Source organism: Novosphingobium sp. NPDC080210, from assembly GCF_050281025.1.
GTDB lineage: Bacteria > Pseudomonadota > Alphaproteobacteria > Sphingomonadales > Sphingomonadaceae > Novosphingobium.
Genome location: NZ_JBNNWL010000002.1, coordinates 1 through 54596 on the forward strand (window position 1 = coordinate 1; position 54596 = coordinate 54596).

At 64.5% G+C, this 54596-nt stretch carries 55 protein-coding genes, 1 tRNA gene and 1 pseudogene (1 of these 57 running past the window's edge); 28 read left to right on the forward strand and 29 right to left on the reverse strand.

The window, feature by feature from the left end; translation table 11 throughout:
- Positions 1–145 precede the first annotated feature (145 nt).
- The 4 genes from ACQKOE_RS05900 to ACQKOE_RS05915 all read right to left on the reverse strand — a co-directional run bounded on the left by ACQKOE_RS05900 (position 146) and on the right by ACQKOE_RS05915 (position 4180).
- Positions 146–955, reverse strand: coding sequence for an enoyl-CoA hydratase/isomerase family protein (locus tag ACQKOE_RS05900; RefSeq protein ID WP_427511959.1), 810 nt, complete (start codon positions 953–955; stop codon positions 146–148).
- 78 nt (positions 956–1033) lie between these two features.
- Entirely contained in the window at positions 1034–1417 is a 384-nt protein-coding gene (locus ACQKOE_RS05905) for a copper resistance protein CopC (protein WP_427511960.1), read from the reverse strand.
- A 28-nt stretch (positions 1418–1445) separates the two neighbouring features.
- Positions 1446–2414, reverse strand: coding sequence for a copper resistance protein B (locus ACQKOE_RS05910; RefSeq protein ID WP_427511961.1), 969 nt, complete (start codon positions 2412–2414; stop codon positions 1446–1448).
- On the reverse strand, positions 2411–4180 hold the full coding sequence (locus tag ACQKOE_RS05915) for a copper resistance system multicopper oxidase (RefSeq protein ID WP_427511962.1): 1770 nt from the start codon (positions 4178–4180) through the stop codon (positions 2411–2413). The genes ACQKOE_RS05910 and ACQKOE_RS05915 overlap by 4 nt, the downstream gene beginning before the upstream one ends.
- Before the next feature lie 68 nt (positions 4181–4248).
- Here ACQKOE_RS05915 and ACQKOE_RS05920 point away from each other — a divergent pair, with 68 nt between their 5' ends.
- A complete protein-coding gene (locus ACQKOE_RS05920) occupies positions 4249–4521 on the forward strand; it encodes a metal-sensitive transcriptional regulator (RefSeq protein ID WP_427511963.1) in 273 nt (90 codons plus the stop codon).
- A gap of 30 nt (positions 4522–4551) precedes the next feature.
- The gene (locus ACQKOE_RS05925) at positions 4552–6867 is read left to right on the forward strand and encodes a heavy metal translocating P-type ATPase (protein WP_427511964.1); all 2316 of its coding nucleotides are present in this window, start codon (positions 4552–4554) and stop codon (positions 6865–6867) included.
- Between the two features lie 41 nt (positions 6868–6908).
- Here the strand turns inward: ACQKOE_RS05925 and ACQKOE_RS05930 are convergent, their stop codons facing one another.
- Complete coding sequence (locus ACQKOE_RS05930; protein WP_427511965.1) at positions 6909–7916, reverse strand: AraC family transcriptional regulator; 1008 nt, start codon at positions 7914–7916, stop codon at positions 6909–6911.
- A 148-nt stretch (positions 7917–8064) separates the two neighbouring features.
- Between ACQKOE_RS05930 and ACQKOE_RS05935 the strand changes: the two genes are divergently transcribed.
- The 9 genes from ACQKOE_RS05935 to ACQKOE_RS05975 all read left to right on the forward strand — a co-directional run bounded on the left by ACQKOE_RS05935 (position 8065) and on the right by ACQKOE_RS05975 (position 17199).
- The gene (locus ACQKOE_RS05935; protein WP_427511966.1) at positions 8065–9042 is read left to right on the forward strand and encodes a quinone oxidoreductase family protein; all 978 of its coding nucleotides are present in this window, start codon (positions 8065–8067) and stop codon (positions 9040–9042) included.
- On the forward strand, positions 9039–9887 hold the full coding sequence (locus ACQKOE_RS05940; RefSeq protein ID WP_427511967.1) for a TauD/TfdA dioxygenase family protein: 849 nt from the start codon (positions 9039–9041) through the stop codon (positions 9885–9887). Before ACQKOE_RS05935 ends, ACQKOE_RS05940 begins: the two co-directional genes overlap by 4 nt.
- 21 nt (positions 9888–9908) lie before the next feature.
- A complete protein-coding gene (locus tag ACQKOE_RS05945; protein ID WP_427511968.1) occupies positions 9909–10961 on the forward strand; it encodes a 3-keto-5-aminohexanoate cleavage protein in 1053 nt (350 codons plus the stop codon).
- Positions 10958–11509 carry an RBBP9/YdeN family alpha/beta hydrolase gene (locus ACQKOE_RS05950; protein ID WP_427511969.1) on the forward strand — a complete coding sequence of 184 codons (552 nt, stop codon included), beginning with the start codon at positions 10958–10960 and terminating at the stop codon, positions 11507–11509. The genes ACQKOE_RS05945 and ACQKOE_RS05950 overlap by 4 nt, the downstream gene beginning before the upstream one ends.
- Before the next feature lie 21 nt (positions 11510–11530).
- Entirely contained in the window at positions 11531–12814 is a 1284-nt protein-coding gene (locus ACQKOE_RS05955) for an MFS transporter (RefSeq protein ID WP_427511970.1), read from the forward strand.
- 3 nt (positions 12815–12817) lie between these two features.
- Positions 12818–13813, forward strand: a complete 996-nt coding sequence (locus ACQKOE_RS05960; RefSeq protein ID WP_427511971.1) for a YeiH family protein — start codon at positions 12818–12820, stop codon at positions 13811–13813.
- A gap of 92 nt (positions 13814–13905) precedes the next feature.
- Positions 13906–16263: a TonB-dependent receptor gene (locus tag ACQKOE_RS05965; protein ID WP_427511972.1), complete on the forward strand. Its 2358-nt coding sequence runs from the start codon at positions 13906–13908 to the stop codon at positions 16261–16263.
- A 395-nt stretch (positions 16264–16658) separates the two neighbouring features.
- Positions 16659–16732: transfer RNA gene (locus ACQKOE_RS05970), tRNA-Gly, on the forward strand.
- Positions 16733–16791: 59 nt separating this feature from the next.
- Positions 16792–17199 (forward strand): lipocalin-like domain-containing protein, encoded by a 408-nt coding sequence (locus tag ACQKOE_RS05975; RefSeq protein WP_374589785.1) that lies wholly within the window; start codon positions 16792–16794, stop codon positions 17197–17199.
- On the opposite strand, the gene ACQKOE_RS05980 is transcribed toward ACQKOE_RS05975, so the two are convergent.
- From ACQKOE_RS05980 to ACQKOE_RS05995, 4 genes are read right to left on the reverse strand one after another with little or no spacing between them, the layout of a single operon-like run.
- Positions 17196–18362, reverse strand: coding sequence for an aminotransferase (locus ACQKOE_RS05980; RefSeq protein WP_427511973.1), 1167 nt, complete (start codon positions 18360–18362; stop codon positions 17196–17198). The two genes, ACQKOE_RS05975 and ACQKOE_RS05980, sit on opposite strands and share 4 nt — an antisense overlap.
- 17 nt (positions 18363–18379) lie before the next feature.
- Positions 18380–19819: a bifunctional 3-(3-hydroxy-phenyl)propionate/3-hydroxycinnamic acid hydroxylase gene (locus ACQKOE_RS05985; protein ID WP_427511974.1), complete on the reverse strand. Its 1440-nt coding sequence runs from the start codon at positions 19817–19819 to the stop codon at positions 18380–18382.
- Between the two features lie 34 nt (positions 19820–19853).
- A complete protein-coding gene (locus ACQKOE_RS05990; protein ID WP_427511975.1) occupies positions 19854–20885 on the reverse strand; it encodes an MBL fold metallo-hydrolase in 1032 nt (343 codons plus the stop codon).
- A 5-nt stretch (positions 20886–20890) separates the two neighbouring features.
- Positions 20891–21730, reverse strand: a complete 840-nt coding sequence (locus ACQKOE_RS05995; protein WP_427511976.1) for a fumarylacetoacetate hydrolase family protein — start codon at positions 21728–21730, stop codon at positions 20891–20893.
- Here ACQKOE_RS05995 and ACQKOE_RS06000 point away from each other — a divergent pair.
- Positions 21729–21791: a twin-arginine translocation signal domain-containing protein gene (locus tag ACQKOE_RS06000; protein ID WP_374589834.1), complete on the forward strand. Its 63-nt coding sequence runs from the start codon at positions 21729–21731 to the stop codon at positions 21789–21791. The two genes, ACQKOE_RS05995 and ACQKOE_RS06000, sit on opposite strands and share 2 nt — an antisense overlap.
- Before the next feature lie 154 nt (positions 21792–21945).
- Here ACQKOE_RS06000 and ACQKOE_RS06005 read toward each other — a convergent pair.
- A pseudogene (locus ACQKOE_RS06005) lies at positions 21946–22683 on the reverse strand (VOC family protein); the annotation flags it as partial.
- A 169-nt stretch (positions 22684–22852) separates the two neighbouring features.
- Here ACQKOE_RS06005 and ACQKOE_RS06010 point away from each other — a divergent pair.
- Complete coding sequence (locus ACQKOE_RS06010; protein WP_427511977.1) at positions 22853–23482, forward strand: TetR/AcrR family transcriptional regulator; 630 nt, start codon at positions 22853–22855, stop codon at positions 23480–23482.
- Here ACQKOE_RS06010 and ACQKOE_RS06015 read toward each other — a convergent pair.
- The 7 genes from ACQKOE_RS06015 to ACQKOE_RS06045 form a co-directional block, all read right to left on the reverse strand.
- Positions 23479–24681, reverse strand: coding sequence for an MFS transporter (locus tag ACQKOE_RS06015; protein WP_427511978.1), 1203 nt, complete (start codon positions 24679–24681; stop codon positions 23479–23481). The two genes, ACQKOE_RS06010 and ACQKOE_RS06015, sit on opposite strands and share 4 nt — an antisense overlap.
- Positions 24678–25907 carry an MFS transporter gene (locus tag ACQKOE_RS06020; RefSeq protein ID WP_427511979.1) on the reverse strand — a complete coding sequence of 410 codons (1230 nt, stop codon included), beginning with the start codon at positions 25905–25907 and terminating at the stop codon, positions 24678–24680. Before ACQKOE_RS06020 ends, ACQKOE_RS06015 begins: the two co-directional genes overlap by 4 nt.
- Before the next feature lie 19 nt (positions 25908–25926).
- Entirely contained in the window at positions 25927–27105 is a 1179-nt protein-coding gene (locus tag ACQKOE_RS06025) for a saccharopine dehydrogenase family protein (protein WP_427511980.1), read from the reverse strand.
- Between the two features lie 101 nt (positions 27106–27206).
- Positions 27207–27719 carry a DoxX family protein gene (locus ACQKOE_RS06030; RefSeq protein ID WP_427511981.1) on the reverse strand — a complete coding sequence of 171 codons (513 nt, stop codon included), beginning with the start codon at positions 27717–27719 and terminating at the stop codon, positions 27207–27209.
- A 71-nt stretch (positions 27720–27790) separates the two neighbouring features.
- Positions 27791–28963, reverse strand: a complete 1173-nt coding sequence (locus ACQKOE_RS06035) for an acyl-CoA dehydrogenase family protein (RefSeq protein WP_427511982.1) — start codon at positions 28961–28963, stop codon at positions 27791–27793.
- Between the two features lie 129 nt (positions 28964–29092).
- Entirely contained in the window at positions 29093–29647 is a 555-nt protein-coding gene (gene dcd / locus ACQKOE_RS06040) for a dCTP deaminase (RefSeq protein WP_374589774.1), read from the reverse strand.
- Positions 29648–29686: 39 nt separating this feature from the next.
- Entirely contained in the window at positions 29687–30685 is a 999-nt protein-coding gene (locus ACQKOE_RS06045) for a GDP-mannose 4,6-dehydratase (RefSeq protein WP_427511983.1), read from the reverse strand.
- A gap of 88 nt (positions 30686–30773) precedes the next feature.
- On the opposite strand from ACQKOE_RS06045, the gene wecB reads away from it, so the two are divergent.
- The 3 genes from wecB (at position 30774) to ACQKOE_RS06060 (ending at position 32746) form a co-directional block, all read left to right on the forward strand.
- A complete protein-coding gene (wecB, locus tag ACQKOE_RS06050) occupies positions 30774–31913 on the forward strand; it encodes a non-hydrolyzing UDP-N-acetylglucosamine 2-epimerase (protein WP_427511984.1) in 1140 nt (379 codons plus the stop codon).
- Positions 31914–32007: 94 nt separating this feature from the next.
- On the forward strand, positions 32008–32343 hold the full coding sequence (locus tag ACQKOE_RS06055; RefSeq protein ID WP_427511985.1) for a hypothetical protein: 336 nt from the start codon (positions 32008–32010) through the stop codon (positions 32341–32343).
- Between the two features lie 58 nt (positions 32344–32401).
- Complete coding sequence (locus ACQKOE_RS06060; protein WP_374589673.1) at positions 32402–32746, forward strand: hypothetical protein; 345 nt, start codon at positions 32402–32404, stop codon at positions 32744–32746.
- 13 nt (positions 32747–32759) lie between these two features.
- Here ACQKOE_RS06060 and ACQKOE_RS06065 read toward each other — a convergent pair whose 3' ends face one another.
- From ACQKOE_RS06065 to ACQKOE_RS06075, 3 genes are all read right to left on the reverse strand, one after another.
- A complete protein-coding gene (locus ACQKOE_RS06065) occupies positions 32760–33047 on the reverse strand; it encodes a DUF1330 domain-containing protein (protein ID WP_374589674.1) in 288 nt (95 codons plus the stop codon).
- Positions 33048–33125: 78 nt separating this feature from the next.
- Entirely contained in the window at positions 33126–33416 is a 291-nt protein-coding gene (locus ACQKOE_RS06070) for a DUF1294 domain-containing protein (protein ID WP_427511986.1), read from the reverse strand.
- A 33-nt stretch (positions 33417–33449) separates the two neighbouring features.
- Positions 33450–34508 carry a ribonucleotide-diphosphate reductase subunit beta gene (locus ACQKOE_RS06075; RefSeq protein ID WP_374589676.1) on the reverse strand — a complete coding sequence of 353 codons (1059 nt, stop codon included), beginning with the start codon at positions 34506–34508 and terminating at the stop codon, positions 33450–33452.
- A gap of 211 nt (positions 34509–34719) precedes the next feature.
- Between ACQKOE_RS06075 and ACQKOE_RS06080 the strand changes: the two genes are divergently transcribed.
- Positions 34720–35256 (forward strand): DUF2171 domain-containing protein, encoded by a 537-nt coding sequence (locus ACQKOE_RS06080; RefSeq protein WP_427511987.1) that lies wholly within the window; start codon positions 34720–34722, stop codon positions 35254–35256.
- An 86-nt stretch (positions 35257–35342) separates the two neighbouring features.
- On the opposite strand, the gene ACQKOE_RS06085 is transcribed toward ACQKOE_RS06080, so the two are convergent.
- Positions 35343–35732, reverse strand: a complete 390-nt coding sequence (locus ACQKOE_RS06085; protein ID WP_427511988.1) for a PepSY domain-containing protein — start codon at positions 35730–35732, stop codon at positions 35343–35345.
- Positions 35733–35870: 138 nt separating this feature from the next.
- Positions 35871–37898: a ribonucleoside-diphosphate reductase subunit alpha gene (locus ACQKOE_RS06090; protein WP_427511989.1), complete on the reverse strand. Its 2028-nt coding sequence runs from the start codon at positions 37896–37898 to the stop codon at positions 35871–35873.
- A 602-nt stretch (positions 37899–38500) separates the two neighbouring features.
- On the opposite strand from ACQKOE_RS06090, the gene ACQKOE_RS06095 reads away from it, so the two are divergent.
- Both ACQKOE_RS06095 and ACQKOE_RS06100 read left to right on the forward strand, forming a co-directional pair.
- A complete protein-coding gene (locus tag ACQKOE_RS06095; protein ID WP_427511990.1) occupies positions 38501–38761 on the forward strand; it encodes a GlsB/YeaQ/YmgE family stress response membrane protein in 261 nt (86 codons plus the stop codon).
- Between the two features lie 160 nt (positions 38762–38921).
- Entirely contained in the window at positions 38922–39134 is a 213-nt protein-coding gene (locus ACQKOE_RS06100) for a hypothetical protein (protein WP_427511991.1), read from the forward strand.
- Between the two features lie 69 nt (positions 39135–39203).
- On the opposite strand, the gene nadB is transcribed toward ACQKOE_RS06100, so the two are convergent.
- From nadB to ACQKOE_RS06115, 3 genes are read right to left on the reverse strand one after another with little or no spacing between them, the layout of a single operon-like run.
- Positions 39204–40778, reverse strand: coding sequence for an L-aspartate oxidase (gene nadB / locus ACQKOE_RS06105; RefSeq protein WP_427511992.1), 1575 nt, complete (start codon positions 40776–40778; stop codon positions 39204–39206).
- Positions 40778–41170 carry an endonuclease domain-containing protein gene (locus ACQKOE_RS06110; RefSeq protein WP_427511993.1) on the reverse strand — a complete coding sequence of 131 codons (393 nt, stop codon included), beginning with the start codon at positions 41168–41170 and terminating at the stop codon, positions 40778–40780. Before ACQKOE_RS06110 ends, nadB begins: the two co-directional genes overlap by 1 nt.
- A gap of 51 nt (positions 41171–41221) precedes the next feature.
- A complete protein-coding gene (locus ACQKOE_RS06115) occupies positions 41222–42163 on the reverse strand; it encodes an ABC transporter ATP-binding protein (RefSeq protein ID WP_427511994.1) in 942 nt (313 codons plus the stop codon).
- 126 nt (positions 42164–42289) lie between these two features.
- Here ACQKOE_RS06115 and ACQKOE_RS06120 point away from each other — a divergent pair, with 126 nt between their 5' ends.
- From ACQKOE_RS06120 to ACQKOE_RS06150, 7 genes are all read left to right on the forward strand, one after another.
- Positions 42290–42883 (forward strand): DUF4402 domain-containing protein, encoded by a 594-nt coding sequence (locus ACQKOE_RS06120; protein ID WP_427511995.1) that lies wholly within the window; start codon positions 42290–42292, stop codon positions 42881–42883.
- A gap of 39 nt (positions 42884–42922) precedes the next feature.
- Positions 42923–43156, forward strand: a complete 234-nt coding sequence (locus tag ACQKOE_RS06125) for a zinc-finger domain-containing protein (protein WP_374589686.1) — start codon at positions 42923–42925, stop codon at positions 43154–43156.
- Positions 43157–43175: 19 nt separating this feature from the next.
- Entirely contained in the window at positions 43176–44594 is a 1419-nt protein-coding gene (gene tldD / locus ACQKOE_RS06130) for a metalloprotease TldD (protein WP_427511996.1), read from the forward strand.
- A gap of 63 nt (positions 44595–44657) precedes the next feature.
- Positions 44658–45062: a hypothetical protein gene (locus ACQKOE_RS06135; protein WP_427511997.1), complete on the forward strand. Its 405-nt coding sequence runs from the start codon at positions 44658–44660 to the stop codon at positions 45060–45062.
- A 147-nt stretch (positions 45063–45209) separates the two neighbouring features.
- Positions 45210–46460, forward strand: coding sequence for a cytochrome P450 (locus ACQKOE_RS06140; protein WP_427511998.1), 1251 nt, complete (start codon positions 45210–45212; stop codon positions 46458–46460).
- Entirely contained in the window at positions 46460–47098 is a 639-nt protein-coding gene (locus tag ACQKOE_RS06145; protein WP_427511999.1) for a TetR family transcriptional regulator, read from the forward strand. Before ACQKOE_RS06140 ends, ACQKOE_RS06145 begins: the two co-directional genes overlap by 1 nt.
- A 24-nt stretch (positions 47099–47122) precedes the next feature.
- Positions 47123–47617 carry an asparaginase domain-containing protein gene (locus ACQKOE_RS06150; protein ID WP_427512000.1) on the forward strand — a complete coding sequence of 165 codons (495 nt, stop codon included), beginning with the start codon at positions 47123–47125 and terminating at the stop codon, positions 47615–47617.
- On the opposite strand, the gene ACQKOE_RS06155 is transcribed toward ACQKOE_RS06150, so the two are convergent.
- The 3 genes from ACQKOE_RS06155 to ACQKOE_RS06165 form a co-directional block, all read right to left on the reverse strand.
- Positions 47577–48227 carry a hypothetical protein gene (locus tag ACQKOE_RS06155; protein WP_427512001.1) on the reverse strand — a complete coding sequence of 217 codons (651 nt, stop codon included), beginning with the start codon at positions 48225–48227 and terminating at the stop codon, positions 47577–47579. The genes ACQKOE_RS06150 and ACQKOE_RS06155 overlap by 41 nt on opposite strands.
- Positions 48228–48298: 71 nt before the next feature.
- The gene (gene guaA / locus ACQKOE_RS06160; protein WP_374588990.1) at positions 48299–49858 is read right to left on the reverse strand and encodes a glutamine-hydrolyzing GMP synthase; all 1560 of its coding nucleotides are present in this window, start codon (positions 49856–49858) and stop codon (positions 48299–48301) included.
- Positions 49859–49972: 114 nt separating this feature from the next.
- Positions 49973–51520, reverse strand: coding sequence for a class I adenylate-forming enzyme family protein (locus ACQKOE_RS06165; RefSeq protein ID WP_427512002.1), 1548 nt, complete (start codon positions 51518–51520; stop codon positions 49973–49975).
- Between the two features lie 131 nt (positions 51521–51651).
- Between ACQKOE_RS06165 and ACQKOE_RS06170 the strand changes: the two genes are divergently transcribed.
- A complete protein-coding gene (locus tag ACQKOE_RS06170; protein ID WP_427512003.1) occupies positions 51652–51822 on the forward strand; it encodes a hypothetical protein in 171 nt (56 codons plus the stop codon).
- 84 nt (positions 51823–51906) lie between these two features.
- Here the strand turns inward: ACQKOE_RS06170 and ACQKOE_RS06175 are convergent, their stop codons facing one another.
- Positions 51907–53316, reverse strand: a complete 1410-nt coding sequence (locus ACQKOE_RS06175) for a M20/M25/M40 family metallo-hydrolase (RefSeq protein ID WP_427512004.1) — start codon at positions 53314–53316, stop codon at positions 51907–51909.
- A 106-nt stretch (positions 53317–53422) separates the two neighbouring features.
- Here ACQKOE_RS06175 and gyrB point away from each other — a divergent pair, with 106 nt between their 5' ends.
- Positions 53423–54596: the 5' end (the start) of a DNA topoisomerase (ATP-hydrolyzing) subunit B gene (gene gyrB / locus ACQKOE_RS06180; protein ID WP_427512005.1), read on the forward strand. Its footprint extends 1337 nt past the window's final position; the window shows 1174 of its 2511 coding nt (coding positions 1–1174); its start codon is at positions 53423–53425; the stop codon falls past the right edge of the window.

Here is a 54596-nt window from a genome sequence, read left to right on the forward strand (position 1 = left end):
GCGGGGCCCGCGCGGGGCGTGGGGCGGGGCGCCGGGGCCCCGCCCGGGACCCCCCACCACACCCCCGTGGGGCCCCCCGGCCAGCCCACCGGCGTTGCGCTCGCGTGTCTCGACTTCGCTCGACACGAACGGAAGGTGGCCGGGGTTAACGATCCCCGAAATCCGGCGCGCGCTTTTCCATGAAGGCGTTGCGGGCCTCCACCGAATCCGCCGTTTGTGACAGCAGGATCTGCTGGCGGTCCTCCAGCCCAAAGGCGTGTTCCATGCTGGCCGCATCGATGTTCAGGTTGAGCGCGTCCTTGGTCAGGCGCAGGCCCATCGGGCTGGTCAGCAGCATTTCGTCGGCCAGAGCCAGGGCCTTGCCGAGCAGTTCGTCATGCGGGACGACCTCGCTGACGAGGCCGCAGGCGAGCGCCTTGTCGGCGTGCATGAACTTGCCGGTCAGCAGGTATTCGCTGGCGACCGAGCTGCCGACCAGGCGCGGCAGGAAATAGCTCGCCCCCATGTCGCACCCGCCCAGGCCGATCTTGATATAGGCTGCGTTCATGCGCAGGTCCGGCGCGGCATAGCGCACGTCGCTGGCCAGCAGGAGAGAGAAGCCGCCGCCGCAGGCCGGTCCTTGCGCGCAGGCGATCACCGGCTGCGGACACTTGCGCATGGCCTGCATGACCGCCGCGATCATCCGCTGGGTCCGCCATCCGGCATGGACCGCGCCGGTATTCCCGTCGCGCTGCCAGCCGGTCAGGTCCAGCCCGGCGCAGAAGGCGCGGCCCTCTGCCCGCAAGACGACCACGCGGACGTCGTGGCGGTGATGGAGGCCGGTGAAATAGTCCAGCAACGCCTGGATCAGCGGCTCGTTCATGGTGTTGAGCCGGTCCGGACGGTTGAGCGTGACGACCTCTACCGCGCCCCGGTTCTCGATGATGATCGGCTGCTGCGCCTGCTGCTCGGCCATGTCCCTCTTCCCTCTGCTGTTTGGTTCACTTGACCGACCAAGCGTGCACTTTGCAAGGGGAAGAGGCGCTGATCGGCGTTACTTTACGTCGAAAGTGACCTTGCCGCTCATTTTGTGGGTGCCGGCTGTCTGCCAGCGCAGGTCATAGGTTCCCGCGCGCAGCGGCTGGCGCAGCGACAGGGTGACGGTGCGGCCGTCCTTCGACCAGGACGGGGTGAAGTTGCGGATCACCATTTCGCCGTGGTTGGCCATGCCGGGCATGGCGGTCATGACGACCGAAACCCAGACCGTGCCCGGCTGCTGGGCTTCGTTGAAAGTGAGGCTGAGGCTGCGCGGCGCGGCAACCTTGTTCCCTTGCGCCGGACTGGCCGCCACCACCTGAACATGGCCGGTGCCAGCGGCGGCCGGGAATGCGACAGCCGACAGGCCAAGCGCTGCGGCGAAGAGCGGGGTCAATTTCATGGTGTGCGTCCTTTGAAGTGCCAGAATTTCAAAACCAGAAGCGGATGCCGGCGACCAGGCTGGTGGCGCTGGTTCCTTCGCCCTTGGCCCGGGCATAGTCGGCGCTCTTGCCGGCATTCCAGCTTTGCTCGACGCCGACATAGGGGGCGAATTCGCGGGTGATTTCATAGCGCAGGCGCAGGCCAAGCTCGGCCTTGTCCAGCCCCGCGCCAATGCCCAGTTCGGGGATGTCCTGTGCCGACAGGGCGATTTCCGCGCGCGGTTGCAGGATCAGGCGCTGGGTGATGCGCTGGTCCAGTTCGCCTTCGACCCTGGCCGTCACGTGGCCGCGGTGCGACAGGAACAGCGCCGCGTCCACTTCGAACATGTAGGGGGCAAGGCCCTGGATGCCGATGACCGCGTGGGTGGTGTTCGGACCGGCCAGGTCCTGCCGCACCCCGGCCTGCAAATCCCAGTAGGGGTCGATGGCCTTGGACCAGAGCGCCCGCACTTCGGCCTGTTCCAGCTCTTCGCCGAATGCCCCTTCGCCTTCGCCCTTGAACCAGAACTTGCTGGTGGTGCCGCCGTAATAGCCCTGCACGTCCCACAGATAGCCATCAGCCCCGTCGCGCACCTGGGCCTCCAGCCGGTCGGCCTGGAACCACAGGACCGGGAAGTCGCCATGCATCTTGCGTTCGCGTTCACGCTCCGCAGCCATGACCTCAGCACCCCAGATGGCATCGGCGGCGCGCGGCGGGCCGCTGCCCGCTTCGGGCGGTGGCGGCGTTTCCATCAGCGGGCCGGGCGAGACATCTTCCGGAGCAGCCATTGTGTGGCCCATCGCGGCATGATCCATGGTGCTGTGGTCCATCGCGCTATGGTCCGGTTCTTCCGGCGGCGGAGCTGCGGGAGCAGGGGCGGCTATGTCATGCCCATGGTGGGAATGGTCCTGCGCAAAGGCGGGGGCGGCAAGCGCGCTGCCGATCAGCGCGGCGGCAAGGATGGCAGTCCGGCTCATGCCTTGTCCTCCGGTCCCATGACCGTGACGATCTGCATCATCCCGCCGTGCATGTGGTACAGCAGGTGGCAGTGGAAGGCCCAGTCCCCCGGTTCGTTGGCGGTCAGGTCGAAAGTCGCGCTCGCGCCGGGCTGGACGGTCACAATGTTCTTGCGCGGCTGGTGCGCGGGCGGCTGGCCGTTGACCAGTTCAAAGAACATGCCGTGCAAGTGGATTGGGTGGGCCATCATGGTGTTGTTGACCAGCTTGACCCGGACCCGTTCCTTCCAGGCGAAGCGGATCGGCACGTCGCTGACGGCATTGAACATCTTGCCATCGAACGACCACATGTAGCGTTCCATGTTGCCGGTCAGGTGGATTTCCAGCAGCCGCGACGGTTCGCGCGTATCGGCGTTCGGCTCCAGCGCGCTGAGCATGCGGTAGTTCAGCACGCGGTGCTTTACGTCGCGCAGGCCCAGGCCCGGATCGTCCATCTTGTCGACCGGAGCCATGGAAACCATGTCGATCCCCGGACCGACCGTGACATCGGGCGGGAGCAGCGAGGTATCGCGCATCGACATGCCGTCCATCGAATGGCTGGTGTCTTTGGCGGCTTGGTGCTCACCATGATCCATCGCGCCGTGGTCCATCGCGCCCCTTGCCGGACCATGGTTCATGCCCATGTCGGCCATGGTCAGCAGCGGCGGATCGCGCAGGGCGGGCACCTCTGCGCGTGCGCCGGGGCGGCTGGTGAGCATCGCCAGGGCCATGCCCGACCGGTCCATGGATTCGCAGACAATGGCATAGGCCTCCGCCCCGCGCGGCTCGACCACCACGTCATAGGTTTCACCCACGGCGATCTGCAATTCGTCGACCTCTACCGGGCGGACATTCTGCCCGTCCGCGGCGATCACGGTCATGGCCAGGCCCGGAATGCGGACGTTGAAATAAGTCATCGCCCCGCCGTTGATCAGGCGCAGCCGCACCTTGTCGCCCGGGGTGAACAGGTATTCCATCCCCTCGTGCGGGCCGCGTCCGTTGGCCAGGTAGGTATAGGTCGGCGCGCTGACATCGGCGATGTCGGTGGGGGACATGCGCATCTGCGCCCACATCCGGCGCTCCTCGCCGCTCATCGGGTACTTGTCGGTCCAAGTGGGCAGCTGGCGGTTGAAATAGTGCTCGCCCGTGCGCAGCCGCTGCATGATGAAGTGCGGGTGAAGCGGAGTAAACTCGCTGAGCAGCAGGATGTAGTCCCGCTTTACCTGCATCGGCTCGCCCGCTGCCGGATCGATCACCAGCGGGCCGTAATGCCCGGTCTGCTCCTGCAAGCCGGAATGGCTGTGATACCAATAGGTGCCGGATTGCCGTACCGGGAATTCGTAAGTGAAAGTCTGGTGCGGCTTGATTCCGGGAAAGCTGACCCCGGGCACGCCATCGAACTGGAACGGCAGCAGCAGGCCATGCCAGTGGATCGAGGTGTCCTCGTCCAGGTGGTTGGTGACCTCGATGCGGACGTTCTGTCCCTCGCGCAGGCGCACCAGTGGCCCCGGAACCGATCCGTTCACCGCCACGCCGTGCCCGCGCCTGCCTTGCACAGTGCGCGTGCCCGCCCTGACGGCCAGGTTGATCACCTCACCGCTGACCTGATCGAATCCCGGACGGATCACGCCGCCGCTGCGGTGCTTGATGCTGTGACCCTGGGCCCAGGCGGGCGCGGCGGCCAGCGCGGCTCCGGCACCAAGCCCGCGGATCAAACCGCGCCTTGAAACGTTGATCAGATCGGACACTGCTTGCTCCTGCTCGGTTTCCGGCATATACAATACCCCCCTAGGGTATTGCAAGCGAGTTGTGCGGGATGGGGAAGAGCAAGCAGGACGCGATCAACCGGTTGAAACGGATCGAGGGGCAGGTGCGCGGAATCGCCCAGATGCTGGCGGACGAACGCTATTGCATCGACGTGCTGCACCAGCTCGCGGCGGTCCGCGCGGCCTTGGCCAAAGTGGAAAGCGCGGTGCTGAAAGACCATGCTGCCTGCTGCGTCAACGAGGCGATTGCCTCGGGCGATGCGGGCGAACAGCGCGCCAAATTCAACGAACTGGTCGATCTGCTGGAAAAGGTGCGGCGCTGACCTCTGCTGCCTGAAAGAAAGGGAACTGTCATGGCCGATGATCTCCACGCCCATTGCGCTCACGATCATCGGGTAACAGACCCGGTTTGCGGCATGTCCGTGGACCCCAGGACCAGCCCGCACCACGCGCAGCACCAGGGCCAGGACTATCACTTCTGCAGCGCTGGTTGCCGGGCCAAGTTCGTTGCCGATCCAGAGCGTTACCTGACCCCGCAAGACCCGGTCGAAGTGCCGGAAGGGACGATGTGGACCTGCCCGATGCACCCGGAAATCCGGCAGGACCATGCCGGGGCCTGCCCGATCTGCGGCATGGCGCTGGAGCCGGAAATGGTCACGGCGGACACCGGGCCCAGCCCGGAGCTGGCCGACATGTCGCGGCGCTTCTGGATCGGCCTGGTCCTGGCCCTGCCCGTGCTGCTGCTGGAAATGGGCAGCCACCTGTTCCCGGCGCTGCACCATCTGGTGCCGATGCGCCTGAACGCCTGGATCCAGATGGCGCTGGCCAGCCCGGTAGTGCTCTGGGCGGGCTGGCCGTTCTTCGAACGCGGCTGGGCTTCGGTGAAGAGCCGCAACCTCAACATGTTCACTCTGATCGCCATGGGTACTGGCGTCGCCTGGGCCTATTCCATGGTGGCGGTCTCGGCCCCCGGCCTGTTCCCGCCCGCCTTCCGCGATGCAGAGGGCGGCGTGGCCGTCTATTTTGAAGCTGCAGCGGTCATTACCGTGCTGGTCCTGCTGGGCCAGGTGCTGGAACTACGCGCGCGCGAACGGACCTCCGGCGCAATCAAGGCACTGCTCGGCCTGGCGCCAAAGACCGCGCGGCGCATCCTGCCGGACGGTAGCGAGGAGGAGGTCCCGCTTGACCAGATCGCCGTGGGCGATCGCCTGCGGGTCCGCCCCGGAGAGAAAGTGCCGGTCGATGGCGAGGTGACCGATGGCCGTTCCGCGCTCGACGAATCCATGGTCACCGGCGAATCCATGCCCGTCACCAAGGCCCAGGGCGACAGCGTGATCGGCGGCACGATCAACCAGACCGGCGCGCTGGTCATTGCCGCCACCCGCGTCGGGCGCGATACCGTGCTGGCCCGGATCGTGCAGATGGTGGCTCAGGCGCAGCGCTCGCGCGCGCCGATTCAACGCATGGCGGACCGCGTTTCCGGCTGGTTCGTGCCGGTGGTGATCGGGGTTGCCGTGCTGGCCTTCCTTGGCTGGAGCATCTGGGGGCCGGAGCCGCGCTTCGCCCATGGCCTGGTCGCCGCCGTGGCCGTTTTGATCATCGCCTGCCCCTGCGCCCTGGGCCTCGCCACGCCAATGTCGATCATGGTCGGAGTCGGGCGCGGCGCGGGGCTGGGCGTGCTGATCAAGAACGCCGAAGCGCTGGAGCGGATGGAAAAGGTCGATACCCTCGTGGTCGACAAGACCGGCACCCTGACCGAGGGGCGGCCCGCGGTTACCGCCATCGTCCCCGCACCGGGCTTTTCCGAAAGCGATCTGCTGCGCCTGGCCGCTGCGGTGGAACGGGTTTCGGAACACCCGCTGGCTCTCGCCATCGTGGCAGCCGCCAGCGCGCGCGGCACTGATCTTCCTGCCGTAGCGGACTTCGATTCCCCGACCGGGCGCGGGGCCATGGGGACGGTCGAAGGCAGGCGCGTGCTGCTGGGCAACGCGCGCTTTCTGGCCGAGGCCGGGATCGACGCGGCGGCCAGCTCTGTCGCAGCAGACGAATTGCGGCAAACCGGCGCGACCGCGATCCTTGCGGCCATTGACGGGCAGTTCGCTGGTGTCATCGCGATTGCCGATCCGGTAAAGGAAACGACCTTCGCCGCGCTGGAGGCGCTGCGTGCAGAGGGCATCCGCGTGGTCATGCTGACCGGCGACAACGGCACCACGGCCCGGGCCGTCGCCACGCGCTTGGGCATTACCGAGGTTGAGGCGGAAGTCCTGCCCGACCAGAAAAGCGCCGTAGTGGAACGCCTCAAACGGGAAGGCCGCGTGGTCGCCATGGCCGGGGACGGCGTCAACGATGCCCCGGCGCTGGCCGCAGCAGACGTCGGCATCGCGATGGGATCGGGCACCGACGTTGCCATCGAAAGCGCGGGCATCACCCTGCTGAGGGGTGACCTGACCGGTATCGTCCGCGCCCGCCGCCTCAGCCAGGCAACCATGCGCAACATCCGCCAGAACCTCGTCTTCGCCTTCATCTACAACGCGGCAGGGGTGCCGATTGCGGCAGGCTTGCTTTATCCGGCCTTCGGCCTGCTCCTCTCCCCGATGATCGCGGCGGCGGCCATGTCGCTGTCCTCGTTCAGCGTGGTGACCAATGCCTTGCGGCTCAACCGGACTTAGCTCTGCACTATGGTGCGGAGATCTCGCTATCACTGTAGGCGCTAGCTGGTTTCAGTTTTGCCCTTTTTGCGCGCTACCCGGTTCTTGCGCGGCGGTACACCGAAGACCTGGCTATGCCACCGGCTGAAAGCGCCGATTGAGCTGTAGCCCAGCATGTCGGCGATGTCGGTGATCCGCATTCGGGGGTTGGCGAGGTACTGGGTTGCCAGCTGCATGCGAGCGCGGTTGAGGAGGCTGGTGAAGCTCTCCCCCTCGGCGTCGAGCGCGCGCTGCAAGGTGCGGACGGTCATGCCCATCGACGCGGCACAGATCTGGACCGATGCGCGACCAGAAGGGAGCAGGAGCTTGATCAGTTGCTCGACCTCCTCTGCCCTGGTCCGCTCCACCGGGTCCATGACTTGTTCAAGCAGCTGTCGCGCATGATGCGCCAGCTGATCGTCCGCTTTCGTATTGGGTCGGTCGAGGTCGCGAGCGGATAGCACTACACCATTGAACTCACTGTCGAACTGTGGACGGCACCCGAAGACGCGCGCATAGATCTGCTGTTCTGCGAGCGGCGGCGCATCATGCGTGAAACAGACGGCGCGGGGCTTCCAGCTCTCGCCCACGGCAGCGGCGCATAGTTTCGCCAGAACGCCAAGCGCCAGGTCGGAGGACTGCCGCCACGGCTCCGGCCGCGAAAGGTGGAAATCCTCCCGCAGGATGACCTCGTCCCCGATCTCCTCGAACTGTAGCACCAGTGTCGAATTGATGCGCGTGCGGAACTCCCGCAGCGTCTCAAGCGATTTGCGCAAAGTCGGCTGGTGCGCGATCAGCAGACTGGTCGCCCCCAGGTTCGCCAGGGTGCGGTTTTCCGCCATGCGCAGGCCAAAGGTGATGCAGCCGGTTACCTCGGCGCTACGTTCCAGCAGGCGGATTGCCGAGCGCGCCGGGATCAACTGCTCGGGATTGATCAGCAGGTCAGCGGCAAGGCCCTGTTCCTTGAGCAGCGGTCGCGCGTCACCGCCCAGAGCGGACATCGTTTCAAGGTAACCGGTCAGTGCGGCCACACGAACGTGGTCTAGCATCTCTCTCACTCCCGCACCGACAGCGCTTTTGAGTGGCGCCGAATGGCAAAACAATGTCACGAAATGCGAAAAAGGCAATCCCCGCCTCGCTTAGGTCTAGGGCAAGATTGGAATGGGGAGAGACGACGTGATGGCCAAGGCTGTCCGCTTTCATACGACCGGTGGCCCGGAGGTTCTGCAGCTCGAGCAAGTCGAGGTTGGCGAACCCGGTCCGGGCGAGGTGCGTATTCGCCACGCAGCCGTGGGCTGCAACTTCGCCGACACCTATTTCCGTTCCGGCTATTACCCGGTCCAGCCGCCCTGTGGCATTGGCGTTGAAGGTGCGGGCACCATCGAAGCCGTCGGCGAAGGCGTGGGCGGTTTCGCGGTTGGTGACCGGGTTGCCTACAACGGCAGCCCGCTGGGCGCCTATAGCGAGGCACGGGTCATGCCGGCTGCGCCTTTGTTCAAGCTGCCGGACGCCATTTCGTTCGAGACTGCGGCTGCATCCACGATGCGCGGGCTTTCCGCGACCTATTGGCTGCTCAAGACCGACCCCCGGCTGAAGGCAGGCGATACGATCCTGCTCCATGCCGCAGCTGGCGGAGTCGGCCTGCTGGCCGTGCAGATCGCCAAGCTGATCGGGCTGCGGGTGATCGGCACCGTGTCCAGCGAGGAAAAGGCCGCAAAGGCCCGCGCGATGGGTTGTGACGAGATCATCTTCTATCGCCGCGAAGACGTGGCCGCGCGGGTCAAGGAGCTGACCGGAGGCGAAGGCGTGCAGACGGTGTTCGACTCTGTCGGCCATGATACCTTTGAAGGCTCGCTGAAATCGCTGCGGCGGCGCGGGGTGCTGGTCGGCTGCGGAACGGCATCGGGTCCGTTCCCGCCGATCGACGCCTTCCAGACCATGCTGCAAGGCTCGGTCTATTTCATCCGTCCTGCCTTCGTGGATTTCTTCGCCGACCCGGTGGAGCGGGCGGAACTGGCCAAGTTCTGGTTCGATCACCTCTCCGCTGGCCGGATCAAGGTCGAGATCGGGCAACGTTACAGCCTTGACCAGTGCGTCCAGGCCCACCGCGATCTGGAAGCCGGCAAGACCATCGGCTCGTCGGTGTTCGTGCTGTGAAGATCGAGCGCCTCACCCAGCACATCGGGGCTGAACTGAGCGGCGTCGACCTGGCCGAAGCCGCGCGGAATGACGATCTGTTCGGTGCGATCAAGCAGGCGCTGCTCGATCACAAGGTCCTGTTCCTGCGCGATCAGGACATCACGCGGGCCGATCATGTCGCCTTCGCACAGCGCTTCGGTTCGCTGGAGGATCATCCCGTTGCGGGCAGCGATCCAGACCATCCGGGCCTGGTTCGGATCTACAAGGACGAGAATTCGCCGCCGGATTTCTACGAGAATTCGTGGCACGCCGACACGACCTGGCGCGAGGCTCCGCAAATGGGTGCCGTCCTGCGCTGCATCGCCTGCCCGCCGGTGGGCGGTGACACGATGTGGGCCAATATGGAGCGCGCCTACGAAGACCTGGCCGACCATATCAAGGAAACCATTGCGTCGCTCAAGGCACGCCATTCGATCGAAGCCAGCTTTGGTGCGCGGATGCCCGATGACAAGCGGCTGGCGTTGAAAGCCCAATACCCCGATGCCGAGCATCCGGTGGTCCGCACCCACCCTGAAACCGGGGCCAAGGCGCTCTACGTCTGCGGCTTTACCACCCACTTCACCAATTTCCACACGGCGGCGAATGTCCGTTATGGCCAGGACTATGCCCCCGGCGGCGCGAACCTGCTGCACTACCTGATCGGCCGCGCGCAGATTCCCGAATACCAGGTGCGCTGGCGCTGGAAGCCCGGCTCCATGGCGATCTGGGACAACCGCTGCACCCAGCACTACGCCGTCATGGATTACCCCCCCTGCGTTCGCCAGATGGAGCGCGCCGGGATCATTGGCGACAAGCCCTTTTAAAGCATCGAGAGGAGAGAACCCATGCAGTTCTTCGACGAAAGCCTGCTTCCCGAATATCAGGATCCGCTGGTCATCCAGGTCGCGCCCTATGCGCCTAGCTTCATGCCCGAGGACAGCGACGACATCCCCGTTACCTTTGCCGAACAGGTGCAGAAGGCCGTCGATTGCTACAATGCGGGCGCCACCGTGCTGCACCTCCATGTCCGGGAGCCCGATGGCACCGGGTCCAAGGACCTCGACCGGTTCAACGAAATGCTCGACCGCCTGCGCACCGCCGTGCCGGACATGGTGCTGCAGGTCGGCGGCTCGATCAGCTTTGCTCCCAAGAGCGAAAGCGCTGCGGCCGAATGGCTGGACGACGATACGCGCCACATGCTGGCCGAGCTGACCCCGGCCCCCGATCAGGTGACGCTGGCGGTCAACACCAACCAGATGAACGTGATGGAACTCATCACCGAGGAAGACGCGGGCGGAACCACGATGTGGGACGTTTACCGCGAAGCCTATACCGAGATGTATTACGACGCCGGTCCGAAGTTCATGAAGGAACACATGAAGCGGCTGACCGCAGCTGGCATCCAGACCCACTTCCAGATTGGTTGCGCCCGCGACCTGGAAACGGTCGAACGTCTGGTTCGGGGCGGGCACTACATGGGGCCGCTGGTCTGCAACTGGGTGTCGATCGGTGGCGGTCACGATGGCCCGAATCCCCGCAACCTGATGGAATTCGTCAACCGTCTGCCGCAAAACGCGGTCTGCACGGTCGAAGGCCTGATGCGCTCGATGTATCCGCTGACGGTCATGGGCATTGCCATGGGCCTTCACGTCCGCGTCGGTCAGGAAGACAACCTGTGGGGCCGCCGCGGCGAGCGCGCCACCTCGGTCCAGCAGATCGAAAAGATGGTCCGCATTTCCGAGGAACTCTACCGCCCCATTGCGAGCGGCAAGGAAGCCCGGGAAATCTATCAGATCGGCACGTTCTATTCGAGCGTCGAGGAAACGCTGGAAAAGAACGGCTGGCTGCCCAACCCGCAGCCCAAGCAGCGCCGCACCAGCATCCGCGCCGCCGCATGAGCGTGACAGTCCTCTTTGTCCCAGGCCTCAGGGATCACGTTGAGGATCACTGGCAGACCCATGCGGCCAAGGCGCTGCCGGGGTCGGTCACCGTGCCGCCGCTGACCGCCGATCGGCTGTCATGCGCGGCGCGGGTGGCGGCTCTGGACGAGGCGCTCAAGGCCATAACGGGCGAAGTGGTGATTGCCGCGCACAGTGCCGGCTGCCTGATGGTGGCGCACTGGGCGCAGCACCACACCCGCCGGATCAAGGGTGCCTTGCTGGCAACGCCTGCGGACGTGGAGAATCCGCTGCCTCCGGGCTATCCGACGCTTGCCGAACTCGAAGAGGGCGGCTGGTGCCCGATCCCGCGCCAGCCCCTGCCATTTCCGGCCATTGTCGCGGCCAGCCGCAACGATCCGCTCGCGGCTTTCTCGCGGGTCGAGGAAATGGCAGCGTGTTGGCAGGCGCAGCTTCATGATGCAGGCGAAGTCGGCCACCTCAATCCACCAGCAGGTTTCGGACCTTGGCCTCAGGGGCTGGATCTGATCGCGGCGCTGGCGCGATAACGGCTTTTCCGGGGAGGGAACATGGCCGGACCGATTGCCCAATCCAGCCACGATGCCGGTCCGCCGCGCGCCACGGCCTATGCCTGGCTGGTCTTTGCGCTCAGCTTTGGCTTGCTGATTTCGGACTATATGGCGCGGCAAGTGCTCAACGCCGTGTTCCCGATGCTCAAGGCGGAATGGACCCTCAGCGACGGCCAGCTTGGCCTGCTGTCCGGGATCGTCGCGGTCATGGTCGGACTGCTGACCTTCCCGCTGTCGCTGGCGGCGGACCGCTGGGGCCGGGTGCGCAGCCTGACCCTGATGGCGATCCTGTGGAGCCTCGCCACGCTGCTTTGCGCGGTGGCATCGGGCTTTCACGAAATGCTGATCGGGCGCGCGCTGGTTGGCGTTGGCGAGGCTGCATATGGCAGCGTCGGCATTGCCCTGGTTGTCAGCGTATTCCCCCAGCGCCTGCGCGCAACCCTGTCGGCGGCCTTCATGGCGGGTGGCCTGCTTGGCCAGGTGCTGGGCGTCGCCATCGGGGCGCAGATTGCTGCAAGCCATGGCTGGCGCCAGGCCTTCTTCGCCATCGGCATTGCCGGTCTGGTGCTGGGCGTGCTGTTCCCGCTGCTGGTGCGCGAGCGCCGCAATCGCGAACTGGCAGGCCTGCCCGCTGCGGTCAGTGCACAGCCGCTGAAGGTGGCCCTGCGCAGCCTGGTGGCAAGCCGGTCGGTCCGCCTGGCCTATGTCGGCAGCGGCTTGCAGATGTTCGCTGCCGGAGCGCTACCCGCCTGGCTGCCTAGCTATCTTAACCGCTATTATGCGCTCCCGGTGGACCAGGCCGGACGCGCGGCAGCCCTGCTGCTGCTGGTCTGCGGCGCGGGAATGGTGCTGTGCGGAATGCTGAGCGACCGACTGGCGCGGGGCCGCCCTGACCGCAAGATTGCCCTGGCCGTGACCTATTGCATCGGCACGGCGGCCAGCCTGGCCCTGGCGTTTCAATTGCCCGCCGGAACGGCCCAGTTCGCGCTGATCGCACTGGCCATGTTCCTGGTAGCCGGAACCACTGGACCCGCCGGTGCCATGGTGGCCAACCTCACGCCGCTGCTTGTCCACGGCACCGCCTTTGCCACTCTTACCCTGGCCAACAACCTGCTGGGTCTTGCCCCCGGCCCGATCCTGACCGGCCGCTTTGCCGACAGTCTGGGACTGCTCGGTGCCTTGCAGCTTCTCCCGATACCATGCCTCGCCGCCGCTGCGGTCTTTGCCCTGATGCGCCGCAGCTATCTTGCCGACCTGGCACAAATGGCCCCTGCGAAAGCCTGAAACATGAATCCGATTGCTGAACGAGCCGGGGCCTATGCCCCCGGTGTCGGCGTTGCGCTGGTCATTGCTGCGGCGGCGACCTTCCTTTCCGAACACTATACCGCACCTGTCATGCTCTACGCCCTGCTGTTGGGCATGGCGTTCAGCTTCCTTACCGAAAGCCCGCGCACCCGCGCCGGGATCGAGCTGTCCTCCAAGCTGCTGCTGCGCCTGGGCGTCGCCCTGCTTGGCCTCAGGATCGGCTGGTCGCAGGTCACGGCACTGGGCTGGCCGCCGGTCCTCATGGTGGTTGCGCTGACCGCCGGGACGATCCTGATTTCCGTCCTGCTGGCGCGCATCATGGGGTTCAATCCGCTGTTCGGGTTCCTGTCGGGCGGAGCGACCGCAATCTGCGGCGCTTCGGCTGCGCTCGCGCTCTCGGCCGCGCTGCCTCCGCATGAGAAGAAGGAACAGGCCACGCTGTTCACCGTGATCGGGGTTTCGGCCTTCTCCACGCTCGCCATGATCGTCTATCCGTTGATCGCCCGCGCTGCCGGGCTGAACGATCACCAGGCCGGTGTCTTCATCGGCGCGACGATCCACGACGTCGCGCAGGTAGTGGGCGCAGGCTACGCCATCGGACCGGAAGCCGGCGACACCGCCACCATCGTCAAGCTGCTGCGCGTTGCCATGTTGCTGCCGGTGATCCTCGTTGCCGGGCAGATCACCCGCTCCAGCGCTCAGCCCGGAACGGCCAAGCCGCCGCTGCTGCCCTGGTTCGTCGTCGCCTTCGCCGCACTGGTCGTGCTCAACAGCGTGATCACGCTGCCCAAAGCCGTGGTGAGCGCTGGCAGCGAGCTGTCGCGCTGGTGCCTGGTCACCTCCCTGGTGGCTATCGGGATGAAGACGCAGCTGGGCCAACTGGTGAAGATCGGGCTGCGGCCTGTCGTGCTGATGGCGATAGAAACCACATTGCTTGCCAGTGTGGTTCTTTTCCTCGTCCGCTTTGTCAGCATCTGACACGAATTGCCAAATTGCTGTCGCCAAATGTGAAATGGCGCGCCGCCAGAGTCCCTAATCGGGCACCATAAGTTTTTGGGGAGGAATGCACCATGACCATGAAAATGGCGCGTTTGCGCGCGCTTGCTCTTGCCACTACCGCCGTGATCGGAATTGCCTCGCCAGCCTTGGCGCAGGACGCACAGAACGCTGACGCGGCAGACAGCACCGACATCGTCGTTACCGCGCAAAAGCGCAGCGAAACCGTCCAGACTGTGCCGATCTCGATCGCTGCTTTCAGTGGCGAGACGCTGGGCAAGCAAAACGTCGTGACCGTGCTCGACCTGGGCAAGGTCGCGACCAACTTCCAGACCGTGCGGTCTTCCAACACCGGTTCGACCCGCATCGGCATCCGCGGGGTCGGCTCGCTGGCCAATACCCTGATCGAACCCAGCGTCGCCGTGTTCGTCGACGGCGTTTACGTGCCCCGCTCCGGCTCGGTGCTGGGTGCGTTCCTCGACATCGAAGGCGTCGAAGTGCTGCGCGGCCCGCAAGGCACACTGTTCGGCCGCAATGCCAGCGTCGGCGCGCTGTCGCTGCGCAGCGCCATGCCAAAGGATGAGTTCTCCGGCGAAGTCACCGGTGAAATCGGGTCGTTCGAGCGCTACAAGCTGTCCGGCCACCTCAACCTGCCGCTGTCGGAAAACCTTGCACTGCGTGTTGCTGGCATGGGCCAGTGGTATCGCGGGCCGTGGCACAACAAGCTGGACGACAAGTATTACGGCGGTTCGGACGACGCTTCGTTCCGCGCCACACTGAAGGCAGACCTCGGCGCGGTAGAATGGGTGCTGCGCGGCGATTACACGCGGATGAACGGCGACGGCGTTGCCAACTTCGATTTCGATCCGGCTTCCGTCAGCCCGGCCCGTCTCGCTTTCCTTCAGGGCGCCTTTGCTGGCGGCCCCGATACCAACCTGACCGACCGCGAGATGAACCAGTTCATGGCCACCGGACTGGTCGATGAAAACTGGGGCATTTCCAGCACGGCGTCGGTTGATCTGGGCGGTTCGACCGTGAAGCTGGTCAACAGCTATCGCGTCTGGAAAAACGATCAGACCGACGGGGACGTGATCTACTTGCCGGTCAGCCTGGCCTCGCGCCGCAGCTTGTTCGATTCGAAGAGCCACAACCACGAACTCCAGTTCATCTCGCCTGAAAAGGAATGGCTGAACGGCAAGTTCGATATGGTCGCCGGCGCCTATTACTTCGAAGAGGATTTCGCGATCGGCGAACTGTTGAACATGGGCAGCAGCTTCTGCGGCGTGCTGGTTCCGGCAGGACCGGGCCGCACGGCTTGCGCCACCTATTACAACACCAACCAGGGCGTTGGCGCGACCGATCAGGACGTGTTCCAGAACGTCAAGAGCTTCGCCGTTTACGGTCAGGGCAACCTGCACCTCGCCGATCCGCTGACGCTTACCCTGGGCGGGCGCTGGACCACGGACAAGAAGAGCGGCACCTATGCCCAGGCATCCAGTCCGTTCACCCAGACGCTGCGGGCAACCGAAGCGCTGACCTTTCCGGGGATCAGCGAGGACCGGTTCACTTACCGCGTCAGCCTGAACTACAAGCCCAATCAGGACGTGCTGATCTTCGCCAATCATTCGACCGGCTACAAGTCGGGCGGCTACAACTCTGGCGGCGGCGTTCCCTCGCTTTCGGTCGTCGATGCGAACGGAAAGCTGGTTTCGACCAAGCGCCTGTTCACCCGCGAAACGGTCAAGAATTACGAACTGGGCATCAAGTCGAGTTGGCTGGACCGCGCGCTCAAGGCGAACCTGACCTTCTACCGCATGGACATTGCCGGCTTCCAGGATCGCGCCTTCGACGGGGTCAGCTTCATTGTGCGCAATGCCGGCAACCTGCTCCAGCAAGGCTTTGAATTCGACCTCGTGATGGTGCCGTCGCGCAACTTCTCGGTGACGAGCTCGATTGCCTACCTCGACTCCAAGTTCACCGATTTCCGCAATGCATCGAACCTGCCTGGCCTGACCGGTACACAGGACCTGACCGGCAAGCCCAACACCTTCTCCCCCAAGTGGTCGGGCAACGTCGCGGCTGACTGGTCGGGAGATATTGGATCGTCGGGCATGCGCTGGGCGATCAATGGCAACGTGTCGTTCATTTCCGACCAGTTTGTCGGCACCGTCAACGACGCAAACCCGCAATCGCTCGCCGATGGCTACGCCCTGCTGGGCGCGCGCATTACGCTGAGCGGGCCGGATGACCGCTGGTCGATCTCTGCCTTTGGCAAAAACCTGGCCAACACCAACTACCGTCCACTCGCGGTCTACCAGCCCCTCGGCGGCGCGCTTGCGCTCAACAATACGGTGTTCTCTGGCAGCACGGCAAACCGCGTCCAGGCTAACGAGCCGCGGACCTACGGCGTGTCGGCAAGCGTGCGGTTCTAAGTCTAACTGTCGCTGTCCTTCCGGCACTCAAGTGTGCCGGAAGGACGCGCCACCGGGCAACTGAGCAGATACATCTTGGAATCGTTGTAGTCGTTCAGAGACCGCCAGCGGTCGATCGCAGGAGCAGAGTGCCAACGCTTTCACCGCCGAGGAGATCGGAAGGCATGGTGTTACGCTTTCTGGTCAAGCGCGGAACCCCTATGCCTACCCTTCGTGTTAGTTAGGTCGACAATCTCCCGGCTCATCAACGAGGGGCAACTTCAGAAGAAGCAGATTGGCGGTCGCACCCTGATATCCAGGAGCAGAATCACCTTGCCACTGGAATGAAGAGCAAAGCGATTGACGAATCTCTCCGAATGATGGCAAGCGCGACCAGCGCACTTGGCCGCAATTAAGCGGGTATAGCATAGTGGTAATGCACCAGCTTCCCAAGCTGGCTAGAGGGGTTCGATTCCCCTTACCCGCTCCATTTTCCTCCCGACAAACCGGATTGCGGCTGCTAGCGTTCCGCCTTCGCAGGAGGATTGCATGGTGGATTTGCTGGGTGCCTGGTCGCTGGTTGAATGCGTCAATTACCGGGATGGAGAGCCGACGCGCACGTTTGGCGATCCGCCGTCGGGGCAGATCCAGTACACGGCCGATGGGCGGATGGGTGCTTTCCTGATGGACCCGGACTGGGCCGCGCGGGGCGCGGTTCCGGCGGACAGTTTTACCGAGTTCTTCGCCTATGGCGGAACCTGGAACCGCGAGGGGGACCTGGTGCGGCACCAGATCCTGTTCTCATCAGTCCCGACCCGCGTGGGCACCGCGTTCGAGCGGCGGGTGCGGGTGATCGATGCCGATACCATCGTGCTGGAAACGATCCCCGAAGTATCGAAATCGGGCAAGACCTACGTCACCTGCCTCACTTGGAAGCGGGTCTCCGCGCTGGCTTAGGCGTTATCGGCGCGGAAGCGGGCGAGGCGCTGGATCGCCTCATCCAGGGTCGCGTCCCGCTTGGCAAAGCAGAGGCGAAGATAGCCAGTTTCCGGGCTCTCCGCGTAAAAGGCCGAGACAGGGATCGACGCGACGCCGACTTCGCGGATCAACCGCTCTGCCAGACGGGCGTCGTCGGCGGGCAGGCCAGATGCGGCCAGGTCGATGGTCACGAACCAGGTCCCGCTGCATGGCAGCACGGCATAGCCCGCGCGGATCAGGCCTTCAGTCAAACGCGCCTTGGCCGCCGCGTAGGTTTCGCGGTGGGCCTGATGCCAGGGCTGCGGCAGGGCCAGCGCCTCGGTCACGGCCCATTGCAGCGGCGTGGCGGTGGTGAAGGTCAGGAACTGGTGCTTTGCCGCAACCGCTGCGGCCAGCGGCGGCGCGGCGACGGCCCAGCCGACCTTCCACCCGGTCATCGAGAAGATCTTGCCCGCCGACCCGATCTTGACCGTGCGCTCTGCCAGGGTGGGAAGCGCAAGGGGCGAGACATGGGGCGTGCCGTCTAAGACCATGCCTTCCCACACCTCGTCACACACGATCCACAGGTCATGTGCTTCGGCCAGGTCACCGACGCCTTCCAGTTCCGCGCGGGTGAGCATGGTCCCGGTGGGGTTGTTGGGCGTGTTGAGGACAATCCCGCGCGTGTTGGGGCCGATCGCCGCTGCCAGCTTGTCCAGCGGCAGAGTCCAGTGCGGCGGTTCCAGGCTGACCAGCCGTGCCGTGCCGCCGGCCCATTGCACCAGGGGCAGATAGGCGTCGTAAAGCGGCTGGACCAGGATCACCTCGTCCCCCGGACGGACCAGCGCGAGCAGGCTGGCGGCCAACGCCTCGGTCGCGCCAGAGGTCACCACCACGTTGTCAGCGCTGAGCGTCAGGCCCTGCTCGCGCGCGTAATAGGCGGCGATGGCGGAACGCAGTTCGGGCAGGCCGCGCATCGGCGGGTACTGGTTGGAATGGGCCGCCAGCGCGCGCTGCGCCGCTTCGACCAGGGCGGGCGGTTCCGCCATGTCGGGAAAGCCCTGGCCCAGGTTGATCGCGCCCAGATCGCGGGCAAGGCCCGACATGATCTCGAATATGGTGGTGCTGGCGGGGCCGGAAAGGCGCTCGGCAAGAGTGATCATGCCCAGCGCCTAGCGGCTCATCCAGCGGCCAGCAATGCCCGCCAGCTGCCTTCCAGTGCTTCCCTGCTGCCCGTGCCGAAGACATGGCGGTCGGGGCGGACCAGCACGGCCTGCACCTCATGCTTGTCGAACCATGTTTCGAGCGCCTGCCGGAACGGCGCAAGGTCCGCCGCTCCCAAGCGGTCCCGGTCCAGCAGCCACGGACCTTCTCCTAGAACCGCGTCGAGCCGCTGGCCCTTGATCACGGGCTGGGGGAAATAGCTGCCCGCGCCGCTGGTCCCGGTCAGGATCGCGCCCCCTGAAACCGGCGGGTAATCGACTGGTCCATCCGGCAGCTTGCCCAGCGCCCTTGCCAGCTTGAACTTCATGTTCCGCACGAATGCGCCCCATCTGCTGGTGATGCAGACGGTGCGGCCCATCATCACGGCCATGTCGATGGTCGCGCGCAGATTGGGCTCGCGCTCCTGCTTGTAGGTATCGAGCAAGCTGTCGGGCGCGCCGCGCACCACGGCGGCCAGCTTCCACGCCAGGTTCATCGCATCGCGCAGGCCGGAACACATGCCCTGTCCGGCAAAGGGCGGGGTCTGGTGCGCGGCATCCCCGGCCAGCAGCACGCGGCCCTTGCGCCACTGCTGGGCAATCCGGGCGCGGAAGGTATAGACGGCCTTGCGCTCCAGCCGCACGGCGCCCTTCACGTTCCACGGCTCCAGCAGCTTGTCGACAAAGGCATCGCTGCTGACCTGTTCGGGCGTCTCCCCCGGCAGGATCATGAATTCCCAGCGGTGCCGCCCCTGGCCCATCAGAACGCAAGTGGTCGGGCGGGCCGGATCGCAGATTTGCAGGTTCACGTCCGGCAGGCGCGAGGGATCGTCGACCAGGACATCGACGACCAGCCATGGCTCTTCGAAATTTAGGTCTTCAAACGCGATTCCGCTGGCCTTCCGCACCGGGCTGCGTGCGCCGTCTGCTCCGACCAGGTAGCGGGCGCGGACCTGCTGCTCGCCCTGCGGCGTGGCGATTGTGGCGGTGATGCCGCTGGCGCCCTCGGCGAAGGATTGCACGTCCCAGCAGCTTTCCAGCCGGGCCTTGGGAAGCTCGGCCAGACGCGCGCGCAGCGCCTCTTCGACCGAGGGCTGGTGGATCATGTTGGCCCCCGGCCAGCCGCCCGGCCCGGTCCGTGCGGTCCCTTCGAAGCGGAGCAAGACCTGGCCGTCTGCGGTCAGGAAGTCATAGCGGTCGGTCGTCCGGCTGGTCGCCGCCACGGCATCGGCCACGCCCGCCGCTTGAAGGATGCGCATGGTTTCGTGATCGAGGTGCGCCGCGCGAGGCAGCGGATAGATCGCGGATTCCTTTTCCGCGACCAGCACCGACACACCTTGCTGCGCCAGCAGGATTGCCAGGGTGACGCCGGTGGGGCCACCGCCCGCAATCAGGACATCGCATTCGATGGAGTTCATGGCTGGTCTGCTCCTGATGGGAGGTGGCGCGGCGTTACAGGATGATGAGCATTCCGTCCGCGCCCACGGTCAGCTGGCCGCGATAATGGTCGCTGATGCCTTCCACGAAGAGGCGGCGAGCGAGGAAGCCGTCGGGATAGGGAATCAGGTGGGTGAGGACGAGGTGCTTCACCCCCGCCTGTTCGGCCTGCTTGGCCAGGGCGACGGTATCGGCGTGATAGGCAATTGTCCGCTCGGTCACTTCGGCTTCGAAATTGCGGCCCAGCGCGCGCAGCTGCGGGATCGCACGGCGGACCATGTGGGTGGCATAGGCTTCGTGCACCACCAGGTCCGCGCCCTTCATCGCATCGAAATAGACCGGGCTGATTTCCGTATCGCCACTGACGAACACCTTCTTGCCGGCATAGCTGATCGTATAGCCCAGCGCGGGCTTCACCGGATCGTGGACTACCACGTTGGCATCAACGGTCACGCCGTCCTGGTCATAGACCCGCACGGTGTTCTGTCCCGCCGGAAACTGGATTTCCATCGGCACGCCCCGCGCCACGGCGCGCGCGGCATTGAGGTGCGGCATGTTGGCGGCGCGATAGCCTTCGTCCAGCGCATAGGCCTGGGTGATCCCGGCGAGCACCTGGTTCATGCCGACCGGTCCTTGAATCTCCAGCGGGGTCTTGCGCCCCCAGATCCAGCTGGAATTGATCAGCGGTCCTAGATCGCCAAAGTGGTCGGAGTGGTAGTGGGTAATGAAGGCGCGGGTCAGCTGGTTGAGCGGCACCTTGTCCTGCGCCAGCGCATGGACCGCGCCGTCGCCCACGTCGAACAGGAACAGCTTGCCGCCTGCTGCGACCAGGGTGCAGGCCTGCGCCTTGGCCGCGCTGACTTCGGGCGAGCCCGTCCCGCACAGCAGTACGCGGATGTGCGAATCGCGGGCGAGGTAGGTCTGATCCGGCTGTTGCTGCAACCGCTGGCGGATAACATGGTCGACCAGCCGGTCCTGGCTGAGGACCAGGGCGCCGACCAGCACTACCGCCAGCGCCGCCACGCCAATCAGGATCTTGCGCTTCATGGCAATCACCCCTCTGCGGTCATGGTGCCTTCGATGTGGCCCAGCTTGTCGATCTCGGTCCGCAGCACGTCGCCCGCCTTCAGGAACTGGCGCGGGTCCATGGCCGCGCCGACGCCGCCGGGGGTGCCGGTGAACAGGCAGTCGCCGGGTTCCAGCGTCATGCCCATGGAAAGATGCTCAACCTGCTGCCAGACGTTGAAGACCAGGTGCTGCGTGTTCGAATCCTGCCGCTTTTCGCCATTGACGTAGCAGCGGATGCCCAGGTCATGCGGATCGCCCAGTTCATCGGCGGTGACGATCCACGGACCCATCGGGGCATGGGTGTCAAAGCTCTTGCCGAAGGACCATTGCGGGGTCGAGTGCTGGGCCAGGCGCTCGGTCACGTCGTTGCCCACGCAATAGCCGAACACGGCGGCCGGGGCATCGGCGGCAGAGACGTGCTTGCCGCCCTTGCCGATCACGGCGACCAGTTCCGCCTCGTAATCGTTGGTGAAAGCACCCTTGGCTATCAGGATCGGATCGAAGGGACCGTTTACGCTGGTCTGGGCCTTGGTGAACCAGACCTGCTTTTCCGGCGTGTCCATCTTCGATTCCGCGATATGGTCCGCATAGTTGAGGCCGATCGCAAAGATCTTGCCGGGGCGCTGCACCGGGGCCTCCAGCTTGACCGAGGCGAGCGGAACGCCGCCGCCCGCTGCGGCCTTGGCCTCCAGCTGGGGCTTCAGCTGGTCCCAGTCGCGGATCAGGTCGATCATCGTGCCGGGAACCCCGGTGTCGATCACGGTGCCATCCACGACGATGCCGGTGCGGGTCTGGCCATTGGCGGTATAGGTGCAAAGCTTCATGCGGGATTTCCTTGTGGGTTGCGGCGCAGCAGGCGCTTCAGCCGCAGCTGCAACGCGGTGACGAATGAAATCAGGCCGGGCGGAGGAGCGACCTTGCCCGCGAACATCGGGTGGGGGCTGCCCCACTGAACGGCCAGCAGGGCGCTCATCGGCAGTTTCTGCGGCGGGTCGGCAGCAGTGAACAGGTCGCCGTCAGTCCAGTGCTCCAGCTCGTTGCCGAAGGGGTCTTTCCAGTAATCGAACACCTGGCTGCCCATGATATGGCGGCCCACACCCCAGGCGGCCTTGCGCTTCCTGGCTTTCAGGTGCTGGTGGCCCAGCATCAGGTCATCCAGATTGGCCACTTCGAAAGCGGCGTGGAGGATGTCCAGCTTGCCCGGAAGCTGCGCCAGGAACAGAGTATGGTGATCAGCGGGCTTATCGCCGCGGTCGCAGCGCATGAAAGCGCCCAGCGGCACGTCCCTCGCCGCTTCCACCTCGTCTGAGGTGAGGAAGCCGAAGCGGTCCTTGTACCACTTTTCCGAGCGGCGGAAGTCGCTGACCTTCAGTACCGCATGGCCGATCCGGCGGACATGGGCCGGGGCCGGATCGAGCCGGACCATCTGGCGCAGACGCGGCTTGGCCGTGGCGGTGTTGAAGGGCTGGTCGGCAAAGGGCTGGGCGGGTTCGGCCTTGGCCTGTCCAGCGACCACTTCGACGCGGTAGCCATCGGGATCGGTCAGACGAACCACGCTGCCGCCGCCGGGTTCGGCCAGCGGTTCGACCGGAACGCCTTCATGCGCGGCCAGGGTTTCCAGATCGGCCAGGCTTTCCGCGCGCAGCCCCAAGGCCAGGAAGCGGGCTTCACCCGGCCCGGTCACATGGATGAAGGGGCGGCCATCGCTGCCCTTGCCGTAAAGGCGGCCCGCCTCTTCAAAGGTTTCCATGCCGAAATCGTCGAGGAATTCGCGCATCGCCTGCAGGTCGGGCGCGGCATAGCGCACGTGGGCAATGTCTTCGATGCGGATCACGCTCACTTGCGGTGTCCTCTCCCTGTCGATCCGGTCGGTGCCGATTCGTTTCTGACTAAATGGTCAAGTAAGGGCAATTGACCATTCGGTCAACTGGGCTATGGCAGATTGCATGAGCGAACCGGCGCACCAACTGAGTCCCCGTGCAGCGCGCACCCGCGCGGCCTTGCTGGCGGCGGGGTTTGAATTGCTGGCCGACCGCCCAATCGATGCCATTGCGATTGATGACATTGTTGCCCGCGCCGGCGTGGCCAAGGGCAGTTTCTTCAACCACTTTGCCGACAAGGCTGGCTTCGCCGCCGAACTGGGCGCTGCGGTTAGGGCGGATCTGGAGCTGCGCGTCGGCGCGGCAAACACGGGCGTGACCGATCCCGTGGCGCGGCTGGCAGGGGGGATGCGCGTCGCGTTGGACTTCGCTCTGACCGAGCGCAAGCGGACCATTGTCATGCTGCGCGGGCTGGAACTTTCGACTGGGCTGGGTGACCGGCTGAACCAGGGCATTCGCGCCGATGTGGCGGCTCTGGCAGCGGCGGGTCTGACCCGGCCCGAAGCAGAGCGCAGCGGCGTGCGCTTCTGGCTGGGGCTGTGCCAGATTCTGCAACTGGGCGCGGTGGAGCGGGAACTGCCGCGCGCCGAAGCGGCGGAGCGGCTGCGTGAAATGCTTGTCCTGGGCCTGACCGGGCTGGGCGTTCCGCAAGAGCGCGCCGTGCGCACGGCCAGCGAAGTGGCAGGGGCGCTTTAAACCTCGCGCAGCTTGATCGGCAGGAACAGGAAGGTCGAAAGCACCAGCAGCGCGACCGCACCCAACTGGATCGGGGCGTAGCTGCCGAAAGCGTCGAAGGTGAAGCCGAAGGCGGTGATGCCCAGCGCGGTCCCGATCCAGCCAAAGCCATGCAGCGCGCCAAAGATCGTGCCGTACTGGGCAATGTCAAAGCGGCGGGCGATGAAGTAGGCGAAGATATCGACCTCTGCACCTTGCAGCAGGCCGATCATCGCGCAGGCCAGGAGGATCGGCCAGGTCAGGCCGGTATCGCCCAGGAAGATCAGGAAGCCCGTGGCCGGCAGCACGGTCATTGCCACGGCCACGCGGCGCGGCTCGAACCAGTCAAGCGCCCAGCCGCCGAACAGCTTTCCCGCGAACTGCCCCGCTGCGAACAGGGACAGGCCAAAGGCGGCGGTCTGGGCGGAAAGGCGTTCATCCTGAACCATGGGGGATAGCTGGCTGATCGTCCCCGAAATGCTGATCGTGGCCAGCACGTTCGCCCCGACCAGCAGCCAGAAGTCGCGCTCTTTCAGGAACGAGGGCCGCGTCGCCCCGATCCCGCTGGCCACCGGGCCGGAGCGCGCCACGGCGGCACTGCGCGGCAGCAGGGCCAGAACCAGCGGCAGGCCGATGACTGAGGCAATCAGCGCCAGGGCGACAAAGCCAGTCCGCCAGCCCTCGATCGCAATGACTTCATGCAGGAACGGCGGCACGAATATGCTGGAAATCGACGAACCGGCAGCCACCAGCCCCAGCGCCTTGCCGCGATGCTGGCGAAAGTGCGCGCTGATCGGGCGGGTCAGCAAGACCGCCGATGCTCCGCCGCCGATCAGGCCGGACAAGGCGATAGCAATCGCCAATCCCGCCAAGCTGTCGACCGTCCAGGCCAGCAACAGCTCAATCGCGGTGAAAATCAGGATCGCACCGGTGAAGACCGGGCGGAAACCCATCGTATCGGCCATCCGGCCCACGACCGGCGCACCGATGGCGGCGGTGATGATCAGGGCCTGGACCAGCCCGATCTCTCCGCGTGACAGGTTCAGTTCCTGGGCAATGGGGATCAGGAACATCGAGAAGGTATAGAACATCAGCGCGATGCCGGTGGCATTGGCGACGGCCATGCTGGCGACGATGCGCCAGCCTATTGTCCATTCGCTTTCCGGTGCGGTTGCAGTCACGTGGCTTGGGCCTTCTCGGCTGGTTCAGGCAGGCGGACCATCAGCACCAGCAGGGCGGAAATGACCAGCGCCGCGATGCCCAGGGCCTGCCCCGGAGCATAGGTGCCGAACAGGTCATAGATCTTGCCCATGCCCAGCAGGCCGCCGACGTTGCCGATCCAGCCCAGCCCGACCAGCGCGCCATAGATCGTGCCATAGCGCGCGACATCAAACCGGCGCCCGACGAAATAGGCGAAGATGTCCAGCTCTGCCCCCTGTTGCAGGCCGATGATCGCGGCAGCGAGCAGCGCGGCGGGCACCATGCCCGAGGTGCTGAGCAGGATGATGAAACCGAGCGCCGGAGCGAGAGTGAGCGCGAACGACACCCGGCGCGGTTCGAACTTGTCGAGCAGCCAGCCGCCCCCCAGCCTGCCGATGAACTGCCCGCCCGCAAAGAATGACAGGGCCAAGGCTGCGACCGAGGCGTCCAGGCCTTCGTCCTGGATCATCGGGGCAAGCTGGCTGATCGTCCCCGCCGTGGCCAGGCTCATCATGATCAGCGACATGGTCAGCAGCCAGAAATCCCGTTCGCGCAGGAACCGCCGGTCGGCTGGCGCGGCGGGCTCTTTCGCACCGATCCCGCTCCCCGCGCGGCCACTGTCCGGGAGCAGCAGGGCAACGGCGGGAATGCCGATGAACACCGAGGCCGCGCCAATCCCCAGAAAGCCCGCGCGCCAGGACCAGGTATCCAGCACCCATTGCAGCACGGGCGGCGCGATCATGCTGACGACCGAGATGCCCACCGCCATCAGGCCCAGCGCCATGCCCCGGTGTTCTCGGAAATGGGCATTGATGGGCCGGGTGAGGACTACGGCGGTAGAACCGATCCCCAGGAAACCGAGCGCCGCGGTCGATGCGGCCATGTGATAGATGCTCGATGCATATTGCGCGATCAGCACATGGATTGCCGCCACGATCAGCGTGCAGCCGAAATAGACCCGCCGCACGCCCAGCACGTCCGTCAGCCGCCCGATCACCGGCGCGCCAATCGCGGCGGTAATGATCATCGCCTGGACCGCGCCCAGATCCCCGCGCGAAACGCCCAGATCTTGCGACAGCGGCACGATGAACATCGAGAAGTTCATGAAGACCAGCGCAATGCCCGTGCCTGCCGCAATCGAGCAGGCCAGGACAATGCGCCAGCCGTGACGGAATTCGTCCGGAATTGCGGACGGCGACAGTGCCATCGCCAGGGCCTGCCGCCTGCTATTCCTCTACCGCGAAAGTGATTTCCGCATGGTCCTGCAAGCGCTTGACCAAGGCTTCGCCCAGCAGGGCACCGGGCAGCGAGATTCCGCCCTCAGCCTTGCAATTAAGCAGGGCAATCCCGGTTTCGGCGATCATCCGGCTGGTCGAGCCATAGCCCGGATCATAGCGGCCCTTCACGCCATAGCGGATGGTCTTGCCGTCCGGCCATTCGCCGATGAACAGCACGTCGTAAAAGCCGTTCTCACGCTCTTCCTTGCTGGGTCCTTCGCCGGGCTTGGGCGGCTTGGCGCCGAACGGGTTCTTCAGCATTTCGGTCATGCCATGAGCCAGCTTCTGGCCAACCTCGCCCGCGCTGGTCAGCACCATCTCGTCATATTTGAAGTCCGCGCCATAGGGGTGGCCGAGCAGGAAATTGGTGCGGTGGACGTTCTTGGTATTGATCGTCGCCATGATGAACGGCGCGGCCCACTTGCCTTCGCTTTCCTCATACTCCGGGACCAGGCCGAGCGGCTGCGACGGCCCTTCGAAGCCGGGCGTCAGGCCGAACGGGCTTTGCAGGATCGCGATCAGCTTGGGGTTCTTGGCAACGGCCTTCATCGTCTCGGTCAGACTGGCCGCCGTCCCGCCAGAGAACGTCCCTTGCATGCCGCGCACCCGGCCTTTCACCCGCGGGGCGGGGCTGCCGTGGCGCGCTTTGGCTTCCTTTTGCAGCATGAACACGCCCAGATCGAACGGGATCGAATCGAACCCGGACGAGAAGGCGATCCGCGCGCCCGAAGCCTTGGCGGCTTCGTGGTACTGGTCGATCATCTGGCGCATCCAGGCCGGTTCGCCGCACAGGTCGGCATAGTCGGTCCCGGCCTCGACGCAGGCCTTCAGCAGCGGTTCGCCATAGAGCTGATACGGGCCGACCGTGGTGACAACCACGCGGGTGCTTTCAGCAAGCGCCTTCATGCTGGCCGGATCGTCCGAATTTGCGGTGATCAGCGGGGTGTCTGCCGGGGCGCCGATCAGGTCGCGCACTTCGGCCAGCTTGGCGGCAGAGCGGCCCGCCATGGCCCATTTCGGGCCTTTCCCCTGATAGTGATGGGCAAGGTATTCAGCGACGAGGCGGCCGGTATAGCCGGTCGCACCATAGACGACGATATCGTACGGGCGGTCTGCCTTGGCAGTCATGCAAGTCTCTCCATGGCCCCGAATCTTGTGCCGGGCATGGACGAAGAAGGCCACAATCCAGTGGCAATGTCGAACTGATTTAAGGTGACGCTACGGCAGGCTTACCACCAGCGGCGGCGCGGGCGGGGGGCGTCACGCGGCGGATGCAGTGCCTCCGCTGCGCCTTCGGCATGGGCGGCGCGCAGTTCGGCGGCGTGGGCGCGCTCCTCTGCCTCGCGCGCCAGCCGCTCGCCGCGCCGGTCGCGCCGCATTGCGTCCACGCTCCACCACATCTGGCTGTGGGCAAAGATCATCAGCAGGCCGCCCATGATCGCCAGGTCGAACAGCAGCATGGTCAAGGCTTCGGGGCTTCCTGGCCGGAAGTGGAACATCAGCGCGACCAGGCCGACAAAGACGAACAGCAGGATCGCCATCAGCCGGGTCATCAGGCCCAGGGCGATGCACAGTCCCGCAATCACTTCGAACGCGCCGACCGGCAGGGCCAGCCCAGCGGGCATCCCCACCGAAGTGATGGTCTGTTCAAACCGGGCCGGGTCCGAGATGATGCCTGCGCCCATGGCGATGAAGATGCTGGCTATCAGGATGCGTCCGATCACTGCGGCAATGGTCGACATGGCAGGCACTCCGCTGGTCCTCTAGGCGTGGAAGCGCGCGAGGGCGGCGTGGGTTCCCGATGTGCCTGCTTTCAGAACCGGTACTGCCGGCTCGCCAGGTCGAACATGATCTCTTCGCTGCCGCCCCCGATCGCCATGACGCGGACCTCGCGGTAGATGCGTTCCACCCGGCTGCCGCGCATGAAGCTGGCCCCGCCCAGGATCTGGCATGCCTCGCGCGCGCAGAATTCCATGGTCTGGGTGGCCTGGACCTTGAGCAGCGCGAAATCGCCCGGGAAGGGATTGCCCTGCATCACGTTCCACGCGCACTGGTCGATCCAGGCCTGGGTCGCCTGGATGCGGCGGATCATGTCGGCCAGCTTGTGGCGGATTACCTGGTTGGTCACCAGCGGCTTGCCAAAGGTTTCGCGTTGCCGCGCCCAGTCCAGCGCGTCTTCGAAGCAGATCCGGGCAAAGGCATTGGCCTGCTGGCTCATCCCCAGCCGCTCGCCGTTGAAATTGCGCATGATCCCGGCAAAGCCGCCGTTTTCCGGACCGATCAGGTTTTCCGCCGGAACTTCGACATTGTCGAAATGGATCGTGGCGGTGTCGCTGGCGTGCCAGCCCATCTTGGCCAGCGGAGTGCGGGTCACGCCGGGCCGGTCCAGCTCGACCAGCAGCAGGGAAATGCCGCCGATGCCGGGGCCGCCGGTGCGCACGGCCAGGGTCACATAGTCGGCCCGCATCCCGGTGGTGATATAGGTCTTCTCGCCATTCACCACATAGGCCGCACCCTTGCGCTCCGCCTTGGTGCGCAGGTTGGCGACGTCCGATCCGCCGCCGGGCTCGGTAATGCCCAGGCAGATCAGCTTTTCACCGGCCAGCACGGCAGGGGCAATCCGGCGCTTCATGTCCGCGCTGCCCATGGCCAGGATCGGAGGCAGGCCGATGCCGTGGGTCATCAGCGAAGCGCAGATGCCGCCCGCGCCGGGGCGGGCCAGTTCCTCCGTCTGAACCAGTCCGTGGAACAGGGTAAAGGCATCGCCGGTGCCGCCGAATTCCTCCGGATAGTTCAGGCCCAGGATACCCGCCTCTGCCGCCTTGCGGTGCAGGTCGCGCGGCAGTTCGCCAGCTGCTTCCCACTTGTCGACATGAGGGGTGATTTCCCGCGCGACGAAAGTGCGCACCGTGTCGCAGACCGCCTCGTGGCTCTCGTCATAATGCGGAGAGCGCGCGCGCCACTGGTCGAACAAAGGTGCTTCCATCGTCTCTTTCTCTCCCGTCGGCGAAGCGCCGAATTGCCAGGTGCTGCCCTGCTGGCGGGGAGTTTGCCCAACGATGGACCCTGAAACAAGTTCAGGGTGACGAAAAGGAAAGCGGCTGACCGTATGCGATCAAAGCTTGGGCAGGGTCACTCCGCGCTGGCCCATGTATTTGCCGCTGCGGTCGGCATAGCTCGTCTCGCACGGCTGGTCGCCTTTGAGGAACAGGAACTGGCACGCGCCTTCGTTGGCATAGATCTTGGCGGGCAGGGGCGTGGTGTTCGAGAACTCCAGCGTGACGTGACCTTCCCATTCCGGCTCAAGCGGGGTGACGTTCACGATGATGCCGCAACGGGCATAGGTGCTCTTGCCCAGGCAGATCACCAGCACGTCGCGCGGGATGCGGAAATATTCGACCGTCCGCGCCAGGACAAAGGAATTGGGCGGAATGATGCAGACGTCGGTCTTTACGTCGACAAAGCTGTTGTCGTCGAAGTTCTTCGGATCGACCACGGCCGAATGGACGTTGGTAAAGATCTTGAACTCGTCCGCCACCCGCGCGTCATAGCCATAGGACGACAGGCCATAGGATATGCACCCGTCGCGCTTCTGATGCTCGACGAACGGCTCGATCATCCCGGAATGCCGGGCCTCGTTGCGGATCCACTTGTCGGAAAGAATCGCCATGGCGCGATTGATTGCCGAACCTGACGGCCTTCGACAAGGTCAGAGCCGGTGGTATTCCCTGTACCAGCGAACAAAGTTGGGGACACCGACCTCGATCGAAGTCGTCGGTTCATAGCCCAGGTCGCTGCGGATCGCGTCGATATTGGCATAGGTGGCCGGAACGTCGCCCGGCTGGATCGGCTGGAAATCGATCTCGGCCTTGCGTCCGCAGGATTCCTCCAGAAGCTCGACCACTTTCATCAGGTGCTCGCTGCGGTTGTTGCCGATGTTGTAGAGCGCGTGTGGCTTGACGCTGCCGCCCGCCTTTTCCGCGCCGTCGTCTGCCGGGGGATTGTCCAGGCAGGCGATCACACCCGACACGATGTCGTCGATATAGGTGAAGTCGCGGTACATCTCGCCCTTGTTGAACACCGGGATCGGCTGTCCCGCCAGGATCGCCTTGGTGAAGATCCACATCATCATGTCCGGGCGGCCCCACGGCCCATATACCGTGAAGAAACGCAGGCCGGTCAGCGGCAGGCGGAACAGGTGGGCATAGGTTTCGCTCATCAATTCGTCCGCCCGCTTGGTCGCGGCGTAGAGCGAGACCGGGTGGTCGACCCGGTCCTCGACCGAGAAGGGCAGCTGCGTATTGCCGCCATAGACCGAGGAGGAGCTGGCATAGACCATGTGCTCCACCTTCCTATGGCGCGCGATTTCCAGCATGTTGACGTGGCCGGCCAGATTGGCGCTGACATAGGCCTGCGGGTTCTCCAGGCTGTAACGTACCCCGGCCTGGGCACCGAGATGGACGATCCGGTCGAATTCCTCGCCGCGCAGCGCGCCGTCCAGCGCCGCCATGTCGGCAAAGTCCAGCTTGTGGAAGGCAAAGCGGTTGCCGCCTGCTTCCCTGATCCGCTTCAGCCGGTCTTCCTTCAGCGAGACCTGGTAATAGTCGTTCAGGTTGTCGATCCCGACCACGCTGTCGCCGCGCGCCAGCAGCCGCAGGGCCAGGGTTGAGCCAATGAAGCCGGCCACGCCGGTGATCAGAACGCGCATCGCAAAAATTCCCCAACAATTTTAGGTGGATAGGCGCTATGCCCTTGTTCCACGCACAAAAACCCCCGGCGATGAGGGTCCCTCTTGAATGCCTAACGCTGCGGCGCCGCAAAAGCTCCTTGTCATATTCGGGACCAGACCCGAAGCGATCAAGCTGTTTCCGGTCGTCGCCGCCCTGCGCGCCGATCCGCGTTTCGCGCCGGTGGTCTGTGTTTCGGGCCAGCACCGCCAGATGCTCGACCAGGTGCTGCACATCGCCGGGCTGGTTCCCGACCATGACCTGGGCTTGATGCGCGAAGGCCAGTCGCTGGACGAACTGACTGCGGCCCTGCTGATCGGACTGGGCCGGGTCATGGACCATGAACGGCCCGCGCGGGTGATTGTCCAGGGCGATACGGCGACGGCCATGGCCGGGGCGCTGGCCGCCTATTACCGGCAGATTCCGGTCGATCATGTCGAGGCGGGCCTGCGCTCTGGCGACAACCACCACCCCTGGCCGGAAGAGGTCAACCGCAAGGTCATCGCTGCAATCGCCAGCCTGCACTTCGCCCCGACCGAAGCGAACCGCGCTGCGCTGCTGGCCGAGAATGTCCCTGCCCCGCGGGTCCATGTCGCCGGCAATACGGTGATCGACGCGCTGCACTGGGTCCGCCAGAGGATCGCGGCGGAGCCAGGGCTGGCCGCCGGGCTGGACGCTCTGGCCGCACGGTTTGCGAGCAAGCGAATCCTTGCCGTTACCTGCCATCGCCGCGAAAACCTGGACGGCGGGCTGGAGGGGATTGCCAAGGCCCTGCGCACGCTCGCCCTGCGACAGGACGTGGCGGTGATCGTTCCGCTGCACCTCAATCCGCAGGTGCGCTCCGTCATGCGGCGCGCGCTGGACCGGCTGGCCAATGTCGCGCTGACCGAGCCGCTCGACTATCCGCACTTCGTCCGGCTCCTGTCCCTATCCGACTTGATCCTGACCGACAGCGGCGGCGTCCAGGAAGAGGCACCCGCGCTGGGCAAGCCGGTCCTGGTCCTGCGCGAAACGACCGAGCGCCCGGAAGGCATTGCCGCCGGAACCGCGCGGCTGGTCGGCACCGACAGCGCCCGCATCGTCAGCGAAGCCGCGCGGCTGCTGGACGATCCTGCGGCCCATGCCAGCATGGCCCGCGCGCACAATCCCTATGGCGACGGACAGGCAGCGCGGCGGATCGTGGAGCTGATCGCCCGGGAGCTGCCTTAGCCCGCGATAAACCGGACCTTGATCTGGGTTGCATTCTGGCCATGATGACGGGGCAGCTGGGCGCTCTGCTCGGCCGCTAGGGGGAGCAGGCCGAATGAACGCACTGCGCATCTATCTGATCGCCGCCTGGACCGTCTTGATCGTCTATACCGCTTTCGTGATCGGGCGGGACGGGCTGGGCCTTCTGCCGATATTCTTCGGAGACATCGCCGCAGGCCATTGGCCGGGCCAGTTCAACGCGGATTTCCTGTCCATGCTGGCGCTCTCTGCGCTGTGGACGGGTTGGCGCAACGGCTGGACCCCGCTGGGCTGGGTTCTCGCCATCATGGCGTTCTTCCTCGGCGGCACGTTCCTGATGCCATACCTGCTCATCCTGCTCCACCGGGAACAGGGCGACATTCGCCGGGTCCTGCTGGGCCAGCGGGCCTGACGCGGAACCGCGCTGCCATCTGGGTAGTTGAGGGGGCATACCTTTGCAGGAGCCCCCGATGCCGCAGAACCGCACGCCCGATCACGATTCCTCCTCCGACGCCCCCGAAGCCCGCAACCGTTCGCAGGATGACGCGCCCGATCAGGCCCAGTCGCTGGCGGACGAGGCCCTGGGCCGGGCGCCCCTGGCCGATGCCGAGGAAAGCGAGCGCGTTCCGTCACGCGGCGTGGACATGGCCGACGCCAGCGGCTCGACCCCGGACGTGGTCGATCACATGAACCAGATGGTCCGCGATGGTCGGATCGACATGGGAGCCTATCGCGGCGAGCGGATGGACGACGATGTCGAACACGGCCTCGGCCCGCAGGGGCTGGAAGACGACTTCCCCCGCGGGATAGAATAGGCGGGGGTAACGGCTACAGGCCGGCGGTGATGAACACCCGGTAGTCCGCGCCCTGGAAGCGGGACTTGCGCGCTTCCTGATAGGCGGGTGATTGATACCAGGCGCGGGCGGCGTCCATGTCCGGGAATTCGACAATCACGCAGCCCGCCGCTTCCGGCCCTTCCAGCGTTTCGATCGCGCCGTAATAGGCCAGCGGCTTGGCCGTGTGGCCACCCATCGACGCTCCGGCCTTGCCCGCATATTCGGCCATGGCGGCGCTGTCGTGCTCGCGCTCCTTGATGAAGACGATGTAGGCGCTCATGTTGTTTCCTCTCCTGAATGTCGTTTGACGCGATCATGCGGAGGGATTGGCCGGGATGCAAGGCTGCTTCCCAACGAACTAGGGCGTGAAGAAAACCCAGGCGCTTACCGCACCGATTGCAACCGCCTGCAACACGGCAATGCCCAATAGCCGCGAGGAAAACGGCTGCTTGCGCGTCTTGTGCCGGAACAGCGCCCGCCCTGCGTAAGCACCGGGAGTTCCGCCAATCAGCGCCAGCCACAGCAGCGTCGATTCCCGAACCCGCCGATGACCACCACGCGCCAAGGCCTTGTCGATACCGAACAGGACCAGCGTCACGAGGTTGATCGCGGCGAGGGCTGCGGCAATGCAAAACGGGGGCACGGTCATCCCATGCCCCCGCTTACTGCGCGAAAGTACGCCTTATTCCGCAGCGTTGATGCCGAACAGGCCCGGTTCCAGCGCGTCGTCGCCGGCTTCGTTGGCGGCACTGATTTCGGTCTTGGCCTTGCGGCGGGAATCGAAGCTGGACCAGACGTCGTTCCAGTTGCCCTTGGTCGCGGCCTTTGAATATTCGGTCGCGCGGGTTTCGAAGAAGTTGGCGTGCTCCACCCCGTTGAGCAGCGGGGCGAGCCAGGGCAGCGGGTGATCCTCGATCATGTAGATCGCGGGCAGGCCCAGCTGGCTCAGGCGCCAGTCCGCGATGTAGCGGATGTAGCGCTTGATTTCCTTGGGGCTCATCCCCGGCACCGGACCCATTTCAAAGGCCAGGTCGATGAAGGCGTCTTCCAGGCGCACCGTCTTCTGGCAGCAGTCGATGATGTCTTCCTTGACCGCCTTGGTCAGGCACTGGCGTTCCGCGCAGAAGGCGTGGAACAGGCGGGTGATGCCTTCACAGTGCAGGCTTTCGTCGCGGACCGACCACGACACGATCTGGCCCATGCCCTTCATCTTGTTGAAGCGCGGGAAATTCATCAGCATGGCAAAGCTGGCGAACAGCTGCATGCCTTCGGTAAAGCCGCCGAACATGGCCAGGGTGCGGGCGATGTCCTCGTCGCTGTCGACCCCGAAGGTGTGCATGTAGCTGCACTTGTCGGCCATTTCCTGGTATTCCAGGAAGGCCGAATATTCGGTTTCCGGCATGCCGATGGTGTCGAGCAGGTGCGAATAGGCGGCGATGTGGACCGTCTCCATGTTGGAGAAGGCGGCCAGCATCATCTTCACTTCGGTCGGCTTGAATACGCGGCCGTAATGTTCGTGATAGCAGTTCTGCACCTCGACATCGGCCTGGGTGAAGAAGCGGAAGATCTGCGTCAGCAGGTTCTTCTCATGCTCGGAAAGCTTTTGCGCCCAGTCGCGGCAGTCTTCGCCCAGCGGCACTTCTTCCGGCATCCAGTGGACCTGCTGCTGGCGCTTCCAGAACTCATAAGCCCACGGATATTCGAACGGCTTGTAGCTTTTGCGGGCTTCGAGAAGGGACATGGACGGCTCCTGAGAATCAAGCTGAGACTATAAGGTGGTGGCGCGCAGCCGGAATGGCAGCACTGCGAAGAACGGTGGAAAATCGCTTTGGCGCGGCCCCTGCCCGCACCGGCGCGAAGCGGGCAGAGGTGCGGGAACGCGGGGCATTACGCAGGGTTGGTAGGGTATCGAGCGTGGGTGCACGGTGCGCCGCGCCAGCAGGAGATTCCCCATGACCATGGACGAAAACAACCGCCCGCCCAATTCGCAGCACAGCGGCACCGGAATGGGGCAGCAGAACCAGAGCAGCCAGGACGGTGCGCAGTCGTTCGGGCAGTCCGGGCAGGACGGCGACCGGAACTTCAGCCAGGCCGGTGAAGGCTTTGGGCAGGCGGGCCAGCAGGGCCAGTCGATGGGCCAGAGCAGCGAACAGGGCCAGGCCGGTGAAGGCCGTCAGGCTGCGATGGGCGGTGCCAGTGGGCAGGCCCAGCAGTTCGAACAGTCCGGCGGGCAGTTCGGAGCCGGGCAGAGCGGCGCGGAAGGCCGCATCGCCGACCAGATCCGCACTCACATGGAAGTTATGGGCGAGGATGGCCAGTCGGTGGGCCGCGTCGACTCCGTCGACGGCGAACGCATCAAGCTGACCCGCGCCGACAGCGAAGACGGCCAGCATCACTACATCCAGTGCAGCGACGTGGCCGGGATCGAGAACGACCAGGTCCACCTGCATGCTGGCGCCCGTCCGCTTCCGGGCAACGACGGCAGCTAAGCGCACCTTCCCCCACCGCGGGGTGAAAGCCCTGCGGAGCGGTGCCCCTTTCCCTGCGGAAGGGGCGCCGTGCGTTTGGGCTGTCGCTACTTCCAGAACCAGCCGGGTTTCAGGCTGCGTTCCTTGCGGTTCTGCCACATCTGGACATAGAGCCACATCCCGGAAAAGGCGAAGAACACCATGGCAAAGCCCGCCAGGGTGAACAGCGCTACGCCGACCGGACCGAAGCTTTCGCCCGAATGCAGGTGATGCAGCAGGCCGATCAGGGCGCGCGGATCGCCCGGCTGCGGCTTGGGCCGGCAGGTATAGTCCGGCGGGCAGATGAAGGCGGGTTTTGCCGGTGCAGCTGCGGCTGGCGCGCTGGACTGACCCGCTTCGATCACCAAGGGGACCACCTGGCTCAGCATGCCGGTCACTGCGATCCACAGCAGGACCACGCCGAAGGTGACCGACAGCCAGCGGTGCCATTTGCGCATGGGGGGAATTCTCCTGAAAAGCGTTGCGAACGATTCGCAACAAGCAGGAAGCCCCCCGCAGTTCAAGCCGCAATTGGTCGCAATTTGTAAGGTGATCTACAATCACTGCCGATTGCCCCCGGGAGGGCCCGGCCGCCATTACTGGCAGGCCAGGCATTCCTCGTAGTCGGTCTGCTGCGCGGCCAGTTCGTACTTGGGCGCATCAGCGGTGTTGTCCGCTTCCACGCCGCCGGCGAACCCGGCGCGCTGGACCGACTTCGAGCGCAGATAGTACAGGCTCTTGATTCCGCGCTCCCAGGCCTGGAAGTGCAGCATCATCAGGTCCCACTTGTCCACGTCAGCCGGGATATAGAGGTTCAGCGACTGGGCCTGGTCGATATAGGGCGTACGGTCCGCCGCGAATTCGAGCAGCCAGCGCTGGTCGATTTCGAAGCTGGTCTTGTAGACGGCCTTTTCCTCGGGCGAGAGGAAATCGAGGTGCTGGACCGAACCGCCCTGTTCCAGGATCGAGTTCCACACGGCCGTGGAATCCTTGCTCTTCGACGCAAGCAGCGCCTTGAGATAGGGGTTCTCGACCACGAAGCTGCCCGACAGGGTCTTGTGGGTATAGATGTTGGCCGGGATCGGTTCGATGCACGCGCTGGTGCCGCCGCAGATGATGCTGATCGACGCGGTCGGCGCGATCGCCATCTTGCAACTGAAGCGCTGCATCACGCCCATGTCGGCAGCGTCCGGGCAGGCGCCCCGTTCCTGCGCGAGCAGCAGGCTGGCTTCGTCCGCCTTGGCCGCGATATGCTTGAACATCTTGAGGTTCAGCGCCTTGGCCATCGCGCTTTCAAAGGCGATGCCCTTCTTCTGCAGGTACGAGTGGAAGCCCATCACGCCCATGCCGACCGAGCGTTCGCGCATGGCCGAATACTTGGCGCGGTCCATTTCGGCGGGCGCCCGGTCGATGTAGTCCTGCAGGACGTTGTCGAGGAAGCGCAGCACGTCTTCGACGAAGCGCTCGTCCTTGTTCCACTCTTCCCAGGTTTCCAGGTTGAGCGAGGACAGGCAGCACACGGCGGTGCGATCGTTGCCGAGGTGGTCGACGCCGGTCGGCAGGGTGATTTCCGAGCAGAGATTCGAAGTCGAAACCTTCAGGCCCAGATCGCGGTGATGCTTGGGCATCATGCGGTTCACCGTATCCGAGAAGACGATGTAGGGCTCACCGGTTGCCAGGCGGGTTTCCACCAGCTTCTGGAACAGGCTGCGCGCGTCGACCGTCGCACGGACCGAGCCGTCCTTGGGGCTGCGCAGATGGAATTCGGTGCCATCGCGCACGGCTTCCATGAATTCGTCGGTCAGCAGCACGCCGTGGTGCAGGTTCAGCGCCTTGCGGTTGAAGTCGCCCGACGGCTTGCGGATTTCGAGGAACTCCTCAATCTCCGGGTGGCTGACATCGAGATAGCACGCTGCCGAACCGCGCCGCAGCGAGCCTTGCGAAATCGCCAGGGTCAGGCTGTCCATCACGCGGACGAAGGGAATGATCCCGCTGGTCTTGCCGTTCAGGCCGACCGGTTCGCCAATCCCGCGCACATTGCCCCAATAGGTGCCGATGCCGCCGCCGCGCGAGGCGAGCCAGACGTTCTCGTTCCAGGTGTTGACGATGCCTTCCAGGCTGTCGGACACCGAGTTGAGATAGCACGAGATCGGCAGGCCGCGATTGGTCCCGCCGTTCGACAGCACCGGAGTGGCGGGCATGAACCACAGGCGGCTGATGTAGTCATAGAGGCGCTGGGCGTGGTCCTGGTCATCCGCATAGGCAGCGGCGACGCGGGCGAACAGGTCCTGATAGCGCTCACCGGGCAGGAGGTAGCGGTCGTCCAGCGTTTCCTTGCCGAAATCGGTCAGCAGGGCATCGCGGGCGTGATCGACTTCGATGGCAAAGCGGCGTTCGTGGATCGCCTTGCTGTCGTCGGCAGGCTTGGCAGTGGCTGCCGCCAGAGCTCCGGCCATGGCCTCGACACCCAGCTTTTCCACCAGCGCTTCGCTGCCGGCATCGCTCTTCTCGGTCATACCCAGTGCCGGGGTGTTCCCCGCCTCCTTGCTTGCGGCCGGAGCCGACTTGGCCATTGCCTCGCCCGAAGGGGTGCCTTCTGCCAGCGCTGCTTCAACTTCGGCCATGCTCGGCTCGTCTCCGTTCCTGAAATCCACGTGTCGCCCCCGTCAATCCTGTCGCTGCGGGGGAATTGCCCCGCCCTGATATTCCATTTCGTTCGAATCGGGCGGCGCCTGCCGATCCTATCCGAACGAGGAGAACAAAACGAGAAAAACCTGCTCTCGTTTCGTCCCCGGTTTTCCTGTCTGAAGTCCTGCCCAAACCCGGAATCAGCCCCCGCTGCGCGGAATCGCGCGCTAAGTAATGAAACTAGGTCTAGTAGGTCCCCCCAGACATCGGACCACTATCTATAGTGCCCGAACCAGATTCGGGCGCAAGAGGGTAAATCCGATACTAACTACCCGGCTGGGGATAGTAATGAAGGTGTGGACATCGCGCGGTGCAGCGACGCGCGGGAAATCCGCCACTCGCTTGCAGTGCAAGAGTCAAAAGCGGAATTGCAAAAAAATTTGTCCGTGCAAACGACGGTCTGGAACGTTGACAAGGATAGAATCGGACGCGGAAATCTTGTTGCGCAAATTGCCCGCCGCAGCGCAATTGGCGAAGCCCTTGCAGGGCCAGGGAAAGCCCTTATCTCGAACCCGTAACCAGCGGAGTCTGACCTGCCATGTTCAACCTGATCGGCGCTCTCATATCCGGGCTTGTGGTCGGTGCCTTTGCCCGCTGGTTCTACCCCGGCGCGGTCGAGATGGGCTGGTTCATGACCAGCCTGCTGGGGGTGGGCGGCGCGCTTGTCGTCGGCCTGTTCAGCAGCTGGAGCACGGGTGAAGGCGTGCGCGAAGGGTTCAGCCGCGCGGGATGCCTGGGCTCCATCCTGGGTGCCATGCTGCTGATCTGGATCGGCCGCATGCTGGGCTGGGGTTTCTAAGCACCAACCCGCCGCAGCGCGTAGGTCATAGCCTGGGTTAGCCCCGGTCTGCCCTCGTCCTACATCAGCCTCAACCGGTCGAAACTGCGGAACTCTGCCTGTAGCAGTGGGGTTGTCCCTGTGTCCGCCACGCAGCGGGCTGACGCAGAGGAGTTTGAACATGGCTAATCAAAACCAGAACCAGAATCAGAACGAACGTGAACGCCAGGCCCAACAGGGCGGTTCGCAGAACAACCAGAACAACCAGGGCGACAAGGGTGGCCAGGGTGGTTCCAATCAGCAGCAGCAGGGCGGCCAGTCCGGCAACCAGCAGGGCGGCGGCATGCAGAAGGACAAGCAGCAGGGTGGAGGTTCGCAGCGCGAACGCCAGTAAACTGCCCGCCGGTTCACCCCGGCAACAGCAAGGCCGCTTCTTCCGGGAAGCGGCCTTTCTTGCACCTGCCTAGGGCACCAGCACCGTATCGCGCGCTTCGTCCAGCAGTTCCGGATAGTCCAGCGTGAAGTGCAGGCCCCGGCTCTCCTTGCGGGCAAGCGCCGACCGCACGATCAGGTCGGCGCATTGCAGCAGGTTGCGCAGTTCGATCAGGTCGGTCGAGACGCGGAAGTGGCCGTAATAGTCCTCCACTTCCTCGCTCAGCAGCTTGATCCGGTGCGCGGCGCGTTCCAGCCGCTTGGTCGTGCGCACGATCCCGACATAGTTCCACATGAACCGGCGGATTTCGGTCCAGTTCTGCTTGATGATCACTTCTTCGTCGGAATCGGTGACGCGGCTTTCGTCCCAGGCGCGGACTGGCGGCGGCGCATCGAAGCTATCCCACCGCTCCAGAATGTCCGCCGCCGCGGCCTCGCCGAACACGAAGCATTCGAGCAGGGAGTTGGAGGCGAGGCGGTTCGCGCCGTGCAGGCCGCTTTCGGTGCATTCGCCCGCCGCATAGAGCCCCGGCAGGTCGGTCCGCCCGGCCAGGTCGATCAGCACGCCGCCGCAGGTATAGTGCTGTGCTGGCACGACCGGGATCGGCTGGCGGGTCATGTCGATGCCCAGGCCCAGCAGCTTTTCGTAGATGTTCGGGAAATGCTCGCGAACGAATTCGGGCGGCTGGTGGCTGATGTCGAGGTGAACGTAGTCCAGACCGTCGCGCTTGATCTCGCTATCGTTGGCGCGGGCCACGATGTCTCGCGGGGCCAGTTCCTCGCGGCTGTCATAGTCCGGCATATAGCGGTGCCCGGTGCGCGGGTTGAGCAAGCGCCCGCCTTCGCCCCGGACCGCTTCGGTAATCAGGAAGTTCTTGACGTCGAGATTGTAGAGGCAGGTCGGGTGGAACTGCATCATTTCCATGTTGCCGACCCGCGCTCCTGCGCGCCAGGCCATGGCGATGCCGTCCCCGGTCGCGCCGCGCGGAGCCGTGCTGAACTGGTAAACGCGCCCCGCGCCGCCGGTGGCCAGAATGGTCGCGCGGGCGGTGTGAGCTTCGACCGTGCCGGTTACTTCGTTCAGGGCATAGACGCCCCAGACCCGGCCAGATCCGGAATAGCGCTCTTCATGACGGCCCGTGATCAGGTCGATGCAGGCGCGGTTCGGCAGCAGGGTGACGTTGGGGTGGTCCTCCGCCGCCTTGAGCAAGGCCGACTGGACCGCCCAGCCGGTGGCATCGGCCACGTGAACGATGCGGCGGTGCGAATGCCCGCCCTCACGCGTCAGGTGCAGCCGCTCGCCGTCGGTGTTGAAAGGCACGCCCAGTTCGACCAGCCGCTGGATCGCATGAGGCGCGCGCTCGATCACGAACTCCACCGTTTCGCGCCGGTTGAGGCCGGCGCCGGCAACCATGGTATCATGGATATGGTTCTCGAACGTGTCGCCAACGTCCAGCACGGCGGCAATCCCGCCCTGCGCCCAGGCCGTCGATCCGCCGGTCAGTTCGCCCTTGGCCAGGACCAGCACTTTCAGCCGGTCCGCGAGAGCCAGCGCCGCAGTCAGGCCAGCCGCCCCGGAGCCGACGATGATCACGTCGTAGGTCATCAGCTCCCCTCCCGCTTGCGGGAGGGGTTGGGGGTGGGCGGTTCCTGGAGCGCAAGCTGTATGGACAAGATCACCCCTTCCACGTTCCCCAGCACTTCGGAATTTGTAAAGTGCAGCACTCGGTACCCCGCTTCTTCCAGTATGCGATCCCGATAGATGTCCCGCTCGGGTTGGACATCGTGCGAATGTCCATCAAGCTCGATAATCAACTTTCTTTCCCGGCAAAGGAAGTCCGCAAAGAAAGCCTCCACCGGCATCTGCCGGCTGAATTTAGCGCCCAGTTGCGATCTGGCCAGATAGGTCCACAGAAGGCGCTCTGCAGGCGTGGCGGCATGGCGTAGTTCGCGTGCTCTAGCGGTGTTGCGAACGCGGAATTTGCCGGTGCCCTCCATTGGCCCACCCCTAACCCCTCCCGCAAGCGGGAGGGGGATTGTCCGAAGATATCACGCCGCCTGGGCCGAGCTGGTCAGGCTGACGAACACGTCCTCAAGATCCGCCTCGCGCGTAGTGACGTCGACGATGTTCAGGCCCATGGCCTGGACCAGCGACAGGACTTCGCCTGCGTTGGTGCGGTCCATGTCGTAGGTGATCTCCAGCGTGTGCTCGCCCACTTTCTCGCACTTGTGGAAGGCGGGGTGTTCGGGGCACTGGCCGATTTCCTGGTCGAGCGTGACGACCACGACCTTTTCCCGGCCCATGGCGATCAGTTCGCGGGTCGGCTTGTTGGCGATCAGCTGGCCGTGGTTGATGATCGCGATCCGGTCGCACAGTTCCTCGGCCTCTTCGAGGTAGTGCGTGGTCAGGACCACGGTGACGCCCCCGGCGTTGAGTTCGCTGACAAGGTCCCACAGCTGGCGGCGCAGTTCCACGTCGACCCCGGCGGTAGGCTCGTCCAGCACGATCACCGGCGGCATGTGGACCAGCGCCTTGGCGATCAGCAGGCGGCGCTTCATCCCGCCCGACAGGGTCCGGGCATAGGCATTGTGCTTGTCGGCCAGGTGGACCTGACCCAGCAATTCCATGCTGCGCCGCGCCGCCTTGGGCACGCCGTAGAGGCCTGCCTGGTTCTCCAGCACTTCGAACGGGGTGAAGAAGGGGTCGAACACCACTTCCTGCGGGACGATCCCGATCGATCGCTTGGCATTGCGGCTGTCGGAGTCGATGTCAAAGCCCCAGATGTCCGCCGTGCCGCCGGTCTTCATCACCAGCCCGGCAAGGATGTTGATGAGCGTGGACTTGCCCGCGCCGTTCGGACCCAGCAGGCCGAAGATCTGCCCTTGCGGCACGTCGAAGCTGACGCCCTTCAGCGCGTGCTTGGCCGGAGCCGAACCAGCCGGGGCATAGACCTTTTGCAGGTCGCGGATGCGGATTGCGGGAGTTTCCATGCGCACCGCTTAGCGGCTGGCCAATCCACCCGTAAAGGTGGATTCGCGATGTTCCGATCCTTCGTAACGTCAATTTAACCATGCTGCTGCAAGGTAATTTCACCGAAAGCAGTCAGGGTTGGTGGTATGAACCGGGGTTCCTTGTCCTTTACGCGTGCTGGCGCGGCATGGTGCTGCCTGGGCGTGGCCGTGGCATTGGCAAGTCCCGGCCTGGGCGCAGGACCGGCAGCAGCCCAGACGGCGACCGGCACCGCACAGGCCGTGATTGTCGAGCCTCTGGGGCTGGTCAAGGTCCAGGACCTGCAATTCGGACGCATCGCCGCCAGTGCCAGCGCCGGGACCATTACCGTCGATGCCAACACCGGAGCCTGCTCGGCGAGTGGCGGGGTTAGGTCCGCCGGGGGCTGCGGCTTTGGCCAGTTTGCCGGACAGGGCGCGCGGCGCCTTACCGTGCGAATCCAGATCCCCGGCACTGTCAGCCTGACCGGTCCGGCCGGATCGACCATGGTTGCCGATACGATCACGTTGGGCGCCTCGCCGGACCTCATCTTCCTGGGCGGCGGCGGAAACGGCAACGGGGCCGGCGGAGCGCCGCGCTATCAGATCACGTCGAACAGCGGCATCTTCACTTTCCGGCTGGGCGGACGGCTCAACGTGGCGGCTGGGCAGAGGCCCGGGCAATATACCGGCACTTTTCCGGTCACGGTGCAGTACCAGTAGGCTGGAAATAGGGCGCGCGCTTTGCTAGGGGCGCATTCCATGATCAACCCGCCCGAAACCGTCACCGTCACCACCACCCGCGTTTCCTGCGATGGCGCCACCGGAATCCGGGGCGGCGCGGCGCTGGGCCACCCGCGCGTCTATCTGGAAATCGACGAGCACGGCTATGTCGATTGCGGCTATTGCGACAAGCGCTTCGTGCTCAAGGGCGGTCCGGCTGACGGCGCCGATCAGGGCAAGCTTCCCGACATCGCCTCTGGCGCCAGCATCTGAACGTCCTATATCGGTGGGCATGACCCCGACCGATCCCCGTTCGCTGCTTTATCGCCAACTCGATCCGGCCCGCGCCCAGGCGCTGACGGCTGAAGCCCTGTCGCGCTGCGACGATGGCGAGCTGTACATGCAGTTCATCGCCAGCGAGACTTTCGCCTTTGACGATGGCCGCCTGAAAACCGCAGATTACTCGCGCGATGCCGGGTTCGGCCTGCGCGGCGTTTCGGGCGAGATGACCGGCTTTGCCCACGCCAACGAGATCAGCGAAGAGGCGATCCGCCGCGCCGGACAGACCTTGCAGCTGCTCGACCCGGCCAAGGGCCAGCCCGCGCCGCCGCCGCGCCGTAACAACCGCCACCTCTATACCGACGCTTCGCCGCTCGACGCCGTGGCCTTTGCCGACAAGGTCAAGCTGCTGGAAATGATCGACGCCGCCGCCCGCGCCCGCGATCCCCGCGTGGTGCAGGTTTCGGCCAGCCTTGCCGCGAGCTGGTCGGTGGTCGAAATCGTCCGCGCCGATGGCTTTGTCGCCGGGGATATCCGCCCGCTCGTGCGCCTCAACGTGTCCATCGTCGCCGAGCAGAACGGGCGGCGCGAAACCGGCTCGTTCGGCATGGGGGGACGGCGGCTCTATGATGACCTGTTCCAGCCCGATACCTGGAACCGCGCGATCGATACGGCCTTGGCCCAGGCGCTGGTCAATCTGGAAAGCGTGCCCGCCCCGGCTGGGGAAATGACCGTCCTGCTCGGCCCCGGCTGGCCCGGCGTGCTGCTGCACGAAGCGGTCGGGCACGGCCTGGAAGGTGACTTCAACCGCAAGGGCACCTCGGCCTTCTCGGGCCGGATTGGCGAGCGGGTTGGCGCTCCGGGCGTCACCGTGGTCGACGACGGCAGCATTGCCGCGCGGCGCGGTTCGCTGTCCATCGACGATGAAGGCACGCCGACCCAGGAAACCGTGCTGATCGAGGATGGCATCCTGAAAGGCTATATGCAGGATCGGCTCAACGCGCGGCTGATGGGCGTTGCGGCCACCGGCAACGGGCGGCGCGAAAGCTATGACCATGCCCCCATGCCGCGCATGACCAATACTTTCATGAAAGCAGGGAACGACGATCCGGCGGAACTGCTGTCGCGGATCAAGAACGGGATCTTCGCCAAGAGCTTTGGCGGCGGGCAGGTCGATATCGTCTCGGGCAAGTTCGTGTTCTCCTGCACCGAGGCTTACAAGGTCGAAAACGGCAAGCTGGGTGCGCCGATCAAGGGCGCGACGCTGATCGGCGACGGTCCTTCGGTCCTGACCCGGGTGACCGGCATCGGCAACGATATGGCGCTGGACGAAGGCGTGGGCGTTTGCGGCAAGGGCGGGCAATCGGTTCCGGCAGGCGTTGGCCAGCCGACCCTGCTGGTCGAAGGGCTGACCGTGGGCGGAACGGCCTAATCTTTCAGCCGCGGTTCAGGTGGATCGGGTAATCTGGCACAAGCGGAGTCAAGGATCATGACCATGCGCAAGATCGCTATTGCAATCGCCACCGGTGCCGCCTTGCTGGCCGCGCCGACGCTTCAAGCCAAGCCCAAGCTTACGCCGCAGCAGCAGCTGGACAAATTGCTGGCTGGCCGCGTTGCCGGGAAGCCGGTCCATTGCATCCCGAATTTCGAAGCACGCGAAATGCAGGTTCTGGACAAAACGGCGATCGTCTATGGCCGGGGCAATACCATCTGGGTCAACATTCCCAGGAACGTTGCCGAACTGGACGACGACGAGATCCAGGTGATCCGCAGCAACGGCAGTCAGCTGTGCGATCTGGACATCGTTCGCACGATTGATCGCGGCAGCCATTTCCCCAGCGGGTTCATCAGTCTGGGTGAATTCGTTCCGTACAGGAAAGTGGCCAAAGCGGCGAATTGAACACCCGACCCTTGAAACAGCAGGCCGTCCGGAGCGATCCGGGCGGCTTTTTGCTGCGTTGCGCGGGCGATTGACTCCGTCCCTGCCTGCTCTAGGGTGTTCACCCTAAACAGGGCGAGTCAAAACGCCCGAACGGGAGAGAATGCCATGGCCAGCACTGCCGCGCTTGAACGTACTGCTTCGCCGATTGCTCCGATCGATGTCAGCCGCGCCGAATGGTACGAGGGCGAGGACTGGCAGGTGCCATTTCGCCAGCTGCGGGCCGAGGCGCCGATCCAGTATGTCCCGGACAGCGCCTTTGGTCCCTATTGGTCCGTCTCGACCTACAAGCCCATCGTCCATATCGAGGCGCTGCCCAAGCTGTTCTCGTCCAGCTGGGAATATGGCGGAATCTCCATTCCCGGCTCGGTCGGAGAGGCGGAGGAGAATGAGCTGCGCACGCCGATGTTCATTGCGATGGACCCGCCGGACCACACTGCCCAGCGCCGCACCATCGCGCCCAGCTTTGGCCCCAGCGAAGTTGCCGAAATGAAGGCAGAGGTTCAGGCGCGCACGGCGGAAGTGCTCGACTCCCTGCCTATCGGCCAGCCCTTCAACTGGGTGGACAAGGTCTCGATCGAACTGACCACCGGGATGCTGGCCAAGCTGTTCGACTTCCCGTGGGAGGAACGGCACAAGCTGACCTATTGGTCCGATATGGGCGGCAATGTCGAACTGATGAAGACGCCCGAGGACAGGGCCCTGCGCAACGCCGCCCTGTTCGAAATGGGCGCGGCTTTTGGCGAACTGTGGCAGCGCAAGTCAGCCAATCCGGGCAAGGACCTGATCTCGGTCATGCTGCGGTCCGATGCGATGAACCACATGAGCCAGGAAGAATTCATCGGCAACCTGATCCTGCTGATCGTCGGCGGCAACGATACCACCCGCAATTCGATGTCGGCCTTTGCCTGGGGCCTGAGCCAGTTCCCCGATCAGCGCGCCAAGCTGGAGGCGGACCCCTCCCTAATTCCCAACGCGGTGCAGGAACTGATCCGCTGGCAGACGCCCTTGGCCCACATGCGCCGCACGGTGATGGAAGATACCGAGATCGAAGGCGCGCAGATGAAAAAGGGCGACAAGGTTGTCCTGTGGTACATTTCCGCCAACCGCGATGAGAGCGTGTTCAAGGACGCCGACAAGGTGATCGTGGACCGCGAAAATGCCCGCCGCCATCTCTCGTTCGGTTATGGCATCCACCGCTGCGTCGGCGCGCGCGTTGCCGAATTGCAGCTGACCACGCTGCTGGAGGAAATGGGCAAGCGCCGCCTGCGCGCCAATGTGATCGAAGAACCGGAGCGGGTCGCCACCTGCTTCGTCCATGGCTACAAGAAGGTCATGGTCGAGCTGTCGCACACCTGATGAAGACCCGGGACCGGATCGTCGAAACCGCGCGCGCCCTGTTCAACGAACAGGGGTATGGCGCGGTGACGACTGCGGCCCTGGCTGCGGCCTGCGGGATGGCAGAGGGCAACCTGTGGTATCACTTCAAGACTCGGCGCGACCTGCTGGATGCGCTGGGGGAGCGGTTCGCCCAGAGCATCGAGGGGCGGCTGGCGTTGGAACCGGGCAGCGATCCGGTTGGCAGCTATGCTCGGCTGCTCAACGCGGTGATGCTGGAATTCCGGCACTTCCGCTTCCTCTACCGCGACCAGCGATCATACGGCGAGCATGGGCAGCCGGTCGCGGCGCGCGCGCCTGACTGGATCGAGCGGACCTATGCCCAGATCGAGCAGCACCTGGCTGCTCTGGTCGGTGCGGGGCTGCTGGATTGGCGACTGGAACGCCTGCGCGACCTGGCGATCAATGCCACGATCATCCTGCGCTATGGCCTGGACCACTACCGCGAACTGGGTGAACCGACCGCTTCCGGCACCGGGGCCGTGCGCCGCACGCTGCTGCGGCACCTGACCCTGTTCGAGGATCGGCTCGACCCCGCGGCCGCTCAGCGGCTGCACCGCGCGATCACTGCGATAGAGGCCGAAGCGCTGGCAGCCTGATGCCGGCTCGGCTATGCGCGGGCTATGAACCAGAAGCCCATCCTCGTGCTCACCACTGGCGGCACGATCGACAAGAACTATTTTGACGCCCTGTCCGAATACCAGATCGTGGACAGCGGCATTCCCGCGCTCTTGGCAGAGGCGCGCGTTGCCCTGCCGATCCGGGTGGTCGAACTGATGCGCAAGGACAGCCTGGAACTGACCGACGCGGACCGCGCCCTGATTGCCAGCGCGGCGCGCGAAGCACCGGAAACGCAGATCGTCGTGACCCACGGTACCGACACAATGACCGAGACGGCGAAAGTGCTGGCGGCCGAGGTTCCGGGCAAGACCATCGTCCTGACCGGCGCGCTCAGCCCCGCGCGCTTTGCCGAAACCGACGCGCCCTTCAACCTGGGCATGGCCTTCGCCACCGCCCAGGTCGCCGCGCCGGGCGTATGGATCGCCATGAGCGGCCAGGTGTTCGACGGGCTGAAAGTCAGGAAAGACCGCGCGGCGGGGAAGTTCGTGGCGATTTGATCTCTGGGAAGAGGTCCGAACCGATATCTGTTAAATCGGGTCCGCCAATATTATGAATGAGATGCTTGAACTGGTTCAGCGCATATTCTCGAAACACGAACTCAGGTAAGTCAGGGTTAATCTTTTGGCCAAGTGAATTAATGACGGCCCGCCATTCTTCAAGCAAAACTGGAATGGTGTGGGGGATGACTTTTGCTCGCTGGAAAATATCCCTTCGCTTTTCGAATATATTAACATGTGCGACGGATTGGTTTCGGAGAGTTAATAAGCCCTGAGCCCGTTTCCTGATAGTGGTCAGCTGATCAATGAATTTACGATCTTCCGGGAATCGGGACTTGTCCATTACTCTTCGGTCATTCGCTAGATCCCACAACGATATTCCACTGCTCGAACTGTCCCAGATCAACGCGCACCGGATAACCATGCTGCTGAAATGTGCGCTGCTATCGAGGAGAAAGAATTCCGGATAATTGTTTAGAGTTTCTAGGATGAGCGGTCGCGTTTCTTCACCCTCCAAAAACCACCAAACATCATAATGCATGCGAGCGCGTATTACATGCTCGCCCAGAATGCGAATTTGCTCTTCAGGCGAGAGCTTCTGACTCTGCATTTCCGCTCATCGGCTCCTTGCGTCGCCGAGTAAACCGGGCGGATGTCCCCCGGATATCCGCTTGTTCCGGTTTACTCCCACTCGATCGTGCCGGGCGGCTTGGACGTGTAGTCATAGACCACGCGGTTGATGCCCTTGACCTCGTTGATGATCCGCGTGGCGACGCGCGAGAGGAAGGCGGCGTCGAAGGGGTAGATGTCGGCGGTCATGCCGTCGGTGCTGGTCACCGCACGCAGGGCGCAGACGCTGTCATAGGTGCGTCCGTCACCCATCACGCCCACGGTCTTGACGGGAAGCAGCACGGCAAAGGCCTGCCAGATCGCGTCGTAGAGGCCGGCGTTGCGGATTTCCTCAAGGTAGATCGCGTCCGCCTTGCGCAGGATATCGCAGCGCTCGCGCGTGACCTCGCCGGGGATGCGGATCGCCAGGCCCGGCCCGGGGAACGGATGGCGGCCGACGAAAACTTCGGGCAGGCCCAGTTCGCGGCCCAGTTCGCGCACTTCGTCCTTGAACAGTTCGCGCAAGGGTTCGACCAGCTGCATGTTCATGCGTTCCGGCAGGCCGCCGACGTTGTGGTGGCTCTTGATCGTCACCGACGGCCCGCCGGTGAAGGAAACCGATTCGATGACGTCCGGATAAAGCGTGCCCTGGGCCAGGAAGTCCGCCCCGCCGACCTGCTTGGCCTCTTCCTCGAATACGTCGATGAAGGTTTTGCCGATGAACTTGCGCTTGGCCTCGGGATCGGTGACCCCGGCCAGCCCGTTCAGGAACAGGGCCGACACGTCCTTGTGGACCAGCGGGATGTTGTAGTGGCCCTTGAACAGCGAAACGACCTGCTCCGCCTCGCCCAGGCGCATCAGGCCGTGGTCGACGAACACGCAGGTCAGCTGGTCGCCGATGGCTTCGTGGATCAGCACGGCGGCAACCGCGCTGTCGACCCCGCCGGACAGGCCGCAGATCACCTTGCCCGTGCCGACCTGGGCGCGGATTTCTTCGATCTTGGTCTTGCGGAACTCGGCCATGGTCCAGTCCCCGGCCAGGCCGCAGACATGGCGGACGAAGTTCTTCAGCAGCTTGCCGCCATCGGGGGTGTGGACCACTTCGGGGTGGAACTGCATCGCATAGATGCGCTTTTCATCGTTCGCGATCACGGCATAGGGCGCGCCGGGGCTGGCCGCGACCGGGCGGAAGCCGGGGGCGAGCGCGGTCACCTTGTCGCCGTGGCTCATCCACACCTGGTGCTTTTCGCCTTCGGCCCAGAGGCCATCGAACAGGACGCAGCGATCCGAAATCTCGATAAAGGCGCGGCCGAATTCGCCGCTGTCCCCTTGCAGCACTTCGCCGCCCAGTTGATGCATCAGGGCCTGCTGGCCATAGCAGATGCCCAGCATCGGCAGGCCGCTGTCCAGGATCGCGGCGGGAATGCGCGGGCCGTTTTCATCCAGCACCGATGCGGGACCGCCCGACAGGATGATGCCCTTGGGCTTGATCCGGGCAAAGGCGGCTTCGGCCTGGGTGAAGGGCGCAATCTCGGAATAGACCCCGGCTTCGCGCACGCGGCGCGCGATCAACTGGGTTACCTGGCTGCCGAAATCGACAATGAGGATCGAGTCTGAGGGCTGAATGGTCATGGCTGGCCGATAAAGACGCGCGCGCAGGCTGGCAAGGGCGCAGCGACGAAGCAATCCAAGGCGGTTAAGGTCTGCCCCGGATTGCTTCGCAATGACGAAACGCCAGTGCGCGCCCTACCGCGCCTTGGCCGGAACCCGTTCGCGCAGTTCGGTCTTGAGCAGCTTGCCGATGTGGCTGCGCGGCATCTCGTCGATGGCGTAGAGTTCGGCGACGCGCTGGGTCTTGCCCAGGCGGCTGTTGGCCACGGAGCGGATGTCCTCCAGCGCGTCTTCGCCCACGTCCGGTTTCAGCACCACGAAGCCGACCGGGGTTTCGCCCCAGGATTCGCTGGGCACGCCAACCACGGCGGCTTCGGCGACGCGTTCGTCCTTGAGCAGTTCCGCCTCCAGGTCGATCGGGAAGATGTTGAACCCGCCGGAAATGATCACGTCCTTGGTCCGCCCGACCAGTTCGACGAAGCCATCGGCGTCTACGCGGCCAACGTCGCCCATGCGCTGCCAGGTCGAGCCGTCCTCCGGGTCGATCCAATAGCCTTCGCGGGTCTTTTCCGGCTGGTTCTTGTAACCCAGCATCATGGTGGAGGACTTGCCGATCAGCTCGCCCGCCACGCCCGGTGGTACTTCGTTGCCGTTCTCGTCGATCACTTTCAGGAAGTGGCCGGGCGCCGGCTTGCCCACGGTGTGCAGCTTGTCAGGGTGTTCATGGACCGGGAAGATGCAGGCGACGCCGCCCTCGGTCATGCCATAGATTTCGATCAGGCCGCCGGGCATCCGCTTCAGCACTTCGCCCTTGAGGTCTGCCGGGAAGGGCGCGCTGGTGCAGTACTTCATCTTCATGGCCGACAGGTCGAAGTCGTCGAACCGGTCGAACTGCATCAGGCGGCGGTACTGGACCGGGACCAGCATGGTGTGGGTGATCCGCTCATCCTGCGCGCGTTGCAGCCACTTTTCGGTGTCGAACTTGCCCATGATCGAAGCGCAGCCGCCCGAATACATCGTCGGCAGGAACACGGCCATGGTGGTGTTCGAATAGAGCGGGGTCGAGGTCAGGGTGCGGCTGTCCTTGCCGTAATTGAGCGAGGCGCGGAACGTCATCTGCCGCCAGCGCATCCCGTGGCTATGGACGATCCCCTTGGGAATGCCGGTCGTGCCGGAAGAATAGATGATGTTGAACGGGTCGTTCTCGGCCGGTTCGAACGGCGCGGCCTTGGTCCCTTCCGGGGCCATGAAGGTGTAGAGTTCTTCGTCCAGCACGATCTGGCTGGCAATCGGCAGCGTGAAATCGCCCAGTTCGTTTAGCTTCGCCCGGTCGATGAACAGGTGGATCGCGCCCGAATCGGCTGCCATGCCGGCCAGCTGTTCCGGGCTGGCGCTGGTGGTCAGCGGTGCAGCGCAGCCCCCTGCGCGGATCGCGGCCAGGAAGACCAGCGCATATTCGACCGTCGAGGTGCCCAGGATCGCCACGGCCTGGCCGCGCTCCAGCCCATCGGCCTGGAGCCGCGCGGCAATCCGCTCAACCAGGGCGGCAGTCTCGCGCCAGGACAGCTCGGTCGTACCGTCATAGAGGGCCGGTGCATCCCCGCGAAACTCGCCCCAGGCCTGGATCAGCCCCGGGAAAGAGCCGAATTCGGCATCAAGTTGCACTGCGGGATCGCTGGCCATCGGTCATACCTCTCGATTTATGGATTCGTTTCCCGTTGCTTTGCGCAACTGGTTCTTCCTGTCCAGTCCGGGCTGGTGCGGAACCGTCCATCGATAAGGAAATTGCCAGAGTTGCATATTCTGCAACGGGTGTGACCCTGTTTGCACTGGTAATCTCTACCAGTTTGCTTATGTTGCAAGTGCGAACTGAGTTCGCCAATGCAACAGGAGGAAATCCCATGCGCAGCATCGCATCCGTCGTGCTGCCGATCATCGCAGCCGCTTCTTTCAGCGGCCTGATGTTCACCGCCACGCTCGCCTGAGCTGGACCGGGTCGGCACACTCCCAAAGCAGCAAAGGGCCGCGAAGCGCTTGCTTCGCGGCCCTTTCTGTGTCCAGCAGCCGGCTTACTTGCTGCTGAGCACCTTCACCAGATCGTAGAGGTAATCGCGTCCGGCATAAAGCGAGCGGATCTCGATCCGTTCGTTCAGGCCGTGGGTGCCGTTGCCGTCGGGATCGGTCCAGGGACCGGGCACGCCATAGGTCGGGATGCCGGTTGCACCCAGATAGACCGCGTCGGTCGCGCCCGTGGACATCGACGGAATGACCGGGATGCCGGGGAAGTGCTTTGCTGCCAGCTTTTCCATCGGGCCGACGATCTTGGGGTCAAGCGGCGGAGCCTTGGCAATCGGCTTGTCCTTCACCCGCTCCTCGATCTTCACGCCGGGATTGCCGATGGCCTTGGCCAGGGCCGCGCGGGTCTCCTCAGCCGTGCGGCCGGGGAACATGCGGCAGTTGATATTGGCCGTCACGTTCTGCGGCAGGGCATTCAGGGCATGGCCACCGTCGATCAGCGTGGCGACGCAAGTGGTGCGCAGCATGGAGTGCAGCATCTTGTCCTTGTTCACCACGGCTTCGGCGGCGCCGTCCGCCGGATTGGCCGAAAGCGCGGCCATGGCCTTGCCGGTTTCATCCTTGCGCATGGCTCCGGCCTTGGCGAAGAAAGCCTTGGTCGTGTCGTTGAATTCCAGCGGGAATTCATAGTCGCGGATCTTGGCCACGGCGTCGGCCATCGCATAGATCGCGTTCTCGCGGACCGGCTGCGATGAATGGCCGCCGGGGTTCGTGGCGGTCAGGGTAAAGTCCTGGTAGGCCTTTTCGCCGACCTGGATCGACTGGACCAGCAGGTTGCCCTTGCCGTCGGAGCGGCCACCGCCCCCTTCGTTGAGGGCGAATTCGGCGTCGATCAGCTCGCGCTTGTTCTTGGCCAGCCATTCCGCGCCGTTGAAGGCGCCGCTGGTTTCCTCGCCGCAGGTCAGCGCCAGCTTGATCGTCCGCTTGGGCTTGTAGCCAGCCTTGGCAAAGCGGATCAGCGTATCGGTGTAGATCGCGGCTTGCGCCTTGTCGTCCACCGTGCCGCGCGCATAGAGGTAACCGTCCTCCTCGATCAGGGTGAACGGATCGCGGACCCAGTCCGAACGCTTTGCTTCCACCACGTCGAGGTGGGCCAGCAGCAACATCGGCTTGAGCGACTTAGACGTGCCCGGATAGACCACGACCAGGCCGCCTTCCTTCGGGAATTCCGGCACGGCGAACAGGGTCAGCTGGCTGTCCGGCACGCCTGCCGCCTTCAGCCGCGCGGCCATGCGCTCTGCCGCCAGGGTGCAGCTGCCGGCGGAAAGGGTGGTATTGGTTTCAACGAGTTCCTTGTAAAGCGCGCGGAATTCGGTCTGGTCGGCGCGGGGCGCGGCGGTTTGGGCGACAGCGGCGCTGGCGATAAGCGACACGCCCAGCGCCAGGCTGGCAAGCATTTTCATAGATGGGACTCCCTGACTTGTCGGCCCCAATGAAGCAGGAATTCCCTGTGGATGGAAGGGGGCGAAAAGGGTTCCGAAAACGCGCCCGTGTGCCTATATGCTGGCCATGTCCGAAACACCTGAAAACCAGCCCAACCAGAACGCCTATGGCGCGGAATCGATCAAGGTCCTCAAGGGACTGGACGCCGTGCGCAAACGCCCCGGCATGTACATCGGCGATACCGACGACGGTTCGGGCCTGCACCACATGGTGTTCGAAGTGTCCGACAACGCGATTGACGAGGCACTTGCGGGTCATTGCGACCTGGTGCTGATCGAACTCAACGCCGATGGCTCGGTCTCGGTGGAGGACAACGGGCGCGGGATTCCCACCGGAATTCACCCGGAAGAAGGCGTTTCCGCCGCCGAAGTAATCATGACCCAGCTGCACGCCGGGGGTAAGTTCGAAAACACCTCGGACGACAATGCCTACAAGGTTTCGGGCGGCCTGCACGGGGTCGGCGTCTCGGTGGTCAACGCCCTGTCGGAATGGCTGGAGCTGACCATCTGGCGCGATGGGCAGGAACACTGGATGAAGTTCGCCCACGGTGACGCGGTCGAATCGCTGCGCGTGGTCGGACCGGCACCGGAAGGCAAGAAGGGCACCCGCGTGACCTTCCTGGCCAGCACCGACACGTTCAAGAACGTCACCGAATTCGATTTCGACAAGCTTGAGCACCGCTACCGCGAGCTGGCCTTCCTCAATTCCGGCGTGCGGATCCTGCTGCGCGACAAGCGGGGCGAGGAGATCAAGGAACACGACCTCTACTACGAAGGCGGCATCGCGGCTTTCGTGAAGTGGCTGGACCGCAACAAGCAGGCCCTGCTGCCCGATCCGATCGCGATCAGTTCCGAACGCGACGGGATCGGCATCGACGTGGCGCTGGAATGGAACGATTCCTACTACGAAAACGTCCTGTGCTTCACCAACAACATCCCGCAGCGCGATGGCGGTACGCACCTGGCGGCCTTCCGCGCGGCGCTGACCCGCACGCTCAACAGCTATGCCGAAAAGTCCGGCCTGCTGAAAAAGGAAAAGGTCAACCTGACGGGCGAGGACATGCGCGAAGGGCTGACCGCCATCGTCTCGGTCAAGCTGCCTGATCCCAAGTTCTCGTCGCAGACCAAGGACAAGCTGGTCTCGTCCGAAGTGCGTCAGCCGCTGGAAAGCCTGATGGCGGACAAGATGACCGAATGGCTGGAAGAGAATCCCGCCAATGCCAAGGCCGTGGTCGGCAAGA

Excerpts from the sequence above, each read along its gene's own strand:
- ACQKOE_RS06080 (WP_427511987.1), top strand. The coding sequence starts at position 34,720 with ATGACCATGGACGAAAACAACCGCCCGCCCAATTCGCAGCACAGCGGC.
- ACQKOE_RS06100 (WP_427511991.1), top strand. The coding sequence starts at position 38,922 with ATGGCTAATCAAAACCAGAACCAGAATCAGAACGAACGTGAACGCCAG.
- ACQKOE_RS05980 (WP_427511973.1), bottom strand. The coding sequence starts at position 18,362 with ATGATCACTCTTGCCGAGCGCCTTTCCGGCCCCGCCAGCACCACCATA.
- dcd (WP_374589774.1), bottom strand. The coding sequence starts at position 29,647 with ATGGCGATTCTTTCCGACAAGTGGATCCGCAACGAGGCCCGGCATTCC.
- wecB (WP_427511984.1), top strand. The coding sequence starts at position 30,774 with ATGCCTAACGCTGCGGCGCCGCAAAAGCTCCTTGTCATATTCGGGACC.
- ACQKOE_RS05985 (WP_427511974.1), bottom strand. The coding sequence starts at position 19,819 with ATGAACTCCATCGAATGCGATGTCCTGATTGCGGGCGGTGGCCCCACC.
- ACQKOE_RS06140 (WP_427511998.1), top strand. The coding sequence starts at position 45,210 with ATGGCCAGCACTGCCGCGCTTGAACGTACTGCTTCGCCGATTGCTCCG.
- ACQKOE_RS05935 (WP_427511966.1), top strand. The coding sequence starts at position 8,065 with ATGGCCAAGGCTGTCCGCTTTCATACGACCGGTGGCCCGGAGGTTCTG.
- ACQKOE_RS06175 (WP_427512004.1), bottom strand. The coding sequence starts at position 53,316 with ATGAAAATGCTTGCCAGCCTGGCGCTGGGCGTGTCGCTTATCGCCAGC.
- ACQKOE_RS06030 (WP_427511981.1), bottom strand. The coding sequence starts at position 27,719 with ATGTCGACCATTGCCGCAGTGATCGGACGCATCCTGATAGCCAGCATC.
- ACQKOE_RS06110 (WP_427511993.1), bottom strand. The coding sequence starts at position 41,170 with ATGGAGGGCACCGGCAAATTCCGCGTTCGCAACACCGCTAGAGCACGC.
- ACQKOE_RS06115 (WP_427511994.1), bottom strand. The coding sequence starts at position 42,163 with ATGGAAACTCCCGCAATCCGCATCCGCGACCTGCAAAAGGTCTATGCC.
- ACQKOE_RS06075 (WP_374589676.1), bottom strand. The coding sequence starts at position 34,508 with ATGTCCCTTCTCGAAGCCCGCAAAAGCTACAAGCCGTTCGAATATCCG.
- ACQKOE_RS06035 (WP_427511982.1), bottom strand. The coding sequence starts at position 28,963 with ATGGAAGCACCTTTGTTCGACCAGTGGCGCGCGCGCTCTCCGCATTAT.
- ACQKOE_RS05975 (WP_374589785.1), top strand. The coding sequence starts at position 16,792 with ATGGTGGATTTGCTGGGTGCCTGGTCGCTGGTTGAATGCGTCAATTAC.
- ACQKOE_RS06150 (WP_427512000.1), top strand. The coding sequence starts at position 47,123 with ATGAACCAGAAGCCCATCCTCGTGCTCACCACTGGCGGCACGATCGAC.
- ACQKOE_RS05965 (WP_427511972.1), top strand. The coding sequence starts at position 13,906 with ATGACCATGAAAATGGCGCGTTTGCGCGCGCTTGCTCTTGCCACTACC.
- ACQKOE_RS05900 (WP_427511959.1), bottom strand. The coding sequence starts at position 955 with ATGGCCGAGCAGCAGGCGCAGCAGCCGATCATCATCGAGAACCGGGGC.
- ACQKOE_RS06155 (WP_427512001.1), bottom strand. The coding sequence starts at position 48,227 with ATGCAGAGTCAGAAGCTCTCGCCTGAAGAGCAAATTCGCATTCTGGGC.
- ACQKOE_RS06095 (WP_427511990.1), top strand. The coding sequence starts at position 38,501 with ATGTTCAACCTGATCGGCGCTCTCATATCCGGGCTTGTGGTCGGTGCC.
- guaA (WP_374588990.1), bottom strand. The coding sequence starts at position 49,858 with ATGACCATTCAGCCCTCAGACTCGATCCTCATTGTCGATTTCGGCAGC.
- ACQKOE_RS05950 (WP_427511969.1), top strand. The coding sequence starts at position 10,958 with ATGAGCGTGACAGTCCTCTTTGTCCCAGGCCTCAGGGATCACGTTGAG.
- ACQKOE_RS06090 (WP_427511989.1), bottom strand. The coding sequence starts at position 37,898 with ATGGCCGAAGTTGAAGCAGCGCTGGCAGAAGGCACCCCTTCGGGCGAG.
- ACQKOE_RS06055 (WP_427511985.1), top strand. The coding sequence starts at position 32,008 with ATGAACGCACTGCGCATCTATCTGATCGCCGCCTGGACCGTCTTGATC.
- ACQKOE_RS06120 (WP_427511995.1), top strand. The coding sequence starts at position 42,290 with ATGAACCGGGGTTCCTTGTCCTTTACGCGTGCTGGCGCGGCATGGTGC.
- ACQKOE_RS05945 (WP_427511968.1), top strand. The coding sequence starts at position 9,909 with ATGCAGTTCTTCGACGAAAGCCTGCTTCCCGAATATCAGGATCCGCTG.
- ACQKOE_RS06165 (WP_427512002.1), bottom strand. The coding sequence starts at position 51,520 with ATGGCCAGCGATCCCGCAGTGCAACTTGATGCCGAATTCGGCTCTTTC.
- ACQKOE_RS05920 (WP_427511963.1), top strand. The coding sequence starts at position 4,249 with ATGGGGAAGAGCAAGCAGGACGCGATCAACCGGTTGAAACGGATCGAG.
- ACQKOE_RS05960 (WP_427511971.1), top strand. The coding sequence starts at position 12,818 with ATGAATCCGATTGCTGAACGAGCCGGGGCCTATGCCCCCGGTGTCGGC.
- ACQKOE_RS05995 (WP_427511976.1), bottom strand. The coding sequence starts at position 21,730 with ATGAAGCTTTGCACCTATACCGCCAATGGCCAGACCCGCACCGGCATC.
- ACQKOE_RS06070 (WP_427511986.1), bottom strand. The coding sequence starts at position 33,416 with ATGACCGTGCCCCCGTTTTGCATTGCCGCAGCCCTCGCCGCGATCAAC.
- ACQKOE_RS05905 (WP_427511960.1), bottom strand. The coding sequence starts at position 1,417 with ATGAAATTGACCCCGCTCTTCGCCGCAGCGCTTGGCCTGTCGGCTGTC.
- ACQKOE_RS06085 (WP_427511988.1), bottom strand. The coding sequence starts at position 35,732 with ATGCGCAAATGGCACCGCTGGCTGTCGGTCACCTTCGGCGTGGTCCTG.
- ACQKOE_RS05910 (WP_427511961.1), bottom strand. The coding sequence starts at position 2,414 with ATGAGCCGGACTGCCATCCTTGCCGCCGCGCTGATCGGCAGCGCGCTT.
- nadB (WP_427511992.1), bottom strand. The coding sequence starts at position 40,778 with ATGACCTACGACGTGATCATCGTCGGCTCCGGGGCGGCTGGCCTGACT.
- ACQKOE_RS06060 (WP_374589673.1), top strand. The coding sequence starts at position 32,402 with ATGCCGCAGAACCGCACGCCCGATCACGATTCCTCCTCCGACGCCCCC.
- ACQKOE_RS06020 (WP_427511979.1), bottom strand. The coding sequence starts at position 25,907 with ATGGCACTGTCGCCGTCCGCAATTCCGGACGAATTCCGTCACGGCTGG.
- ACQKOE_RS05925 (WP_427511964.1), top strand. The coding sequence starts at position 4,552 with ATGGCCGATGATCTCCACGCCCATTGCGCTCACGATCATCGGGTAACA.
- tldD (WP_427511996.1), top strand. The coding sequence starts at position 43,176 with ATGACCCCGACCGATCCCCGTTCGCTGCTTTATCGCCAACTCGATCCG.
- ACQKOE_RS06025 (WP_427511980.1), bottom strand. The coding sequence starts at position 27,105 with ATGACTGCCAAGGCAGACCGCCCGTACGATATCGTCGTCTATGGTGCG.
- ACQKOE_RS06125 (WP_374589686.1), top strand. The coding sequence starts at position 42,923 with ATGATCAACCCGCCCGAAACCGTCACCGTCACCACCACCCGCGTTTCC.
- ACQKOE_RS05990 (WP_427511975.1), bottom strand. The coding sequence starts at position 20,885 with ATGAAGCGCAAGATCCTGATTGGCGTGGCGGCGCTGGCGGTAGTGCTG.
- ACQKOE_RS06135 (WP_427511997.1), top strand. The coding sequence starts at position 44,658 with ATGCGCAAGATCGCTATTGCAATCGCCACCGGTGCCGCCTTGCTGGCC.
- ACQKOE_RS06010 (WP_427511977.1), top strand. The coding sequence starts at position 22,853 with ATGAGCGAACCGGCGCACCAACTGAGTCCCCGTGCAGCGCGCACCCGC.
- ACQKOE_RS06065 (WP_374589674.1), bottom strand. The coding sequence starts at position 33,047 with ATGAGCGCCTACATCGTCTTCATCAAGGAGCGCGAGCACGACAGCGCC.
- ACQKOE_RS06145 (WP_427511999.1), top strand. The coding sequence starts at position 46,460 with ATGAAGACCCGGGACCGGATCGTCGAAACCGCGCGCGCCCTGTTCAAC.
- ACQKOE_RS05955 (WP_427511970.1), top strand. The coding sequence starts at position 11,531 with ATGGCCGGACCGATTGCCCAATCCAGCCACGATGCCGGTCCGCCGCGC.
- ACQKOE_RS06045 (WP_427511983.1), bottom strand. The coding sequence starts at position 30,685 with ATGCGCGTTCTGATCACCGGCGTGGCCGGCTTCATTGGCTCAACCCTG.